We start from the raw sequence: 56,223 nt of genomic DNA on the forward strand, positions 1-56,223 counted from the left end.
CGACGGAGTCCGGCGCAGCGCCACGGGCGATCTTGACGAGCGGCTCCATGAGCGCGAGCCCCTCGAACGCGTCGCGGGCGTAGCGCACCTCGCCGTCGAACAGGCTCGCGAGGTCGTCCTCGACGTAGGCGCGGGTCAGCGCCGCGCCGCCGAGGATCACCGGCCACCTCTTGCCGAGGCCGCGGGCCGTGAGCTCCTCGAGGTTCTCCTTCATCACGACCGTCGACTTCACGAGCAGGCCCGACATGCCGATCACGTCGGCGTCGTGCTCCTCGGCGGCGGCGATGATGTCGGCGATCGGCTGCTTGATGCCGAGGTTGATCACGTCGTAGCCGTTATTGGTGAGGATGATGTCGACGAGGTTCTTGCCGATGTCGTGCACGTCGCCGCGGACCGTCGCCAGCACGATGCGGCCCTTGCCCGAGGCATCCGACTTCTCCATGTGGGGCTCCAGCAGCGCCACGGCGTTCTTCATGACCTCGGCCGACTGCAGCACGAACGGCAGCTGCATCTCGCCAGCGCCGAACCGCTCGCCCACGACCTTCATGCCCTCCAGCAGGTGGTCGTTGATGATCGCGAGCGGCGCCATCCCCTCGGCCCGCGCGAGGTCGAGGTCGGCCTCGAGCCCCTTGCCCTCGCCGTCGATGATGCGGCGCTGCAGACGCTCGCCCGTCGGAAGTGCGGCGAGCTCGGCGGCGCGCTGGTTGCGCAGCGCCGCGGTGTCGACGCCCGCGAACAGGTCGAGCATGCGCGCCAGCGGGTCGTAGGTGACGTTGCCGTCGGCGTCGTACTCGCGGCGGTCCCACACCAGGTCGAGCGCGACCTGGCGCTGCTCGTCCGAGATCGACGCGAGCGGCACGATCTTGGCGGCGTCGATGATGCCGCTCGTGAGCCCGGCCTGCACGGCCTCGTGCAGGAACGCCGAGTTCAGCACGCTGCGCGCGGCCGGGTTGAGGCCGAACGACACGTTCGAGACGCCGAGGGTCGTGTTGATGCCGGGGTACTTGGCCGAGATGCGGCGGATCGCCTCGATCGTCTCGATGGCGTCGCGGCGGGTCTCCTCCTGCCCGGTCGCGATCGGGAACGTGAGGCAGTCGACGATGATGTCGCTGACCCGCATGCCCCAGTCGCCGACGAGCTCGTCGACGAGTCGCGACGCGATGCGCTCCTTGTCGTCGGCGGTGCGCGCCTGCCCCTGCTCGTCGATCGTCAGTGCGATGACCGCGGTGCCGTGCTCCTTGACGAGGGGCATGATGCGTCCGAACCGGGATGCCGCACCGTCGCCGTCCTCGTAGTTCACGGAGTTGACGACGGGGCGACCGCCGATCAGCTCCAGGCCTGCCTGGATGACGCGCGGCTCGGTCGAGTCGACGACGAGCGGCAGCGTCGAGGCGCTCGCGAGGCGCGACACGACCTCGCGCATGTCGGCGGCGCCGTCGCGGCCGACGTAGTCGGTGCAGACGTCGAGCAGGTGCGCGCCCACGCGGATCTGGTCGCGGGCGATGTCGACGCAGTCGTCCCAGCGGCCCTCGAGCATCGCCTCGCGGAACGCCTTCGACCCGTTCGCGTTGGTGCGCTCGCCGATCGCGAGGTAGGACGCGTCCTGCTGGAACGACACGTGCTGGTACAGCGATGCCACGCCGGGGTCGAGCTCGGGGCGGCGCGCGTCGGTGCCCGCGAGCGGACGCAGGCGCTCGACGACGGCGGCGAGGTGCTCGGGCGTCGTGCCGCAGCATCCGCCGATCAGTCCGAGGCCGAACTCGCGCACGAACTGCTCGTGCGCGGTGGCGAGCTCCGCGGGCGTCAGCGGGTAGCTCGCGCCGTCGGCGCCCAGCACCGGGAGACCGGCGTTGGGCATGCACGCGATCGGCACCGTGGCGTGCTTCGACAGGTGCCGCAGGTGCTCGCTCATCTCGGTCGGGCCGGTGGCGCAGTTCAAGCCGATGGCGTCGACGCCGAGCGGCTCGATCGCGGTGAGGGCCGCGCCGATCTCGGAGCCCATGAGCATGGTGCCGGTCGTCTCGACCGTCACCTCGACGAAGATCGGAAGCCGGATGCCGCGGCTCACGATCGCCTGACGACAGCCGTTGATGGCGGCCTTGGTCTGCAGCAGGTCCTGGCTCGTCTCGACGAGGAACGCGTCGGCGCCGCCGTCGATCAGCCCCTCGGCCTGCAGCGCGAACGTCTGCTTCAGGTTGTCGTACGTGGTGTGGCCGAGACTCGGGAGCTTCGTGCCCGGTCCCATCGAGCCGAGCACCCAGCGCTCGCGGCCGTCGGCGGCCTCGGCCGCCTCGACCCGCTCGCGCGCGATCCGCGCACCCTTCTCGGCGAGTTCGGAGATGCGCTCGACGATGCCGTAGTCGTCGAGGTTCGACCAGTTCGCGCCGAACGTGTTCGTCTCGACGGCATCCACCCCCACCTCGAGGTACGCATCGTGGATCTCGCCGACGACATCCGGGCGCGACACGTTGAGGATCTCGTTGCAGCCCTCGAGCCCCTGGAAGTCGCCGTCGATCGACAGGTCATAGCGCTGCAGCATCGTGCCCATGGCGCCGTCGGCGATCACGACACGATGGCGCACAGCGTCGAGCAGACGCTCGGCGCGCGCAGGTCGCGGCACGCCGTCGATGTCGAGGGCGAAGCGGGGCGCGGCAGGAGCAAAGGTCACCCCGCGATTTTAGTCGCGCCGCCCTGCGGGTGGCCGGTTCGTGTCGAAGCCTCTGCCGCCGGCATCCCTCCGTAACGCGGTTTCTCGCCGAGCAACCATGACGTCGCCGGTGACGACGGGGTGTCTCGGCGAGAAACCGCGTTGTCGACTCAGGAGAGGAGGATGCCGGGCGTCCGGGCTTGCGGGAACGCGGGGCGTCGGGAACGCCGGGCTTGCGGGAACGCGGGCTTGCGGGAACGCCGGGCGTCGGGAACGCCGGGCGCCCGGGTCAGGCGTTCTTCGCGTCGCGCCAGCGCAGCCACGACTCGACGAGGTCGAAGTCGAAGTCGGGACCCTTGAAGCCGAAGGTGATGAGGCGCGCACCGGCGTCGTACAGCGCGTCGGCGTGCTCGACGCCGTGGCCGTACACCTCGTTCGAGATGACGAGGTTCGAGGTGTCGCGCTCCTCGCGCTCGGCCCAGCGCTCGATCACCTCGAGCTTGTGCGCGATCTCGTCGGGCCGCACGAAGCTGTGCCAGATGTCGGCGTGACGCGCGACCAGGCGCAGCGTCTTCTGCTCGCCCTTGCCGCCGATCATCACCGGGATCTTGCGGGTGGGCCGCGGGTTGAGCTTCGCCCAGCGGGCCTCGACGCGCTCCAGACCGGCGGCGAGGTCGTTCAGGCGCGAGCCCGGGGTGCCGAACTCGTACCCGTACTCCTCGTAGTCGCGCTCGAACCAGCCGGCGCCCGTCCCGAAGATGAAGCGGCCGGTGTCGCCGCCCTTGGCCGAGATGTGGTCGATCGTCCGCGCCATGTCGGCCTGCAGGTCGGCGTTGCGGTAGCTGTTGCAGTTGACCAGGGCGCCGAACTCGACGCGCTCGGTCTGCTCGGCCCAGGCGCCGAGCATGGTCCACGACTCGAAGTGCAGGCCGTCGGGGTCTCCCGACAGCGGGAAGAAGTGGTCCCAGTTGAAGAGGATGTCGACGCCGAGATCCTCGAGCCGGCGGACGGCGTCGCGGATCCCGTCGTACGGGGTGTGCTGGGGCTGGATCTGCACGCCGAAGCGCACGGGGGTGTCAAGGAGGGGCATGGGGAAAGACTAAGGCCGGCCCGGAGGGCGCTTCCCCGTTTTACGACACTGCCGGGGTGCGGATCCGATCGGGTGATCGGGTCCGCACCCGGCAGTGCTCCTCAGCTGATGGTGCGGGTCACGGCCGGCGCGCCCTCGCCGCCTTCAGTGCGGCATCCGTCGTGTCCCAGATCGCGACCGCGACGATCACGAAGCCGATGATCGTGGCGATGATGTTCTGCACAGTGGCCCCGTCGGCTCCCTCGATGATCGTCGGGAAGAAGTCGGGGTTGAGCAGCTGCCCCGTGCCGAGCAGCCACAGCGCCGGCACGGCGATGAGGAGGTTCAGGATGCCGTTCGCCACGGCCAGCGGCACGGTCCAGCGCCCGACGCCGTACACGGCGATCGCCAGCACCGCCTCCAGCGCCATGACGGCGAACAGCCCGGTGATCCACCACGGCCACAGGCCGTCGTCGAGGAACGACAGTCCGGGCTGTGTCGGGGCCAGGCCGATGAAGTGGTCCCACAGCACCACACCGGCCATGATCAGCAGGAAGGCGATCGAGGCGATCATGTCGCCGAGCCCGGCGCCGCGCTGCCGCGGTTCGGGGAGCCGGTCGGGCGTCCAGGGACCGGCATCCATCGTCTCGTGGCCTGTGCGCTCGAGGACGACGAACACGAGCGTCGTCCAGAACGCGACATGGAGGGCCGCGGTGAGCACGGCCACGACGGCCGAGCCGATCGTCTCACCCACCGTCGCGCCGCTGAGGACCTGCCCCAGCCCGACGCCGAACGCGGCGCAGGGCAGCACGATCCACAGCAGCAGCTTGAGCAGGCGCCACCAGTCGAGGTAGTAGCGCGGGCCGATCAGGTGAAGCTGGCGACCGGTGTACCCGGCGGCGAGCACGTCGGGGTCGCCGAGGTCGGTCAGCACGGCTCGCTCGGCGGACTCGGCGTCGGCGCCGTCGGCGATCCGCCCCTCGATCTGGTCGTCGATCGATCCGCGCAGCTCGGCGGCGAGGTCGGACCGCTGATCGTCCGGGACGGTCCGCATCGCGGCGTCGATGTAGCGGTCGGTGAGGCTTTCTGTGGTGTTCATGGCGTTCTCCGTGTGTCAGAGGTCGATGTCGAGGCCGTCGATCGCGGTGGCGATCGCGCGGAAGTCGTCGGTGAGTGCGCCGGCCAGCCGCCGGCCGGCATCGCTGGTGCGGTAGAACTTGCGGGGCCGCGCCTCGTCGGTGTTCCACTCGCTCGTGAGGTACCCCTGCTTCTCGAGCCGGCGCAGCAGCGGGTAGAGGGTGTTGGCATCGGTCGGGAACCCGTGGCCGCCGAGCTCTTCGAGCAGCCCGTACCCGTACCCCGGCGTCTCGAGCAGCCGCAGGCAGGCCAGCACGACGGTGCCGCGCCGCAGCTCTTGCAGGTGCGTGTCGAGGTTCTCGGTTTCGCTCATGTCTCACACTGTACTGTGCGTCACACACTATCGTCAAGTACACATTGTTCTGAAGCTCACTTGCGCTGTACGTACGCCGAAACGCGGGTTCCGCGTACAAACAGCGCAAGTGAACGGGGTGGGAGGCAGGATGGATGCGTGAGCACCGACGCACCGCTGCCCCCGCTCAGCGACATCCTCGACACCGCGCGCGTGGTCGCGCTGCCGCTCGCGACGCGGTTCCGCGGCATCGACGTGCGCGAGGCCCTGCTGTTCGAGGGACCCGAGGGCTGGTCCGAGTTCTCGCCCTTCGCCGAGTACGACGACGTCGAGTCGGCGACGTGGCTCGCCGCGGCGATCGAAGACGCGTGGATGCCGCGCCCCGCCGTCGTCCGTGACGCCGTCGGCGTCAACGCCACGGTGCCCGCCGTGGCGGCGGCCGCGGTGCCGGACGTGCTCGCGCGCTACGACGGATGCCGGACCGCCAAGGTCAAGGTCGCCGAGCCCGGTCAGCGGCCGGCCGACGACATCGCACGCGTGCGCGCCGTGCGCGAGAGCCTGGGGCCGGAGGGCCGTGTGCGCATCGACGCGAACGGCGGCTGGAACGTCGACGAGGCCGAGCGGGCACTGCACGCGCTGGCCGAGTTCGACCTCGAGTACGCCGAGCAGCCGTGCGCGGGCGTCGACGAGCTCGCGGAGCTGCGGCGCCGCGTGAAGTACATGGGCATCCCGATCGCGGCCGACGAGAGCGTGCGCAAGGCCGCCGACCCGCTCGCCGTGGCGCGCGCCGGCGCCGCGGATCTGCTCGTCGTCAAGGTGCAGCCCCTCGGCGGCGTGCGGCGCGCACTCGAGATCGTCGCCGAAGCAGGGCTCCCCGCCGTCGTGTCGAGCGCCCTCGACACGTCCGTCGGCCTGTCGATGGGCGTGGCGCTGGCAGCTGCGCTCCCCCGCCTCGACTACGACTGCGGGCTGGGCACGGCGTCGCTGTTCATCGCGGATGTCGCGGACCCGCCGCTCGCGCCGCGGGACGGGATGCTGCCGGTCGGGCGCGTGACGCCGTCACCCGCGCTGCTGGCCGATCACGCCGCGCCCGCCGGAAGGCGGCAGTGGTGGCTCGACCGCGTGACCCGCTGTCACGAGGTACTGGCCGCCGGACGCTGACTCAGACTGGGTCGACGAGAGCCGTCGCGAGCCGGGCGGTCCGCTCGTTGACGAGCGTGTGGGTCTCTTCGGGGCCGAGCCCGCTCATGACGGCGTAGGCGGCGGTGTCTTCCCAGGTCTGGATGATGAGGCCGGCGAACTCGGTGGCGGGCACCCTCAGCCGGAAGCCGTACGTCTGCGCGAGCTCTTCGATGAACGCTCCGACGCGCTCCACCAACCCGGACTGCCAGGCCACGAACGTCTGCGCCAGCCGTGGGTCGCGCATCGCACGCGTGCGGATCTCGCTCGTGAGCAGGATGCCCTGCTTCTTGTCGAACGCCGCGTCGAGCAGACGCCGGACCAGGTCGCCCGGCTCGAGCTCCTCGCCGCGGGCCTGCAGCGCCGCGACGCGCTCGGCGACCTCGTCGATCTTCTCGCCGGCGACGCGCTCGGTGAGCGCGAGCATCAGCTCGTCCTTCGTCTCGAAGTTCGAGTAGAACGCTCCGCGCGTGAATCCGGCGCGCTCGCAGATCTCCTCGACAGAGGCCGCGTCGACGCCGACCTCGGCGTAGACGAGGGCCGCGGCATCCAGCAGCTTCTGCCGTGTCGCCTCACGACGGGGGGACGTGACGGCACTGTCTGCCGTCTGGGTGTCGGTCATCGGTTCTCCTCTCCGCCAGTCTCACACGGACTACTCAGGTTCGGGCGGCGAACCCGCCTTACGATACACTCATGTATCCGATACAGCGCTGTATCGACGGTTCCCGTACCTCTCACCCTTGATCCCGGAGGAAGCGCTGTGTCGACTGTCCTGTATGCGCTCGGCCGCTGGTCGTACCGCCACCCGTGGCGCGTGCTCGTCGCCTGGCTGCTGCTGCTCGCCCTCGCCGGCGGCGGCGCCGCGCTGTTCATGAAGGGCACCGACAACTCGTTCTCGATCCCCGGCACCGAGGCCCAGGAGGGCATCGAGCTGCTGGACCGCAGCTTCCCCCAGGCCAGCGGCACGAGTGCGCAGATGGTCGTCGTCGTCGCCGACGGCGACAGCGTCACGGCCGACCCGTACAAGACCGACATCGGCGACGCCGTGTCGCAGTTCGAAGACATCGACGGCGTCATCGCCGTGACCGATCCGTACAACGAGATGGTCAGCGGCATGGTGGCCGACGACGAGTCGGCCGCGATCGTACGGCTGCAGTTCGACGGGCAGTCCACCGACGTCTCGGACGAGACCAAGTCGCAGCTGGAGGATGTCGCCGCCGACCTGCGGGACACGCTGCCCGCCGGATCGCAGGTCGCCATGGGCGGCGACCTCTTCTCGATGTCGGTGCCCGCACTCTCGCTCATCGAGGCCGTCGGCGTGCTCATCGCCCTGTTCGTGCTGATCGTCACGTTCCGCTCCTTCGCGGTGGCGTGGTTCCCGCTGGTGTCGGCGCTCATCGGCGTGGGCCTCGCGATCGCCCTCATCTACGTCTCGACCGCGTTCGCCTCGATCTCGTCGACCACGCCGATGCTCGCGATCATGCTGGGGCTCGCGGTCGGCATCGACTACGCCCTGTTCATCGTCGCCCGACATCAGGACCAGGTGCGTGCCGGCGAGGAGCCCGAGGAATCGGCAGCGCGCGCCACCGGCACCGCCGGATCCGCTGTCGTGTTCGCCGGTGTGACGGTGCTCATCGCCCTCATCGGCCTCGGCTTCGCAGGCATCCCCTTCCTCACCACGATGGGCATCGCCGCAGCCGTCGCCGTCGCGATCGCCGTGGTCGTCGCGATCACCCTCACCCCCGCGCTGCTCGGGTTCGCGAAGGAGCGCGTCGCCGGGTGGGGCCACGGCAGGAAGCGTCGGGGGATGCCGCTCCCCGGCCGTCGCACGGCCACCGCGGCCGCCGCGGCCGACGGCGCCCACGATGACGACGCGGCGCAGGACGCACCCCACGAGGCACTGCCGGCGCCGGTGGCGAAGAAGCCCAACCGCTGGGTCATGCTCGTGACGAAGCATCCCCTCATCACCACGATCGCTGTCGTCATCACGCTCGGCGTCGTGGCGATCCCGGCGGCGAGCCTGACGCTCGCACTGCCGAACGCCGGCCAGCAGCCCGCATCGAGCCAGGCCCGCCAGGCGTACGACCTGACCGCCGAGCACTTCGGCCCGGGCGCCAACGGCCCGCTCATCATGACCGGAACGATCGTCACCTCGACCGACCCGCTCGGCCTCATGGCCGACCTCAAGGCCGAGGTCGAGAAGGTGCCGGGCGTCAAGGAGGTCGCCCTGGCGACCCCGAACGAGACGGCCGACACCGGGCTCATCCAGATCGTTCCCGAGACCGCCCCCGACGACCCGGCGACCGCCGATCTCGTACGGGCGCTGCGCGACCTCGCCCCCGAGCTCAAAGACGAGTACGGCGTCGACCTGCTGGTCACCGGCTTCACCGCCGTCGGCATCGACATCTCGGACCTGCTGGGCGCCGCGCTGCTGCCCTTCGGCATCTTCGTGGTCGGCCTGTCGCTGATCCTCCTCATGATCGTGTTCCGCTCGATCTGGGTGCCCCTGACCGCCGCCCTCGGCTACCTGCTGTCGGTGCTCGCCGCGTTCGGCGTCGTCGCCGCGGTGTTCGAGTGGGGCTGGGGCGCCGACCTGCTGCACGTCGACAAGACGGGCCCGGTCATCAGCTTCATGCCGATCATCCTGATGGGCGTGCTCTTCGGGCTCGCGATGGACTACCAGGTGTTCCTGGTCAGCCGCATGCGCGAGGACTACGTGCACGCCCGCCGCGGCGCCGCGGGGCATGCCACCCGCAGCGCCCGCGACATCGCGATCGGCGCCGTCCGCTCGGGCTTCACGGCCTCGGCCCGCGTGGTCACCGCCGCCGCCGTCATCATGTTCGCGGTCTTCGCCGCGTTCGTGCCCGAGGGCGACTCCTCCATCAAGCCCATCGCCCTCGGCCTCGCGGCCGGCATCGCGATCGACGCCTTCCTCGTGCGCATGACGCTCGTGCCGGCCGTGATGGCCCTGCTCGGCGACAAGGCATGGTGGATGCCGCGATGGCTGGACCGCATCCTCCCCCACTTCGACATCGAGGGCGAGGCTGTCGAACGCGAACTGTCGCTCGCGGAGTGGCCTGAGCCGGACACGACCGCCGTGGTCGTCGGCGAGCAGGTCGGCGTGCAGGCCGACGGCGGACGCTCGCTCGGCGAGGTGGCGCTGTTCGACGGCGCGACCTTCCGGGTGGAGCCCGGCGGCACGCTGATCGCCACGGGCGACCCGCGCGCGACCCGGGCGTTCGCGCTCGTCACCGCCGGACGGCTGTCGCCCACCGACGGACGCCTGCGCGTCGCGGGGCACCTGCTGCCCGAGCGCGCGGCCTGGGTCCGCGCCCACGTCGGCCTCGCGCTGCTCGGCGACACCGACGACCGGGTCGACGGGCTGCGCCGCGCGCTGGCGGGGCGCGCCGAGCTGGTCGTGATCGACGGAGTCGACGCTCTCGACGCCGCCGAGCGCGACCAGGCCGCCGCGCTGCTGCGCGATGCGACCGCCGCCCTGGCGTCGCGCACCACCGCGGACCGGACGCCGGCCCTCACGCTGGTCCTGACCTCGCGCACCGACAGCGCCGCCCTGGCGCTGCTCGCCGACGCGCACCGCTCCGATCTGTCGACGCTGCCGCTGCAGGCCGGCGCCGCCCACACCCCCACCACCGCAGAGGTGAACGCATGACCCCGAACTGGATCACCACGGCCACCGAGCGCGCGCGCTCCCGGCGGCCCGTCACATGGTTGACGCTCGTCGGCGTGCTGCTGCTGCCGGTCGTCATCGGCGGCATCCTCGTCGCCGCGCTCTACAACCCGACCGAGCGGCTCGACAGCCTGACCGCCGCGGTCGTGAACGAGGACGAGCCCGTCACGATCGACGGTCAGATGGTGCCCCTCGGCCGCCAGCTCACCGCCGGCCTCGTCGAGGGCTCCGATGACGTCGACAGCAACCTCACGTGGACGATCTCGAACGAGGACGACGCCGCGGCGGGCCTGGCCGACGGCACGTATGCCGCCGTCATCACGATCCCCGAGAACTTCTCGGCCGCAGCGACCTCGACCCAGCCCGGCGAGACCCCCGAGAAGGCGACGATCACCGTCACGACCCCGCCAGACAGCCTCATCGTCGACGACGCCATCACCTCGCAGGTCGCCGCGGTGGCGGCATCCAGCATGGGGACGCAGCTCTCGCAGGTCTACCTCGAGAACGTCTTCCTCGGATTCACGACGCTGGGCGACCAGCTGGGCACCGCGGCCGACGGCGCGACGCAGCTCGCCGACGGCGCCACCCAGGCCGCCGACGGCGCCGCACAGCTCCCGGCCGGCATCACGCAGCTCGCCGACGGCAACGCGCAGCTCTCCAGCGGCGCGACCCAGCTCGCCGACGGCGCCGCGCAGCTCTCGGGCGGCGCCACGTCGCTGGCCGACGGCGCAGGCCAGGTCGCCGGCGGCGCGACCTCGCTCCAGTCCGGGCTGACGACCATCGCGGGCAAGACGCGCGATGCGGCCGACGGCGCGCAGCAGCTCGCAGACGGAGTGAACGCCGGCGCGACGCAGCTCGAGCAGAGCGGTCTCGTGCCCGACGAGCTGTCGGGCGCGGCCGGTGCGAGCGCCCAGGCGGCCGCAGGGGTCCTGGCGATCGCTCAGAACTGCGCCGCCAGCGGCGCGGCGCAGGCGTACTGCGACACGCTCCTGACAGCGGCGCAGGGTGTCGATGCCGCAGCCTCCGGCACCTCGGCCGGCCTCTCGCAGTTCGACACCGAGGCGACCGCCCAGTTCGTCGGGCAGTTCCGCGAGATCGGGACGAACGTGTCGACGCTCAGCGGCGGTCTCACCCAGCTCGCCGGCGGCATCGACCAGTCCGCCACAGGTGCGGGCCAGCTCGCGACCGGCGCCACGGGCATCCAGGACGGCGCGGGCCAGCTCGCGACCGGCGCGACGGGCATCCAGGACGGCGCGAACGGCCTCGCCAGCGGCGCCACCCAGCTCGCCGACGGCGCGACGCAGGCCGCGAGCGGCGCCACGACGCTCGCCGACGGCGTCGCGCAGCTGGCCGACGGCACTTCGACGCTCGCGACCGGACTGCACACCGCGGCAGACTCGCTGCCCTCGTACACGGATCAGCAGGCCACCGACCTCGCGACCGTGGTCGCCGACCCGGTCAGCGCCGACGGCGCCGACTCGTCGCTGTTCGGCGCGTCGTCGATCCCGCTCCTCGCGACGCTCGCCCTGTGGTTCGGCGGTCTCGGCACCTTCATCGCGCTGCAGGCCGTGTCGCGCCGCGCGCTGACCTCGCGCAAGTCCTCGGCCGTGCTCGCACTGCGCTCCTACGCACCGGCGGCAGGGATCGGCGCCCTGCAGGGCCTGCTCGTGGCCGGCGTCGTGCAGATCGCCGCGTCGTACTCGTGGAGCCAGTGGTGGGTGTTCGCCGGTGTGAGCGTCGTCGCAGGCATCGCGTTCGCCGCCGTCAACCAGGCCCTGGTCGCAGTGTTCGGCGGCGCCGGACGCTGGATCTCTGCCCTCGTGGGTGTGCTCGCCGTCGCGACCGGCATCGTCTCGACCGTGCCCGGCATGCTGTCGAGCATCGCCGCCCTCATGCCGACGTCGGCCGCCTACCAGGGCATGGTCGCGGCACTCACCTCGGCCGGTGGGCTCGGAGCCGCGTACGCGGGGCTGGTGATCTGGACGCTCGTCGCCCTCGTCGCCACGATGCTCGCGGTCGCCCGGCGTCGCACGACGTCGGCGCGGGCGCTGCTGAAGGCGGCACCGGTCACCGCCTGACCCGCTGCCTGACCCGCACGGACGATTCCCCGCCCCGGCCGCACCCCGCGACCGGGGCGGCGTCGTGTGCGGCATCCACTCCCCCCGCGCCGGCCTCAGCACCGGTTGCACCCGCGTGGCAGACAGGGCCAGGATCGAGGCGTGAGCTCACCCGAAGGAGCCGATCTGCCGCGCGCCGGCGCGAAACTGCCGCCGCGATGGTTCATCCGCACGGCGTGGGTGGTCCATCGCGGGCTGTACCGCGTCAGCGGCGGCCGGCTGGGGCTGCGGACCCCGACCCCCGCCGTGTGGGGGATGATGCGGCTGCACACTGTCGGGCGCCGATCGGGCAAGCCGCGCGTTGCGATCCTCGCCTATTTCGAGGACGGCGCGGACCTCGTCACGCTCGCGATGAACGGATGGGGTGATCCGCCGCCGGCATGGTGGCTCAACCTGCAGGCGGCGCCGACGGCCGAGGTCGACCTGCCGGACGGGCCGCGCGCCGTGGTCGCCCATGCGGCGACGGGGGCCGAGCGCGAGCGGCTGTGGGCCGTCTACCGCACGCTCAACGGCGGCGACGACCTCGACGTGCACGCGGCGCTGCGCAGCAGAGAGACCCCGGTCGTCGTGCTCTCGCCGGCGACTGCGGCCTCCGCCGTCTGAGCGGCGGCCGGCCGGGTCAGTTCAGGCCCGAGTAGGCGTGCAGGCCCTTGAAGAACATGTTCACGATGGTGAAGTTGAACAGCACCGCGGTGAAGCCGATGATCGACAGCCACGCCGACCGCGAGCCGCGCCAGCCGCGGGTCGCACGCGCGTGGATGTACCCGGCGTAGAGCACCCAGATCACGAAGGTCCAGACTTCCTTCGTGTCGAAGCCCCAGTAGCGGCCCCATGCATCGTTGGCCCAGATCGATCCCGCGATGAGCGTGAAGGTCCAGAAGATGAAGCCGATGATCGCGAACCGGTACGCGAGCGACTCCAGCGCGTCGGCGCTGGGCAGCGTCCGGAGGAATCCGGGGCCGGTCTTGACGGTGGTGGATGCCTCGCCCGACGCCGCGGTGGCGATCTTCCGCTCGCGTCGCGACTGCATGAGCTGCAGCACCGACAGTCCGAAGGCGAGCGCGAAGATGGCTGTCGACAGCGACGCGACGAACACGTGGATGACGAGCCACACGGACTTCAGCGGGTCGGCCAGGGGCACGATCTCGGTGTAGAACCAGATGGCCGTGCCACCCAGGAGCACCACCACGAGGCCCGTGATGAAGGTGCCGAGGAAGCGCAGGTCGTACCGGAAGAGCACGCCGAGGTACACGGCGACGATGAGCATCGTGCCGGTGAGGGCGAACTCGTACATGTTCGACCACGGCACCCGACCCGCCGCGATGCCGCGCGTGACGTCGCCGCCGACGTGGAACAGGAAGCCGAGCACCGTGAGCGCCGTGCCGATGCGCGCCCACACGAGACGCTCGCGGCGCCCGACGGGGGCGTTCAGCGCAGCTTCGGACGCGGCCTCCTGCGCGCGGAGCGCGGCGACCGATCCGGAGCCGGCCGAACCGGCAGCGACCGATCCGCCGCCGGCGGCGACGAGTTCACGCTCGCGCGCGCCGCGGGTGGCGGCATCCTTCGCAGCGGCGTCCTTCGCATCCGCGGCGACAGCTCCCCGCCGCGACAGGTCGATCGTGTACGCGATGAACGCGAGGGCATAGATCGCGATGGCCGTCCAGACCAGGAGCCGCGAGATCGAGTCGAGGTCGAAAGGCAGGGCGTCGGGCATGATCCTCAGTCTACGTCGGGGGTGGTTTCGGGAGAGGGGGCCCGGGGCACGTCGGGCAGCGAGGCGAGGTGCTTCACGGCGAACTGGTCGACGGCCGCCGCGAGCGTCGGGTCCTCGCCGCGGGCGAGTCCGGCGTACTCGAGGTGCACGGTGTGCCCCTGGACCACCGCCTTGACCCACATGCGCCGGCGGGGCACGAACAGGGCGGCCAGCAGCCCGGCCAGCGCCAGCACCGCGAACACCAGCACCCAGGTGGCAGCGGTGTCGCGGTGGATCGACAGCGACACGTAGCGCTTGACCGAGCCGTCATAGCCCTGTGCGCCCGCGGGCGCCTCGTTCTCGAACGTGACGGTGCCGCGCCCTCCCGGGAGGTCGGCGGTGTCGCCCGGCGCGAGCTCCAGCGACTTCACGTCGGTGCCGACGCCGGTGAGCTTGTCCATGTCGCTCGTGTCGAGCGTGTACACCGACTTCGGCACGCCGCCGTCGATGCCGAGGTCGCCGACGTACACGTCGAGCGTCACGACCGGGCTGATGAGCGCCGGGTAGGCCGACGTGTACGCCCCGCTGTCGAGCTTGACCTGCGTGGGGTAGAAGAAGCCCACGAGGCCGAGCTGGTCGCTCAGGCCGTCCGGCACCTTGATGACGCCGAGCGAGGTCATGTTGGTGTCCTGCGGCAGGAACGGCACGGCCTCCGAGAACACGACGTCGCCGTCGGCATTTCGGATCGTGAGCGTCGGGGCGTAGCCGTTGCCCATGAGGTAGACGCGGTCGCCCGCCATGTCGAGCGGGTGGTTGACCCGCACCTCGCCCTTCGCGGCGTCACCGCCCGCGTACTGCGTCGTGAGGTTCGCGACGAAGTCGCCGGCCATGCCGGACCCCTGCGAGCCGTTGGGCTGGTAGGTCACGTCGAACCGGTCGAGGGTGAGGGCGTACGGCGTCAGGGCGTCCTCGTCGACGAAGCGCCCCGGGTTGAACGACGTGTAGTCGAGCATCGTGTTGACCCACGTGCGGCCCTCGATGATGACGGTCTGGCCGGTGTAGGTGAAGCCGCCGCCGATCCCGACCGCGAGCAGCACCCCCACGAGTGCGGCGTGGAACACCAGGTTGCCGGTCTCGCGCAGGTAGCCGCGCTCCGCCGACACCGACAGCGCCCTTGCGGTGTCATACCGCTCGACTCGGTACCCCGACCTGCGCAGCTGCTGCTGCGCGGCGTCGACCGCGACCGCGGCGGCGGCTGCGGCATCCGCCTCGTCCGCGTACTCGAGGATCTCGGAGTGGTGGGCGTCCAGGCGCGACAGGCGCGCGGGCGTGCGTGGCGGCTTCGCGCGCATCGCCTTGAAGTGGTGCTTGGTGCGCGGGATCACGCAGCCCACGAGAGAGATGAACAGCAGGATGTAGATCGCCGAGAACCACGGCGACGTGTAGACGTCGAACAGGCTCAGCTTGTCGAGCACCGGCGCGAGGTCGGGGTTGTCGACGAAGTACTGCCGCACGCCGTTGGGGTCGGCGCTGCGCTGCGGCACGAGCGAGCCCGGAACCGCCGCGATCGCGAGCAGCAGCAGCAGCACGAGGGCGGTGCGCATCGAGGTGAGCTGACGCCACCCCCAGCGCAGCCAGCCGATGACGCCTAGCGACGGCTGGGTGATGTCGTCGGATGCCTCGGCCGCCGGATCGGCGCCGTCGGCGTGGTCGGCGGGCCGGAGCGGATCCACCGAGGTCTCGGAGTCAGAGCGGGGCCGGGACACCGGTGAACACCCCCTGGAGCTGAGCCATCACGGCGGTCCACACGCCGGTCACCATGAGAAGACCGAGCACGATGAGCAGACCGCCGCCGATGAGGTTGACGACGCGGATGTGGCGACGCACGAACGTGACCGAGCGCGTCGCCCAGCCGAATCCGAGCGTGATGAGAAGGAACGGGATGCCGAGCCCGAGCGAGTAGGCGACGCCGAGGAGGGCCGCACGGCCCACCGATCCGGAGTCGAACGACATCGTCAGGATCACGGCGAGCGTGGGGCCGATGCAGGGCGCCCAGCCGATCGCGAGCGCGATGCCGAGCAGCGGGGCGCCGATGAGTCCGAGGTTGCCGCGGACCTGCGGACGGGCGATGCGCTGCGCGAGGCCGAACCAGCCGATGAAGACGAGCCCCATCGCGATGATCAGCACGCCGAGGATCCGGGTGATGAGCTCGGCGTACTCGAGGAAGAAGCGCCCGACAGTGCCGCCGAGCATCGCCATGCTGACGAACACCACGGTGAACCCGGCGATGAACAGCAGCACGCCGAGCACGAGCCGGCCGCGTGCGGGGGCCTCGAGCCCGGTCGACGTTGTGACTGGTGCGGGCGTCTGGGTTCCGGCATCCACTCCCGCGGTCGCGGCGACCGGCGCCGGACGCGGTGCCACCGCCCCGCCGATGAACCCGAGGTAGCCGGGCACGAGGGGCAGCACGCAGGGCGAGAGGAACGAGATCGCGCCCGCGAGGATCGCGATCGGTACGGCGACGAGCAGCGAGCCGTCGGCGACGAGCTCGCCGAGGCTCACGACTCCTCCAGCGTCTCGCGCACGAGGGTCTCGAGGATCGACGCCTCTTCGATCTGCCCGATCAGGCGGGCGGCGACGCGGCCCTCCTTGTCGAGCACGAGCGTGACCGGGACCGCGTTGAGCGGGGTCGAGCCGGCGAAGGCGAGCTTGATCGAGCCGTCGACGGTCGCGAGCGCGCTCGGGTAGTCGATGCCGAACTTCGTCGCGAACGCCTGCGCCGCCTCGGCGCCGTCGTACAGGTTGACCCCGAGGAACTTCACGTCCTGACCGTCGAACGAGGCGGCGACCTTCGCGAGCTCGGGCGCCTCGACCCGGCACGGCGCACAGCTGGCGTACCAGAAGTTCACGACGGTGACATCGCCCGCGTAGTCGTCGCTCGAGGTCTTGTCGCCGGTGTCGAGCACGCCCTCGAACTCGACGGGCTCGGTGCGGTCGGCGGCCTTGATCTCGACGACCTCGAAGCCGTTCGCGGCCGAGACGAAGCCCTTGTTGTCGCCCTCGCGGTACTGCTCGGCCAGCGGGTCCGCGGTGCACGCCGCGAGTCCCGCGATCAGCCCCAGGCTGACAATGACGGTCGCCACGCCCCGTGCCCGTGCGAATCCCCGGCTCATACCGCCCCCACATCCACGGCACCGGCCGTCGTCGCCGGTTCGGCGTAGCCGACCTCGGTCCATCTCTTGTCCAGCAGTTCGAAGCTCGTGACGCTCGACAGCGCGCAGCGCCGCTTGCGCGGGTCGTGGCGAGGCGGCTCGCCCGCGACGGCGAGGTGCGTGACCCAGATCGGCAGCTGGTGCGACACGATCACGACGTCACCGGACGGAGCCGCGTTCCAGGCATCCTTCATCGCGTCGCGCATGCGCGCGATGACCTGGTCGTACGGCTCGCCCCAGCTGGGGACGCCGGGCGCCCGCAGGTGGCGCCAGTTGAGCGGGTTGGCGAGCGCCTTCTTCATGCGCTTGCCCTCGAACACGTTGGTGGGCTCGATCACGCGGTCGTCGATGACCGGGTCGAGACCGAAGAGCTCGGTGAACGGCTCCGCCGACTCGCGCGTGCGCTGCAGCGGCGAGCTGACGAGCACCGAGACCGGCCGTTCCAGCGACTTCACGTACTCGGCGGCCTGTCGGGCCATGCGCCGGCCGTCGGCACTCAGGCGATACCCCGGGAGTCGTCCGTAGAGCACGCGGGCGGGGTTGTGAACCTCCCCATGGCGCACGAGATGGAGGCGAGCGGCGGGCACCGCACCAGTCTACGTGGGCGTCTTCTGTGGGCCGGCTGAGCGTTCGCCCTGTGCCGGTGCGGCATCCCGGCGAAGCGGCCGCCGACCGGCCACGTAGACTTGTCGCTCGTGAGTGAACGCGTTCTCGTTGGACAGTTGAAGGGTCTCCCCGACGGCCCCGTCTCGGTGTCGGGCTGGGTGGAGACCGTCCGCGATCAGAAGAAGGTGCAGTTCGTCATCCTTCGTGACGAGACCGGGGCGGTGCAGCTGGTCAATCCCGCCACCCGCCCGGCCGAGGACGGGAGCGAGCAGGATGCCGCGGCCCTCGCCCTCACCGACCTCATCTCGAACCTCGCCACGGGCACCTTCCTGACGGTGCACGGCGAGCTCAAGCACGACGAGCGCGTCAAGCTCGGCGGCGTCGAGATCAAGATCGGCTCGCTCGACATCGCCGCCGCGGCACTGGCCGAGACGCCGATCGCGGCCGACTCAGGCCTCGACAAGCGCATGGACTGGCGCTTCCTCGACCTGCGTCAGCGTCGCAACAACCTCATCTTCCGCGTGCAGACCACGCTCGAGCACGCGTTCCGCTCGTACTGGATCGAGCGCGACTACATCGAGGTGCACTCGCCGAAGCTCATGGCATCGGCATCCGAGTCCAACGCCGAGCTGTTCTCGCTCGAGTACTTCGGCGACCAGACCGCGTACCTCGCGCAGTCGCCGCAGTTCTTCAAGCAGATGGCCCAGGTCGCCGGCTTCGGCAAGATCTTCGAGATCGCCCCCGCGTTCCGCGCCGACCCGTCCTTCACGTCGCGCCACGCGACCGAGTTCACGTCGGTGGACGCCGAGATCAGCTGGATCGACTCGCACGAGGATGTCGCCTCCATGCAGGAGGAGCTGCTGCAGGCGGGCTTCCAGGCGGTCAAGGACAAGCACGGCGCCGAGATCGAGGAGCTGTTCGGCCTCGAGGTGCAGGTGCCCAGCATCCCGTTCCCGCGCATCCCGCTCGCCGAGGCGCGCGAGATCGTCAAGAGCCGCGGTTACGAGATCCCCCGCACCGACGGCGACCTCGACCCCGAGGGCGAGCGCCAGATCTCGGCGTACGTCGAAGAGACGTACGGCCACCAGTTCGTGTTCATCACTGACTACCACCCCGAGATCCGCGCTTTCTACCACATGCGCGACGAAGAGACCGGGCTGACCAAGTCGTACGACCTGCTCTTCAAGGGCGTCGAGATCACGACGGGCGCGCAGCGCGAGCACCGCGTCGACGTGCTGATCGAGCAGGCGAAGGAGAAGGGCCTGGGGGCTGAGCACCTCGACTTCTACTTCGACTTCTTCCGCTACGGCGCCCCGCCGCACGGCGGGTTCGGCATGGGCCTCGCGCGCGTGCTGATGCTGCTGCTCGGCCAGGACTCGATCCGCGAGGTCACCTACCTCTTCCGCGGCCCGACGCGTCTCGCGCCGTAAGCACGATCGTCACGGAGCCCCGTGAGCGCACCCGCGCTCACGGGGCTCCGTGCGTGTGCATGCGCTCCCCCGACGCGCTGAAGATGCTGAGCACCTCGGCGGGGCCCTCGGCGGTCGCGCTGAGGCTGTGCGGCAGGCGCGTGTCGAACTCGGCGGCCTCACCGCGCTCGATGATGTGCTCGTGGTCGTCGAGCGCGAGGCGCAGCCGTCCGCTCAGCACATACAGCCACTCGTAGCCGTCGTGCACGCGGGGCTCAGGGGCCTGCGCCGCCGCCGGGAACGTCACCTTGTAGGTCTGCACCGGCGAGTGATCGAGCGTGAGCGGTGCGATCACCATGCCCTCGCGCCGCTGGACGGCACGGTGCACCCGGGGGTCGGCGGGCGCTTCGGGTAGCAGATCGTCGATGCGGATGCCGAGCTGCCGGGTGAGCGGCAGCAGGAGCTCGAGCGACGCCTGGCGCTTTCCGGCCTCCAGACGCGAGAGCGTGCTCGGCGACATGCCCGCGCGCGTCGCGAGATCGTCGAGCGTCCAGCCGCGGTCCTTGCGCGCAGCCCGCAGCCGCGGCCCGACCTGATCAAGTGCGTCCACTCCTCAATCTTGCCATTTCTGCAAAGCGGTTTGCCACTTTGTTGCACTCCAGCGACGCTGGAGTCATGGAGAACGATTGGGACGCCGTCATCATCGGCGGCGGTGCGGCAGGCCTGAGCGCCGCGCAGATGCTGGGGCGGTCGCTGCGGCGCACGCTGGTGATCGACGGCGGGATGCCGCGCAACAGGTTCGCGGCCCGCATGCACGGCGTGCTCGGCCAGGACGGGACGCCGCCGACCGACCTGCTCGCGACCGGACGCGCCGAAGCGCGTGCCTACGGCGTCGAGTTCGCGACCGGCACGGTGACGGACCTGGCCGACGCGGGCGACCGCCTGCGCGTGACCCGCGAGGACGGGTCGATCGACACCGCACGCGCCGTGGTCATCGCGACCGGCATCCGCGACGAACTGCCCGATGTGCCCGGACTGCAGGAGGAATGGGGCCGCACGGTGCTGCACTGCCCGTACTGCCACGGCTGGGAGATGGCCGGGCGCCGTCTCGGCGTGCTCGCGACTTCGACGGCGAGCCTGCATCAGGTCGAGCTGGTGCGTCAGCTCTCGGACGATGTCACCGTGTTCACGACGGGACGGTTCGACGACTCGGCGACCGGGCGACTGACCGCCCGCGGCATCCGGATCGTGACGGACCCGCTGCTCGGGGTGCACGCGCGCGACGGCGCCCTCGCGATCAGGACCGACAGCGGCGACGAGCACGTGGTGGACGCCCTGTTCACCGGCGGCGCTCCCGTGCTCGACGTGGACTTCGCCGCGGGCCTGAGACTCGCCCGCGGCGACGAGCCGGGCGCTCCCCTGATCGCCGACCAGCGCGGCGCCACCACCCACCCGCGGGTCTTCGCCGCCGGCAACGCCACCGCGCCGTTCGGCAACGTGCCGCTGTCGATGGGCTCGGGCTCGATGGCGGGCGCGGGGGTGAACGCGATGCTCGTGACGGAGGACTTCGACCGCGCCGTCGCGGACCGCACCGCTGTGCGCAACGCCGGGTGGGAGGAGCGCTACGCAGCCGAGGACCGCTTCTGGTCGGGCCGCGTCAACGCGACGACGGCCGCCGTGGTGGCCGGGCTCGAGCCCGGCCGCGCGCTCGACGTCGGCTCCGGCGAGGGCGGCGACGCCGTCTGGCTCGCGGAGCACGGCTGGCGCACGACGGGAGTGGACGTCTCGGCGACGGCGGTGCGGCGTGCCACGTCGCTGGCCGGGTCGCGCGGCGTCGCCGTCGACTTCCGGGTCGGCGACGGCGCCGCCTCGGTCCCGGGCGAGTTCGACCTCGTCCTGGCGTGCTTCCTGCACTCGTGGGAGCCGGACTTCCCCCGCATCCGCATGCTGCGCGACGCAGGCGAGCGCGTGGCCCCCGGCGGCCGGCTGCTGGTCGTGTCGCATGCCGCCCCACCGCCGTGGGCGCGCGAAGTGCCCGAGCACGCGCCGATCATGCGCACCCCGGACGAGGAGCTCGCGCTGCTCGACCTCGACGCCGCCCGATGGACGGTCGAGCTCGCCGAGGTCCGCCGTCGCGAGGCCACCGCGCCCGACGGGACGCCCGCACACCTCGACGACGGCGTGCTGCTGCTGCGCCGCATCGGCTGAGGCGGTCCGCTCCGACACGGCGGGCGGCCGCGGCGCGCCCCCGGTGCCACCCATAGGGTGGTTCGGTGATCACGATCGACGGACTGCAGAACTTCCGCGACACGGGCGGCACACCGCTCACGACGGGCGGGGTGACGCGCTCGGGCGTGCTGTACCGCTCCGAGGCGCTGAGCACGCTCACGGCGGCGGGCGTCGAGCAGCTCGCGGCGTCCGACATCGGTGTGATCGCCGACTTCCGCACCGACCTGGAGCGGGGCGCGGCGCCTGACGTGCTGCCCACGACGCGCGCGTTCCAGGTGGTTCCCCTGCCCCTCCTCGAAGGCGCGATGACCGGCTTCGCTCAGGCGGCGATGCAGGCGACAGACCCGGATGCCGCACAGCAGGCGATCGCGGTGGCCCTGGCGCAGCTGCCGAGTCTCGGCGACCTGTACGTGTCGATGCTGGAACACGGCGCAGTGTCCTTCGCCGAGGTGGCACGCCTGGTGGCGGCATCCACGGACGACTCCCCCACCGCGGTGCTCGTGCACTGCACAGCGGGCAAGGACCGCACCGGCGTCTCGGTCGCGCTGCTCCTGGACGCGGTCGGCGCCGAGCGGTCGGCCGTGGTCGCCGACTACGCCGCCTCGGCGGGGAATCTCGAAGGCCCGTGGGCCGATCGCATGCGGGGCATGATCACGGCGATGGGCCTCCCCCTCACGCCCGAGCTCGACGCGCTCGTGACCGCGACGCCCGCCGCCGCGATCGAGCAGGCGCTGGGGTGGGTCGACGCGCAGGGCGGCTCGGGCGACTACCTGCGCTCGGGCGGCCTCACCGAGGCCGAACTCGACGCGCTGCGGGCGCGGCTGACCGCCTGAGCCCGCTTCATCCCCCTCGCGCCGCCGCCCGACACCCGTTGCTCACGGGATGTTCACCCGGGGCCGGGCGACGCGTCACCGCGCGTCCGTAGCGTCCTCTCGTCCCCGTTCGCAGCTGCGTCCCGACACGCCTGCGCGCGGCAACCCGAGAGGAACGTCACATGTCCCACATCACTTCGCGCCGGCTGCTGCTCGGCGCCGCAGCGGCCGCTGTCGCCGCGCTCACCCTCGCCGGCTGCGCGAGCACGCCGGCCGCCGACACCGAGGGGTCGTCGTCCGTCGACGCCGCCACGGCGACGAGCCTGGCCGACTTCGGCTCGTTCGCGGACCTCGAGGCGGCCGCCAAGGCCGAGGGCCAGCTCAACGTCATCGCCCTCCCGCGAGACTGGGCGAACTATGGCGAGATCATCGACCTGTTCGCCGAGCGCTACCCCGAGATCACGATCAACGAGCAGTCGCCCGACGTCTCCAGCGCCGAAGAGATCCAGGCCGCCGAGACGAACGCGGGCCTGGACACCGCGCCCGACGTGTTCGACCTCGGCCTCACCGTCGCGCTGCAGAACACCGACGCCTTCGCCCCGTACCAGGTCGAGAACTGGGACGACATCGCCGACGCGCTCAAGGAGCCGACCGGCCTGTTCGTCGGCGACTACGGCGGGTACATGTCGGTCGGCTACGACTCGGCGCGCTTCGAGGCGCCCAAGGCCCTCGACGACCTGCTCGGCGAGGAGTACAAGGGCGCGGTCGCCATCAACGGCGACCCGACGCAGGCCGGCGCCGCGTTCGCCGCGGTCGGCCTCGCGACGGTCCAGTCCGACGGCACGCTCGACGACTACCAGCCCGGCATCGACTTCTTCTCGAAGCTGAACGACGCCGGCAACATGCTGAAGCTCGACGTCACGAGCGCCACGGTCGCCAGCGGCGAGACCCCCGTCGTCTTCGACTGGGACTACCTGAACGCCGCGCACACCGCTGACCTCCCGACATGGAAGACGGTGGTCTTCCCCGGCGTCGGCTACGCCGGCTACTACAACCAGGCCATCAACAAGGACGCCCCGCACCCCGCGGCGGCGCGCCTGTGGCAGGAGTTCCTGTACAGCGACGACGTGCAGAACCTGTGGCTCAAGGGGGGCGCGCGCCCGGTCCGCATGGAGGCGATGATCGCCGCCGGCACGATCGACCAGAAGCTCGCCGACGCGCTGCCGACCGCGCCCGACGACACCGTCGTCCCCACGGAGGAGCAGTCGACGAACGCCGGCACGCTCCTCGGCGAAGAGTGGGCCGCAGCGGTCCAGTGACGACAGTCCACACCCTCGCCGATCCCGACCGGGACCGCGCGGCAGTCCTCGCCGTGCCGGAGCCGACAGCTCCGGCACGGCGGGGCGGGGCCGCGCCCGACTGGTCGTGGGTCGGCCTCACGCCGTTCGCCATCTACGTCCTGCTGTTCCTCGCCCTGCCCACCGTCATCGCGGTCGCATCGGGACTGTTCGACGGCGACGGCGCCTTCACGTTCGACAACCTCGCCGCGCTCGGCGACCCTGTGGTCCTCGCCACATTCTGGAACTCCACGTGGGTGTCGATCCTCACCGCCGTGATCGGCTCGATCGTCGGTGCCCTCGTCTGCTACGCGATGCTGGGCCTGCCCGAGACGGGGATCGTCAGGACGACGGTGGATGCGGCATCCGGCGTCCTCGCCCAGTTCGGCGGCGTCATGCTCGCGTTCACGATGATCGCGGCCATCGGCACGCAGGGCGTCGTCACGCGATTCCTCCGCGACGTGCTCGGGATCGACATCTTCGCGGGCGGCGCCTGGATCTACGCGCTGCCCGGGCTCATCCCCGCCTACCTCGTCTTCCAGGTGCCTCTCATGATCATCACCTTCATGCCGGCCCTGGCGGCGCTGCGGCCGCAGTGGGCCGAGGCGCACCTGACCCTGGGCGGCACGCCCGCGAACTTCTGGCGCTTCGTCGGATTCCCGGTGCTCGCCCCGTCATTCCTCGCGAGCCTGCTGCTGCTGTTCGCCAACGCGTTCTCGTCTTACGCGACGGCGGCCGCGCTGGCCAGCCAGGGCTCGCAGATCGTGCCGCTCCAGATCCGCACCGCGCTGACGAGCGAGACGCTGCTGGGCCGCGAGAACCTCGCCGGCGCGCTGGCGCTCGGGATGATCGTGGTGGTCGCCGTCGTGATGTGGGTCTACTCGCTCATCCAGCGCCGCGCGGCGAGGTGGCAGGCATGAACCGGCTCGCCCCCTCGCCCGTCGTCCGGTGGATCATCGGGATCGTCGTCGGCCTGGTCTTCGTCATCCCGTTCCTCGCCACGTTCGTCTTCACGCTGTCGTCGCCGGACGGTTCGTACTCGCCGAATCGCTGGCTCGCGCTGTTCGACCCGGCCAACGCAGCCCGCTACCGCCCCATCTGGACGGGACTGGCGAACTCGCTCATCCTCGCGGGCGTGACCGTGCTCATCGTGCTGTTCCTCTTCACTCCGACGATGGTGCTCGTGGCGCTGCGGTTCCCGAAGCTGCGGCGCGGCTTCGAGTTCCTCGCGCTGCTGCCGATCACGATCCCCGCGATCGTGCTCGTCGTCGGGCTCGCGCCGATCTACCTCCAGATCGGGCGCACGCTCGGCACCGGCGCGTGGACGCTCGCGTTCGCCTACGGCATCCTCGTGCTGCCGTTCACCTACCGCTCGATCCAGGCGTCGATCGACGCCATCGACGTCAAGACGCTGTCCGAGGCCGCCCGCACGCTCGGCGCGGGCTGGGGCACCGTGCTCGTGCGCGTCATCGCCCCGAACCTGCGGCAGGGGCTGCTGGCGGCATCCCTCATCTCGGTCGCCGTCGTGCTCGGCGAGTTCACGATCGCGTCGCTGCTGAACCGGCAGGTGCTGCAGACCGGACTCGTCGTGATCAACCGGCAGGACGCCTACGCCGCAGCGATCTTCACCCTGCTGGCGCTGGCATTCGCGTTCGTGCTCCTGCTCATCATCGGCCGCGCCGGACGCGCCGGCTCGGGAAGGACCCCCTCATGACCACTGCCGACACCCCGCCGCGGACGCTCCCGGCGACCTCCGACAACCTGCTGCTCGCCGATGCCGGCGAGGGCACGCGCGTCGAGTTCCGCGGCGTCGTGAAGGAGTACGGCGCCACCCGCGTGCTGCACGGCGTCGACCTCGACATCGCACCGGGCGAGTTCGTGTCGCTCCTCGGCCCGTCGGGCTGCGGCAAGACGACGGCGCTGCGCGTGCTCGCGGGCCTGGAGAAGGCCACCGCGGGCGAGGTGCGCCTCGGCGGCGCGGACGTGTCGGGCGTACCGACGAACAAGCGCGACATCGGCATGGTGTTCCAGTCCTACTCGCTTTTCCCGCACCTGCGGGTGGCCGACAACACGGCGTTCGGGCTGCGTCGGCGCGGGGTCGCGAAGCGGGATGCCGCCACCCGCGCCGCCGACGCGCTCGAGCTCGTCGGGCTCGGGCATCTCGCCGACCGCTTCCCGCACCAGCTGTCGGGCGGCCAGCAGCAGCGTGTCGCCCTCGCCCGCGCGCTCGTCACCGAACCGCGGGTGCTGCTGCTGGACGAGCCGCTGTCGGCCCTGGACGCCAAGGTGCGCGTGCAGCTGCGCGACGAGATCCGCCGCATCCAGCTGCGCCTGGGCATCACGACGGTGTTCGTGACGCACGACCAGGAGGAGGCGCTCGCGGTGTCCGACCGCATCGCGGTCATGAACGCGGGGCGCATCGAGCAGATCGGCACGCCCGAAGAGCTCTACCTGCATCCCGCGACGCCCGGCGTCGCCGCCTTCATCGGCGTCTCGAGCATCGTGGCGGGCGTCGTGGCCGGCGACACCGTCGACGTGTGGGGCGTCGCGCTGCCTCTGGAGGCGCCCGCCGAGGCGGGTGCGGTGGACGTGTTCCTGCGTCCCGAGAACGTGCGCCTGGTGGATGCCGGCGAGCCCGGCGTCGACGCGGTCGTGCAGGAGAGCACCTTCCTCGGCAGCTATCGCCGCACCCTCGTGCGCACCGCAGACGGGGCGCTCATCCGCGTGCAGCACGGGGCGACCGAGCGTATCGAGTACGACGAGCGCGTGAGGATCGCCCTGTCGGAGGCACCCGTGACGGTGCGTCCCCGCGCGGCCGGCTGACGCCGCCGACGGCTCTTCCGCTGTACGTCCGGCGCCGATAGCGTGAACCCGGCGCGAGGCGCCGGGTGCGCGGCATCCGCCCGCATCAGCTTCTCTCGAGGGGGTTCCGATGGCAGGCAAGTTCGAGCTGTGGGTCGACAAGGGCGGCGACTGGCGCTTCAACCTGAAGGCGTCCAACGGTCAGGTGATCGCGAGCAGCCAGGGATACGCCTCGAAGGCGAGCGCTCTGAACGGCATCGAGTCGATCAAGACGAACGCGCCCGGCGCGGAGGTCATCGAGATCGAGAAGTGACTCGTCAGCGCGCGGCGTGCAGCGCCGCACGCAGGCGGTCGGGCGACACGCGCCAGTGCCCGTGCAGCTCGCCGTCGATGAGCACGACCGGGATCTTCTCCCACCACGTGGCGTAGAGCGCGGGGTCGTCCGCGATCGACAGCTCCTCGACCTCCACCGCATCCTCGGGGAGGTCGGCGACGACGGTCTCGACGACCTCGCGCGCCACGTCGCACAGGTGGCAGTCGGGCTTGCCGATGAGCGTCAGCGTGGTCATGCCGTGCCCGGCGTCCGCGCTCAGGCCTCGACCGGGAAGCCGGCCGCGATCCACTCGTTCGTGCCGCCGTCGACGTTGGTCACGTCGTAGCCGCGGGCCTCGAGGGCCTCGACGACGCGGCCGGAGCGTCCGCCGACCGCGCAGATGACGTCGAACGCGCCGTCGGGAAGCTCTTCGAGGCGGCCGCCGATGACCGACATCGGGATGTTGACCGCGCCGGGAACGTGGCCGGCAGCGAACTCGTCGATCTCGCGCACATCGATGAGCGGGGTCTCGACGCGGTCGCGCAGCTGCTGGACGGTGATGGACTTCATGACGGCCTTTCGGGTCCTGCGGGGAGATACACGAAGCGCCCGTCCGGAGACAGGCGCTAGGTGCGGATGCCGCTTACTTCTTGTTGCGGCGCTGGTGGCGAGTCTTGCGAAGCAGCTTGCGGTGCTTCTTCTTCGCCATGCGCTTGCGGCGCTTCTTGATGACAGAACCCACGGAAAACCTCACTATGTCGGGGTCTGGGCGCGGCGTGTGCGGCGCCCGGGAACGGGCAGATACGGAAAATGCCTCGGAACAGTCTAGCCGACGTCGGCGATGGGCCGTTGCAGGGCCTCGGTGACCGCCGATTCCGGGACCCGATAGCTGCGCCCGAAGCGCACCGCGGGCAGTTCGCCCGAGTGCACGAGCCGGTAGACCGTCATCTTCGACACGCGCATCAGCTCGGCCACTTCGGCGACCGTGAGGAAGCGCACGTCCGGCAGTTCAGCCATGTCATTCACCTTCCCCAGAATCGTGGCAGACAGTCGAAGCCCTGATCGGGCTTTGGATCACTCTAGAGCTCCAGCGGGACGCGTGTAAACCCGTGTGACTCATGGTGTTGCTGGTGAGTGGGCGTCAGCCGGCGGGGTTCTGCTTGGCGCGACGGTCGCGCGCCGCGCGCGCCTCCTGGCGCTCGGCCTTGCGCGCGGCCCGCAGCACCTTCTCGGCCTCGCGCACGGACTTGCGGGCCTCGCGATAGCGCTTGTCGTCGGCGATGTCGGCATCGTCGGGCAGCTGCCAGGGGATGCCGGCGTCATGGCGCCCCTCGGCGGCCGCCGCGATGTAGTCCCCGATGCCGTCGAGGCCGCGCGCGAGCGCGAAGGCGAACGGGTCGGCCTCATCGAGGAACGCGCCCGCCTCGATCGCGGCGCGCAGGTGCGGGTAGGCGTCGCCGGTGATGAGGCTGCGGAACATCGCGTCCTCGGTGCGCGTGATGGCCGGCCCGTCGAGGCCGCGCTCCCGCTCCAGCCGCGCGTACCCGGCGAGGATGCTGCCCGCCCAGCGCGCCGCGCCGCTCACGAACAGCATCACGGCGAGGCGCTCCTCGTGCGTCAGGTGCGTCTCGGCGAGCGCGCCGAGCCCGGCATCCATCCACGCCGCCAGGTTGGGGGTGACCGGTACGCCTGAGATCGGGATGTCGAGCACCCACGGGTGGGCCAGGTGATTGAACAGCTGCTCGCGGTACAGGGCCTCGAGCTGCTCGCGCCAGCCGCCCGCTTCGCCGACCGCGGCGGACGGGGTGCCGGTCGCCTCCTCCTGCATGAGGAGGATCAGGTCCTCCTTGGCATTGACGTAGCGGTACAGCGACATCGGCGTGAAGCCCAGACGCGCGGCGACCGCGGCCATCGAGACGGCGCCCAGCCCCTCGGCATCGGCGATCTCGACGGCGGCCTCGACGATGCGCTCGACACTCATCTCGCGCTTGGGGCCGCGCTGCGGATTTGCGGCGACACCCCAGGCGAGGGCGATTCCGCGCGGGAGCTCGGGCTCGAGGTCTTCGGTCATGCCGTCATCCTAAGACTGTTTATTCCATAAACAGTGTGTTACCGTCATAAACAGTTGCGATCGTAAACAGTTTCACCGATACACGGAAGGATGCCGCGCATGATCCCCACACCTACTCCGCGCGTGGGCCCAGCACCAGCCATCGACGTCCGCGGGCTCGGCAAGAGCTTCGGACCCGCCGCCGTCCTCGACGGGCTCGACCTCGCCGTGCACCGCGGCGAGATCTTCGCCCTCCTCGGCGCGAACGGCGCCGGAAAGACCACGACCATCTCGATCCTGACGACGCTGCTGCACCCCGACCGCGGAACCGCCGCCGTCGCCGGGTTCGACGTCGCCGCGCAGCCCGATGCGGTGCGCCAGCGCATCGCCCTGACGGGCCAGTCCACCGCCGTCGACGACACGCTGACCGGGCTGGAGAACCTCGTGATGCTCAGCCGCCTGTCGGGCCTGCCGCCGCGGAGCGCGCGGTCACGCGCGACCGAGCTGCTCGACCGCTTCGCGCTGACGGATGCCGCCACCCGGCGCGTCGGCACCTACTCGGGCGGCATGCGCCGCCGCCTCGATCTGGCGCTCAGCTTCGTCGTGGTGCCCGAGGTGCTGTTCCTCGACGAGCCGACCACGGGGGTGGACCCGCGCAGCCGCCGCGACCTGTGGGACGTCATCCGCTCGCTGTCGGACGCCGGGACCACGGTCTTCCTCACGACGCAGTACCTCGAAGAGGCCGACCAGCTCGCCGACCGCGTCGCGGTGCTCGACGGCGGGCGGATCGTCGCGACCGGCACCCCCGCCGAGCTGAAGGCGCTCGTCGGCACCGACACCGTCGTGCTGACCGGCCCGGACGGGGCCGTGCTGCGCGAGATCCCCACCGACGGCTCGGTGGCAGGGCTCCGCGCCGCCATCGCGGAGCTGGGCCTGGACGAGGCGTCCGGGGCCGAGGTGACCCTGCGCCGCCCCACGCTGGACGACGTCTTCCTGTCGCTCACCGCGGTGCCGGGTGCGGCATCCGCTTCCGCCCTCGACACCGCCAAGGAGTTCGCATGATCCCCGTCGCCGCGCCCGCCACCACGGCCCTCGTCCCCCGGCCGCGCCTGCGCGGCGTCACCGCCGAAGCGGTGTTCGTGCGGCGCAGCATGATCCAGTCGCTGCGCGACGGCGAATCGCTCAGCATGTCGATCCTGCTGCCGGTGATGCTGATGCTGCTGTTCACCTTCGTGTTCGGCGGGGCTCTGGACCCTGCCGGCTCGTACGTCGACTACGTCGTGCCGGGCATCATCCTGCTGTGCGCCGGCTTCGGCGCCGCGACCACCGCGACGTATGTCGCCCGCGACATGTCGAGCGGCATCATCGACCGGTTCCGCACCATGCCGCTGCGCGCCGGCGCCGTGCTCACCGGCCACGCGATCTCGAGCCTCGCGCGCAACCTCGTCGCGACGGCGATCGTGATCGGCGTCGCGCTCCTGGTCGGGTTCCGCCCGAGCGCGGGCGTCGCCGCATGGGTAGGCGCGGCCGCCCTGATCGCGCTGTACATCCTCACGATCACCTACCTGTTCGCCGCGATCGGCCTCGCCGCCGGCAGCCCTGAGGCGGCGTCGGGCTACGGATTCATCCTGCTGTTCCTGCCCTACCTGTCGAGCGCATTCGTCCCCGTCGACACGATGCCGACGTGGCTGCAGTGGTTCGCCGACAACCAGCCGATCACGCCGATCATCGAGACGATCCGCGGACTCCTGATGGGCACCGAGCTCGGCGCCGAACCGCTGTGGGCGGTCGGCTGGTGCGCGCTGATCCTCGCCGGCTCGGCGGTGTGGGGCGCGTGGCTGTTCCGCCGCAAGAGCGGGCGCCGCTGACCTCGCGCCGCCGAACGCAGACGATGACGGGATGCCTCGGACCGAGGCATCCCGTCATCGTCTCGGGTCAGCGACCCGGAAGCCTCTTGAGCGCCGTCTCGAGCGCATGCTTGGCGGATGCCGCGGCACGGCCGACGACCTCGGCGGCGTGCGCGGCGGAGTCGGTGAGCGTGCCGGCGGGGAGGTCGGCGATGCCGGCGCCGTCGTCGTCGAGGAACGGCACGAGCCAGTCGTCGACCTCGTCCAGGGGCGCCGCCGACAGGCTGTAGTAGCGGTGCTGGCCCTCTTCGCGGACCGACACGAGGTGCGCGTCACGCAGCACCTTCAGGTGCTTCGACACCGTCGGCTGGCTGGCGCCGAGCTCGGTCACGATGTGGGACACACTGGTGCCGCGTTCTCCGGCGGATGAGCGATCGAGCAGCAGTCGCAGGATGTCGCGACGCGTTCCGTCCGCGATCACGTCGAAGATGTCCGCCATAGGCTCAGAGTAGTCGGGACCCCTGCCGAGTACCATGAGCACGACCGCTCGGCGCCCGATCACCGGCGCCCGGGACACGTGCGCCGATTCGCTCAGGAAGGACCCCGTATGACGGATGGCAGGCGCGCCGCTCCTGTCGCCGGCAGGAGGCCCGTCACCGCGATGGGTCGGGTGCGAGCCGTCGGCCACGGGTTCATGGAGTTCTTCCGCGATCTGACGCAGCGCTCCCCCGCACGCTTCGCGATCATCATCTTCCTGTCGTTGATCCTCGTGTTCACTGTGCTCTTCTCGCTGCCGATCGCCGCGGCCGACGGCAAGGTCACCCCGTTCGCGGACGCGTTCTTCACCGCGGTGTCGACCATCTGCGTCACGGGCCTGGCGACCGTTGACATGGCGACCCACTGGTCGGGGTTCGGTCACGTCCTGGTCTTCGTCGGGGTGCAGATCGGTGCGCTCGGCGTGCTGACCCTCGCGTCGATCCTGGGCCTGGTGATCTCGCGCCGGCTGGGCCTGCGCGCCAAGCTCATCGCCGCCAGCGACACCAACCCGCTGCGCACCCACGGCGGCCCGGTCAACGAGAGCCAGACCGTGCAGCTCGGCCAGATCGGCAGCCTGCTGGCGACCGTTGCGCTGTCGACCCTCGTGATCGAGGCGGTCATCGCGATCCTGCTGTACCCGGGCCTGCTCGTGGCCGGCGTGCCGTGGAACGTCGCCCTGTGGGAGGCGCCGTTCTACGCCGCGATGTCGTTCACGAACACCGGCTTCACGCCCAATCCGCAAGGCCTGGCGCCGTTCCGCCACGACTACTTCTTCCTCACGGTGCTGATGGCCGGCGTCTTCATGGGCTCGATCGGCTTCCCCGTGATCTACACGCTGCGCCGCCAGCTCTGGCACGTCCGGCGCTGGTCGCTGCACGCGAAGCTCACCATCATCACGACGGTGACGCTGTTCTTCCTCGGCGGCGTCGTCTTCCTCGTGCTCGAGTACGACAACCTGCTGACCCTCGGCACGAAGGACGCCTGGGACACCACGTTCCAGGCGTTCTTCCTGTCGGCGATGACGAGATCCGGCGGCTTCGCGGTGCTCGACATCGGAGAGCTGAACCAGTCCAGCCTGCTCGTCGCGTGCATGCTGATGTTCGTCGGCGGCGGCTCGGCCTCGACGGCCGGCGGCATCAAGGTGACGACACTCGCGGTCATCGCCCTCGCGGTGATCTCCGAGGCCAAGGGCCGCGCGTCGAACCAGGTCTTCGGCCGCCGCATCCCGAGCGACGTGCTGAGGGTGGCGCTCTCGGTGGTGGCGTGGGGGTCGACCATCGTCGCTCTCTCGACGATCACCATCACCCAGATCACGAAGGCCGACCTCGGCGACGTGCTGTTCGACGTCATCTCGGGCTTCGCCACGGTGGGGCTGTCGACCGGCCTCACCGAGACCCTGCCCGATCCCGCGGTCTACGTCCTCGCCATCACGATCGTCATGGGTCGCGTTGGTACAGTGACTCTCGCCGCGGCCGTGGCTGCGTCCAACCGTTCGCAGCTCTACTCGCTGCCCGTCGAAAGGCCGATCGTTGGTTGAGCGGATGAGGGGCGATGCGCCCGTCCTGGTCATCGGACTGGGCCGTTTCGGCGCCGCGTGCGCCGGTGAGCTCGATCGCCTCGATCGCGAGGTGCTCGCGATCGACGAGAACCTCGACCTGGTGCAGAAGTGGTCCGAGCGGGTCACCCACACCGTGCAGGCCGACGCGAAGAACATCGACGCGCTCAAGCAGATCGGCGCGCAGGACTTCCAGGTGGCCGTCGTCGCGGTCGGCTCGTCGATCGAGGCATCCGTCCTCATCACGGCGAACCTCGTCGACCTCAAGGTTCCGCAGATCTGGGCGAAGGCGGTGTCGCAGTCGCACGGCAAGATCCTCGCCCGCGTCGGCGCGAACCACGTCATCTACCCCGAGCGCGAGGCCGGCGAGCGCGTCGCGCACCTGGTCAGCGGACGCATGCTCGACTTCATCCGGTTCGACGACGACTTCGCCCTCGCCAAGCTCTACCCGCCGAAGTTCATCCGCGGCAAGGGCCTGAACGAGTCCGGCGTGCGCACCAAGTACAACGTGACTGTCGTCGGCGTGAAGAGCCCCGGCAAGCCGTTCCGCTACGCCGAGGCCAACACCGTCGTCACGAACCACGACCTCATCATCGTGTCGGGCACGAACTCCGACATCGAGCGGTTCGCGTCGCTCGAGCGCTGACCCCCGCGGATGTCGGCGCCCCGGCGCAGACTGCCGTCATGAGCGAACGAGAAGAGACGCTGTCGGTCGCGCGCGCCTGGCTCGACGGCTACCTGCGGGCGTGGGAATCCAACGCGCCCGACAACATCCGCGCGATCTTCGCCCCCGACGCGGTGTACCGGTTCGAGCCGTGGACGCCGCCGCTGCAAGGACACGAGGCGATCGTCGCGGCCTGGACGGACCGCCGCGACGAGCCGGGGAGCTTCCGTTTCGAGGGCGGCGTGACAGCCGTCGACGGCCGGCGCGCGATCGTCGAAGGCGTCACGCGCTACGTCGCCGGCACGACCTACAGCAACCTGTGGGTGGTCGATCTCGCCCCCGACGGTCGCGCCGACGCGTTCACCGAGTGGTGGATGGATCAGGCGAGCAAGAGCTGACCCTCACGCGCCGGCGGCGAGCTCCTTCGCGCGGGCGAGGGCCGCGTCGGTCGCGCGCACGAACACGTCGTCGAGGCCGGCGTCCTGCAGCACGGCGACGGCACGCTCGGTCGTGCCCTTGGGGCTCGTCACCTGCCGGCGCAGTTCGGCGGGATCGTGATCGGATGCCTCCAGCAGAGCCGCTGCGCCGACGAAGGTCTGCTCGGCCATGAGCCGGGCCTCGGCCTCGGCGAACCCCTTGCCGACGGCCGCCTTGGTGAACTCCTCGACGACGAGGAAGAAGTAGGCCGGCCCCGAGCCCGAGATCGTCGACAGCGCGTCGATCTGCGTCTCCGGAACCTCGATCACGGTGCCGACGGTCTCGAACAGGCGCCGGACTGTCGCCACCGCGGCAGCATCGGCGTGCGTCCCTGCGGCAAGGCCCGTCACGCCGCGCCCGACGAGGGCCGGCGTGTTCGGCATCGAGCGCAGCACGACGACCTCGTCACCGAGGATCTGCTCGAACGTCGCCACGGTGACGCCGGCGGCGAGGCTCACGACGAGCGTCCCCGGTCGCAGCACCGGGGCGATCTCGCGCAGCAGATCGGGGACCATGGCCGGCTTCACTCCCACGAGCACGACGCCGGCGCCGGCCGCGGCATCCGTGTTGCCCGATGGCTGCGTTTCGAGGGCGACGCTCGTCACATCGGCCAGACCGGCGAGCTCGCCGGCACTCGCGAGCGACCGGTTGGTGGCGGTGACTCCCCCGGTGGCCAGGCCCGAGCGCGACAGGCCGCGGGCGATCGCGCCGCCCATGGAGCCGGCCCCGAGGATCGCGATGGGCGGGAGGGCGGGAGCGTTGTCAGGCATGCCGCAATCCTACGAGCGGGGCGTGACGGCATCCATTCGATCACTCTTGACTTATATAAGTCTAAGCGCAATCATGGGAGCCATGCACGCGCTCGACATCCTCGGCGACCCGGTGCGCCGGCGCATCCTCGAACTCCTGGCGGAGGGCGAGCTCAGCGCCGGCGAGATCGGCGACGAGGTGCAGCGCGAGTTCGGCATCTCGCAGCCTGCCGTGTCGCAGCACCTGCGCGTGCTGCGAGAGTCGGGCTTCACCACGGTGCGCCCCGAGGGCACGCGCCGCCTGTACGCGATCGCCCCCGACCCGCTCGCCGACGCGGCCGCGTGGTTCGATCCGTTCCGGCGGTTCTGGCAGCCCCACCTCGACGCGCTGGCCACGGAACTGGCGCGAGGCCGCCGCGAGCGCCGGCTGGCCGCGGAGCGCGATGCCGAGACAGACGAGACCGATGAGACCCATGAGACCGACCGACCGGGAACGACCGAACCACAGGAGGACTGACATGGTCGACGTACAGGGCCAGCTCGACGCGGTGTCGCGCGAGATCGCCGACGAAGACATCGACGGGTACGCGTCGCGCGTGCAGACGCTCGCGCAGACCTACCCCTCACCCATCGACGACGTGTGGGATGCCGTCACGACGGCCGCGCGGATCGTCCGGTGGTTCCAGCCGATCTCTGGTGATCTGCGGGTCGGCGGCCGGTATCAGATCGAGAACAACGCGGGCGGTGAGATCCAGGAGTGCGTGCCGCCCGCCGGCGGCATCGCGCACTACAGGGCCACCTGGGAGTACGGCGGCGGAGTGACCTGGCTCACCGTGCGCCTGACGGCCGAGGGCGAGGACGCGACGCGCGTCGAGCTGGAGCACGTGGCCCGCACCGACGATGTGCCGCCGGGGTTCTGGGAGACCTACGGCCCCGGCGCCACCGGCGTCGGCTGGGACGGCGGGATGCTCGGTCTCGCGCTGCACCTGACCGGCGCCACCGGCCCCTCGCCCGAAGAGGCCGAGGCGTGGGCCTTCACCTCCGAGGGCCGTGCGTTCTACCGCGGCGCGGCCGACGCATGGGGCGCCGCCCAGCAGGCCTCCGGCGCCGACGCCGCGACCGCCGCAGCGGCCGCCGACAACACCTTCGCGTTCTACACGGGGCAGGCGCCGGCGGGCGCATGATCGGAGGATGGCGCACCGCACGCGGTGCGCCATCCTCTCCCCGCCGTCCCTGACCGCGTCAACCTGAAAGGCGATTCACAAAGGGCACGACCCGGTCTATTCTCGGAAGGGCAGGGGCGCAGGGGCCCCGGCAGGACGTGGGAGAACCCGATATGACCCTCTTCGACGGCATCACCGCGCGCACCGTGGAGACGCCCCGCCTGACCGTCAACGTGCTGGAGCGAGCGGGCGACGACCCCGCGACGCCGGCCGAGCGGACCGTGGTCCTCATCCACGGCAACGTCTCGTCCGCGCTGTTCTGGCAGGAGACGATGCAGGACCTCCCCTCCGACCTCCGCGTGATCGCGATCGACCTGCGCGGCTTCGGCGACACTGAGAACGCCCCCGTCGACGCCACCCGTGGCGTGCGGGACTTCAGCGACGACGTGCGGGCCACGCTCGAGGCCCTCGGCATCGACACCGCGCACCTTGTCGGCTGGTCCATGGGCGGCGGGGTCGTGATGCAGTACGCGCTCGACCACCCCGCACTGAGCCTCACGCTGCAGGCACCGGTCTCTCCGTACGGATTCGGGGGCACGCGCCGCGACGGTTCGCGGCTCACCGACGACGACGCGGGCTGCGGCGGCGGCGGCGCCAACCCCGACTTCGTGCAGCGGCTCAACGACCGCGACGCGACCGATGAGGCGCCGACCTCGCCGCGCAGCGTGTTCCGCTCGGGCTACGTGGCGTCCGGCTACACGAGCGACAACGAGGATGTGTGGGTCGAGTCGATGCTCACCACCTCGACCGCGACCGGCAACTACCCCGGCGACGCCGTCACGAGTGAGAGCTGGCCGGGCTTCGGCGCCGGCGACCTGGGAGTGCTCAACACGATGACACCCGGTCACTTCGACGTGTCGGGCATCGTCGGCCTGGATCCCAAGCCCCCGATCCTGTGGATCCACGGCACCGCCGACGCGATCGTCTCGGACATGTCGTTCTTCGATCTCAACAACCTCGGCAAGCTGGGCGTGATCCCCGGCTGGCCGGGCGACGACGTCGCGCCCGCCCAGGAGATGGTGTCGCAGACGCGCGACGTGCTGGGCCGCTACGCCGACGCGGGCGGCGTCGTCACCGAGGTGAACCTCGAAGGCGTCGGGCACTCGCCGCACCTCGAGCGCCCCGCCGAGTTCCGCCACGCGCTGCTCGAGGCGATCGGCTACGTCGGCCGTCCGCACGACCCGGCGCCGCCGACCGAGGCGATCATCCTGCGCTCGTCGGACTGACCGGCCGCGAGGCCGTGCCGACGACGCCGACACGCGTACGGGCCGGGGTCGCCGCATCCGTAGACTCATCGGCATGAGTGCTTCCGGCGGCGGCAAGGCGATCCTCGCGGCGTTCCTGGCGAACATGGGCATCGCCCTTGCGAAGTTCATCGCGTGGTTCCTCTCGGGATCGGCGTCGATGCTCGCCGAGGCGATCCACTCGGTCGCCGACTCGTGCAACCAGCTGCTGCTGATGCTGGGCGGACGCCGCGCGAAGAAGGCCGCCGACCGCGAGCACCCGTTCGGGTACGGCCGCGAGCGCTACGTGTACGCCTTCGTGGTGTCGATCATCCTGTTCTCGGTCGGCGGCCTGTTCGCGATCTACGAGGGCGTCGAGAAGATCACGCACCCGCACGCGCTGGACGAGAAGTGGTGGTGGCTCCCCATCGTGGTGCTGCTCGTCTCGATCGTGCTCGAGTCGTACTCGCTGCGCACCGCCGTCAAGGAGAGCAACCACGTGCGCGCGAAGGGCCAGTCGTGGGTGGCGTTCGTCCGCCGTGCCAAGGCTCCCGAGCTGCCCGTGGTGCTGCTCGAAGACGTCGGCGCGCTCACCGGTCTGTGCTTCGCGCTGCTCGGCGTGGGCCTGACCGTCATCACCGGCAACTCGGTGTTCGACGCGCTCGGCACGCTCATGATCGGCACGCTGCTGATCGTCATCGCGATCATCCTCGGCATCGAGACGAAGAGCCTGCTCGTCGGCGAGGGAGCGACGGATGCGGACCACGAGCGGATCGTGGACGCCATCGAGGCCGGCCCCGAGGTCGAGAAGCTCATCCACATCAAGACGCTCTACCTCGGCCCCGACGAACTGCTCGTCGCCGCCAAGCTGGGCTTCGCGTCCGATGCGCCGCTCGCGCACGTCGCCGCCGACATCGACCGCGTCGAGGCGCGCGTGCGCGACGCCGTGCCCGCCGCCCGCGTGATCTACTTCGAGCCCGACATCTACCGCCCGGGCGACGACCCAGCGCCCCCGACGTCGGAGTTCGTCATCAAATCCACCGACTGAGGCTTCGACGAGCTCACGCTCCGACAACGCCCCGACCGACGAACTCAGGGATCGACATGGAGTACTGCGTCTTCACCGAGCCGCAGCAGGGCGCGAGCTACGACGATCAGCTCGCCTTCGCGCAGACTGCCGAGCGCTACGGCTTCGACGGCTTCTTCCGCTCGGACCACTACCTGCACATGGGCGACGGACCGGGGCTGCCCGGCCCGACCGATGCGTGGACGACCCTGGCCGGCCTCGCGCGCGAGACCTCCAGCATCCGCCTGGGCACGCTGGTGTCGTCGGTCACGTACCGGGTGCCGGGCCTGCTCGCCATCCAGGTCGCACAGGTCGATGCGATGTCCGGCGGCCGCGCCGAGCTCGGGCTCGGCACCGGCTGGTTCGAGCGCGAGCACCACGCCTACGGCATCCCGTTCCCGGCCAAGCGGTTCGACCTGCTCGAAGAGCAGCTGCAGATCGTGAACGGCCTGTGGTCGACGCCCGTCGGCCGGACCTACAGCTTCGCCGGCGCCCACTACGACCTCACCGACGCGCCCGCGCTGCCCAAACCCGTCCAGGACCGCGTGCCCGTCATCGTCGGCGGCGGCGGCCCGAAGCGCACGCCCGACCTCGCGGCGCGGTTCGCGACGGAGTTCAACATCGGCTTCCAGCCCGAACGGGTGATCGCCGAGAAGTTCGCCGGTGTCCGTGCCGCGTGCGAGCGCGTGGGCCGCGACCCCGAGACGCTGAAGCTCTCGGTCGCCCTGCCGACGCTGGCCGGGGCATCCGCGTCCGAACTCGACCGGCGTGCCGCGAACATCGGCCGCACCGTCGACGAGCTGCGCGGCGACGTCAACATCGTCGGCGGCCGCGACGAGATCGTCGCCAAGGTCGAGCGCCTTGCCGCGCTCGGCGCACAGCGGGTCTACCTCCAGCTGATGGACCTGCAGGACCCTTCGCACGTCGAGTACCTCGGCGCCGAGGTGCTCCCGCACCTCCCCCGCTGATCCGCCCACGAACCCCGTTCGTTCGAACGACGGGGCTGCGGCGCGAGCGGGCCTCAGACCGGCAGGCGGTACGACGGCAGGCCGCGGCGGCGGATCAGCCACTCGGCGAACACCAGATTGGGCAGCCAGCAGAGGAAGGGCACCGCGGCGTAGGCGTTCGCGAAGGCCGTGTCGAGCTCCCACGGCCGCCCCAGCACCAGCGGGGCGAGCAGCAGCAGCGGAAGCCAGATGCGCAGCATCACGGCGGCGTAGGTGAGCGCGTAGTTGCGGATCATCCACGCCTGGTGGCTCGGCACGTCGCCGTGCCGGATCGCGCGGTAGGCGCGCCACGCCGTGAGGAACCACAGCACCGCGAGCGCCCCGAAGCCGAAGAAGCCGACGTAGCCCGCGCGGCTCCACGGCGCGATGACCAGACCGGCGATCGCGCCGATCGCGACCGCGACGAGGTACACGCGGCCGGTCCAGCGGTGCACGCGCGGCGCACGGGAGCGCAGGCCGCGCCAGAACTGCAGCGGCCCGGCCACGAGGGCGACAGCTCCCCCGACGATGTGCGTGTAGAACGCGAACTGCACGAATGGCGGGGCGGCCGCATACGTCGAGGCGAGGCCGACCTCCTGACCGGCGAGGTCGGCGAGCGAGGCGGTGAAGTACGGGACGGCCGAGTAGGCGACGATCGCGACGGCGGTGAGCAGCACGAGGGTCCAGCCGATGCGCGAGCGGATGCCGCCCGCGCGTGCGACGGCGGGCGCCGTGCGGACGGGTTCGATGAGGCGGGTCATGGCCGTCACGCTAGGCCCGGCGCGCGGGCGCACAGCAGGGGGCTGACCCCCGGAACCGCGGCGGCAGACCCCCGAGTCCCCGTTCATCGGTCACACCTGCACACGACACGCCGCTCGCGGCGTGCATCGGTGAAGGATGAGCGAGAGCGTGCGTCAGCGTCGTGTGTCGAAGAAGGCGCGGAGAAGAGTGGATGCCTCCTCCGCCCGCACTCCGGCCACCACCTCGGCGCGATAGGGCAGACGCCGGTCGCGCACCACGTCGTACATCGAGCCGGCGGCGCCGGCCTTCTCGTCCCACGCGCCGAAGACCAGCCGCGAGATGCGGGACTGCAGCACGGCGCCCGCGCACATGACGCACGGCTCCAGGGTGACCACGAGGGTGCAGCCTTCGAGGTTCCAGTCGCCGCGTGCGGCGGCCGCCGCACGCAGGGCCACGACCTCGGCGTGCGCGGTGGGGTCGTGGTCGCGCTCGCGCAGGTTGAGGCCCTCGCCGATCACTGTGCCGGCGGCATCCCTCACCACCGCCCCGACCGGCACGTCGCCGGACGCGCCCGCGCGCGCGGCGAGCTGCAGCGCGCGGTCCATGGCGGCGAGATCGGCGGGGTCGACGTTCACGGGACCACCGTATCCGGCGAGCCGTGTCTCACGGGCGGCTGATCAGCAGATCCGGCGCGCACCGGACGACGGCGCCGGGAGCATCCTGCCGGCGCGAGCTCTCCTGATCTGGGAGACGGACCGCCCGCCCAGTAATCTGTGCGTATGCGCCTGCACGTCGCCGACCATCCCCTCATCACCCACAAGCTCACGGTGCTGCGCGACCAGCGCACCCCGTCGCCGGTGTTCCGCCAGCTCACCGAGGAGCTCGTGACACTGCTCGCGTACGAGGCGACCCGCAACGTGCGCGTCGCACCGATCGAGATCCAGACGCCGGTCACGACCACGATGGGCGTCCGAATCGACGAACCGCGCCCGCTCGTCGTGCCGATCCTGCGCGCCGGCCTCGGCATGCTCGAAGGCATGGTCAAGCTCATCCCGACCGCTGAGGTCGGGTTCCTGGGCATGGTCCGCGACCACGAGACGCTCGAGCCGTCGACCTATGCCGAGCGCCTGCCCGACGATCTCAGCGACCGTCAGTGCTTCGTGCTGGACCCCATGCTCGCGACCGGCGGCTCGCTCGGCGCGGCGATCGAGTTCCTGTTCCAGCGCGGCGCGCAGGACGTGACGGCCATCTGCATCCTCGGCGCCCCCGAGGGCGTCGCGGCCATCGAGAAGCAGGTCGCGGGCCGCGACGTCACCCTTGTGCTCGGCGCGATGGACGAGCGGCTCAACGAGAAGGGCTACATCGTGCCCGGCCTCGGCGACGCCGGCGACCGCCTCTACGGCACGGTCTGATCCGCTGAGGTCTCGGGGCCTGCGGCCCCGGGGCCGGCGGTTCAGGCGGATGGGCGGGCGCGGCGGGAGCCGTCACGCAGGCCGGTCCTGGCAGTGAGGGTGAATGCGCCGGCGGCCATGGCGTAGAAGACGATGTCGGCGGCGATCTTGCCCGCGAGCATGCCCCACAGCGGATCGGGGATCAGCCAGACGCCCACCAGCAGCGCGGCGGGGCGGATCAGCAGCGTGTCGAGGAGCTCGGCGGCGCCGAACTCGGCCACCAGCAGCAACGCCGTCCGGCCGGCGGCCTGTCGCCAGGTCGAGGTGACCTGCACCTGCTCGAGGTAGACGGTCACGGCGAGTAGGGCATAGAACCCGATGATCTCGCCGATGAGTGCGGCCAGGGCGATCAGGGCGGGGACATCAGTCCACATCGTGGCGAGCAGGCCGGCGATCACCATCGCGGCGGTGCCGGCGAGTTCAGCCGGCACGTAGCGCACGACCCAGAACGCCAGGCCGCGCGTCGGGCGCGCCGTGTCCGTCTGGTCCGCGCTCGCAGTCGCCGCGAACGGCTGCTCGATCGTCGTCATGTCGTTCCCCCTCCCTGCGAGAGAGGCGGAACGACCGAGGCTGATACGCCGGGAGGACGCTCAGTCGCCCAGCTGCGGCTCCTGCGGGTTGCGCCGACCGGTCTCGCGCTCCCAGAACTCCAGCTGCTGCGTCAGCGCCTTGGCGAGCTCGAACACCTGCTCGGGAGGGATGCGGATGCGGCTCACGACCCGCGCCGGCACCACCGTGTGGCGCTGTCCGGTCTCGGCGTCGGCCTCTTCGCGAGGCGGCTGCGCGAGCGTCAGGAAGTCCATCACGAACACCGTGGGCGTGTGCCACACGTTGGCGAAATCGGCGTACGCACCCCCGATGAGCTCGGGCGGCAGGTCGATCTCGAACTGGCGGGGTGCGTCCTCGGCCATGCGGGCTCCTTCTGCGGGTTTGCGCGAGTCTAGCGGGTGCCCGGTCGCCTCAGCCGCGTCCGACGAGACGTGCGAAGCCGCTGAGGCGCGCGACCCCTTCCGGCGTGTACGGGAGGTCGTCGAGCAGGCCCGGCGAGTACACGACGTACGCCGTGTGCATGGCGCGCGAGATGGCCACGTTGAGGCGGTTGCGCAGCAGCAGGAACTCCAGGCCGCGCGGCGCGTCGCGCCCGCTGGACGCCGCGAGTGACACGATCGCCACCGCGGCCTCCTTGCCCTGGAACTTGTCGACGGTGCCGACCGGCACGTCAGAGAACCCGGCTGCGGCGAGCGCTTCTTCGACCGCGACCTGCTGGGCGTTGTACGGCGTCACGACGATGAGGTCGCCCTGCTCCAGCGGCCGTGGCGGCTTCGGGACAGACACCCCGTCGGCGTCGTCTGTGACCACGTCGGTCCACTCCCGGCCGACCAGCTCGCCGACCAGGCGCGCGACCTCGGCCGCCTCTTCGAGCGATTGCGTGGCGTTCCCGTGGTGGCGCATCGGGAGGGGGACGAGGCCGGGCTGGACGCCCTCGAGGCGGCGCAGGGCCGTCGACGGATGCGCCTCGAGCTCGCCGCGATACGACAGCGTCGAGACCGTCGCAGCGACCTCCGGCCGCATGCGGCGCGTCTGCGCGAGGAAGTAGCCGTACTGGTGGGGGATGACATCGGCGCCGTCCATCACCCAGCCCAGCGCAGAGGTGTCGACCGGCGCCGGGTGCGTGCCCTGGCTGACCTGCGGCAGCTGCTGGGGATCGCCGAGCAGCAGCAGCCGGGGCGCGGCGAGCGACACCGCGATCGTCGAGGCGAGCGAGAACTGCCCGGCCTCGTCGACGACGAGCAGGTCGAGGCTGCCGCGCGGCACCCGGCCCTCGTGGCTGAAGTCCCACGCGGTGCCGCCGATCACGTAGCCGTCGGTGTCGTGCTCGGCGGTGAACGCCGCAACGCCGTTCTTGGGCAGCACGGTGAAGGAGCGCTCCGCCGTCGCGTCCTTCGGCGCCTTGCCGACCTGCGATGCCGGGACCCCTGCCGCGATGACACGCTCCAGCAGCTGCTCGATCGTCGCGTGCCCCTGCGCGACCACGCCGACCTTGTACCCGTGCTCGCGTACGAGACGGGCGATCACGTGCGAGCCGACGTACGTCTTGCCGGTTCCGGGCGGCCCCTGCACGGCGAGATAGCTGCGGTCGAGATCGCGCACGGCACGGGTGATCGCGTCGACGACATCGTCGCCCGCCGGTGGCAGCGCGCCCGTCAGCGTCCGCGGTGCGCGACGGCACAGGATGTCGGTGGCGGGGTCGGCCGGAAGCTCGGGCGCGGCGTCGATGACCGCATCCGCCCAGGCGTCGATCGCGGACTGCTGGTTGCCGGCGCTCGGCGGCGCCTGCGGGGTGAGCGCCAGCGGCAGTTCGCTCCACGTGATGCCGTCGACCGCGGTCTCTTCGATCACGGCGCCGTCGTCGAGCACCTCCACCACCGTCACCGAGCGGTAGGAGTGCATCCACCGCGCGCGGGCCTCGAACGGGTACGGCGCGGGCAGCTCGTACAGGGCGAACGGATTGGCGCCCTCGCTCAGCCGCGTCCCGGGTGCCAGGTCGCCGTGGATCTCGATGAGCCGCCGCTCACCGCCCCGCCCGCTCTCCGCGAAGTGCCAGTCCTCGCGGACGGTGCTGCGGGCGTGGTCGACGACCACGACGTCACGGTTCTCGTCCCAGAGCGAGACGGGTTCGCGCAGCCGCAGGAAGTGCGTGGCCCAGAACGACTTCGCCTCGCGCGGGTAATAGTCGATGGCCGCCGCACCGAGCCGGAGCGACCGCGCGGTCGAGGAGTCCTCGGGATGCTGCCCGGCGAGCCTGTCGAGCATCGTCGCCCGCGGAGAGGGCTCGTACGCGCGCTCGTCGGGCTCGGGGTCCGTCGACGGCCGCAGGTCGGCCTCGCGCGCGCGGTCGACCAGCCAATCGCGCAGCCGCCGCGTCGAGACGCAGTCGTACCGGTTGTAGTCGGCGAGGTCGTCGAGCACCAGCCCCGCGGCCGCCTCGTCGCCGTCGGCCTGCAGCGCACGGGCCTCGACGTAGCGGACGATCGAGTCGTCGCCCTTCTGCACGTCGCTCGTCCGCACTTCGTCGCCCATGTACAGCGGCTCGAGCTTCTTGATCGAATACGACCGCGACCCCACGCGCAGCGCGCGCCGGACGATCGGGTACAGGTCGACGAACACGCCGTCGCGCAGCAGCCGGTCGACGTCCGCCTCGCGCACGCCGTGGCGCGCGGCCATCGCGAGCAGGTGCGTCGGCTCGTACGGCGCGTAATGGTAGATGTGCATGCCGGGGAACTGCTGCCGGCGCAGGTTGACGAGGTCGAGGAAGACCTCGAGCGCCCGCTTCTCGTCGGCGAAGCTGTGCGCCCACAGCGGCGTGTACTGCTCGCGGGTGTCGACCCAGCCGAACAGGTAGTCGATGCCCCACTGCGTCGGCTCGCCGGGGACCGGCGGCTCGGTGTAGAGCGGGTCGCCCTCGAAGTCGAAGAACAGGTCGCCGTGGTCGGGCCGCGGCAGTGCGCCCAGCGCCTTCGGCGCCACCACCTCGTACACCGGAAGCGGAGGAGCTGCGGGCGCCGCTTCTGCCACGGCGACCACGACGCCGCCCTCGCCGCCGAGCAGGGCGGCCTCGGTGACCGGTTTCGGCGCCACGAGCGGAGGCGTGCCGGCGGGGCTGAGCAGCTGCAGCCGCGCCTGCGTGCGCAGCGAGGCGAAAACGTCGGGGTTCATGCCCGCCGGCGCGGCGGGCGCCGCGGCCAGCTGCTCGATCGTCTCGACGCCGCCCTCGCGCAGGCGCTCGCGCTGCACGGGACGCATGCCCGCCACGAGCAGAAGATCACGGGATGCCACGACCTCGGCGTCGCACGTGGCGCACCGGCCGCACGCCATCACGCCGAGCTCGCCCCGCGGATCCCCCCAGGCGATCGGGTCCCCTGCCGCGCCGAGGTCGAGGCGGCGGTCGGCGACGAGAGCGCCCAGGCGCTCGCGGCGCAGCTCGAACACCGGGAGCAGGTCGTCGACCTCGTGCTCGCTGACGCTGCCGTCGCCCAGCAGCAGCTGCACGCGATCGGAGCGCGGAACGCCCAGGCGGTCGAGCTGGTGGACGTACGCGGCGAGCTGCATGAGCGCCGTCACGCGTGCGTGACGGGCGAGCTTGGTGTCCTGCACCAGCCAGCGGCGCTCGTCGTCGCGCACCAGGAAGTCGGCGAACCCGACGAAGGACTCGGTCGCGAACGCGGCCTGGTAGACCACCTCGGCGTCCGAGGCCAGGGCGGCGTTCGTCCGGGCCACCGCATCGGCGAGGGCGGCGGCATCCGTCGAGCGCGTCTCGGGGATCTCGACCACGCCATCGCCGAAGCGCGCCACGTAGTCGTCGAGCACGCGACGCTCGTGCACCGTGCCGAGCCGGCCGGCCCGTTCCAGGGTCAGGTCCTCGGGCTCTTCGACGGCCATCACGCGGCCGAGCCGCGCATCGATCGCCCGCAGCCACGCGAACTCGCACTCGGCGGCCGCCTTGAGGTCGCTCGCACTCCAGACGATCCGGCCTTCGCCCTCGATGTATCGCATGCCCTCCCCTTCTCACCTTCGACAGTAGCCGCGCCCGCCGACACCGCCCTCCCCACCCGTTCGTTCGTCGTACCTGCACGCGTGCGCCGCGATCCGGCGTGCATATCCGACGAACGAACCAGGTGGGCGGGACTGCCGAGCGCGGCGAGGCGAGGGATGCCGGCGGCCTGGCGCACTGCCAGACTGGAGCCCATGAGCCTGCCCTTCGAGAGCGCGTATCGGCACGGGTTCGCCCGCGTGGCCGCGTGCACGATCCCGGTCGCGATCGCCGACCCGGCGACCAACGCGGAGGCCGTCCTCGACAGCGCGCGCGTGTGCGACGCGGACGCCGTCGCCGTCGCCGTCTTCCCCGAGCTGTGCCTCACCGGCTATGCGATCGACGACCTCGTGATGCAGGACCCCGTGCTCGATGCCGTCGAACGTGCGATCGAGGGCCTGGTGGCGGCATCCATCGATCTTCTTCCGGTGCTCGTCGTCGGCGCGCCGCTGCGCCACCGCAACCGCCTCTACAACTGCGCGGTCGTGATCCACCGCGGCGAGCTGCTCGGCGTCGCCCCGAAGTCGTACCTGCCGACCTACCGCGAGTTCTACGAGCGCCGCTGGTACGCTCCCGGCGACGATCAGTCCGGGCAGGACATCCGGGTCGGCGAGCTCGAGGCGCCGTTCGGGCCCGACCTGCTGTTCGCATCGCTCGACGTGCCCGGGCTCGTGCTGCACGCCGAGGTGTGCGAGGACGTCTGGGTGCCGATCCCGCCGTCGTCGCGCGCGGCCCTGGCCGGTGCGACGGTGCTGCTCAACCTGAGCGGCAGCCCCATCACGATCGCCCGCGCCGAGGACCGCAAGGACCTGGTCCAGTCCCAGTCGCTGCGCTGCCTCGCCGCCTACGCGTACGCCGCCGCAGGAGCCGGCGAGTCCACGAACGACCTCTCGTGGGACGGCCAGACCATGCTCTACGAGGGCGGCGCGCTGCTGGCCGAGACCGAGCGCTTCCCCGACGGGCCGCGCCGCTCGATCGCCGACGTCGACCTCGACCGCCTGCGTCAGGACCGGCTGCGCCAAGGCACCTTCGACGACAACCGCCGGACGACGGGCGTCGACGCGGACTTCCGCACCGTGCACTTCCGGCTCGACCCGCCGCGCGGCGACGTGGGCCTGCGCCGCACACTCGACCGGTTCCCGTTCGTGCCCGACGACCCCGCGCGCCTGGCGCAGGACTGCTACGAGGCGTTCAACATCCAGGTGTCGGGGCTCGTGCAGCGGCTGCGCGCGATCGGCGGGCCCAAGCCCGTGATCGGCGTGAGCGGCGGCCTCGACTCCACCCACGCACTGCTGGTCGTCGCCCGCGCGATGGATCGCATGGGCCGCCCCCGCAGCGACATCCTGGCGTACACGATGCCCGGCTTCGCAACGAGCGAGCACACCAAATCGAACGCGATCGCGCTGGCCGAGTCGGTGGGCGCGTCGATCGAGACGATCGACATCCGTCCCGCCGCGACCGAGATGCTGCAGCGCCTGGGGCATCCGTTCGCCGACGGCGAGCCGGTGCACGACATCACGTTCGAGAACGTGCAAGCGGGCCTGCGCACCGACTACCTCTTCCGGCTCGCGAACCACCACGGCGGCCTCGTCATCGGCACCTCCGACCTCTCGGAGCTCGCCCTGGGCTGGGCGACATACGGGGTCGGCGACCAGATGAGCCACTACGCCGTCAACACCGGCGTGCCGAAGACCCTCATCCAGCACCTGATCCGCTGGGTGATCGCGCACGGCGAGGGCGTCGACGACGCCGAGGCGGCGGTGCTGCAGTCGGTGCTCGACACCGAGATCTCGCCCGAGCTCGTGCCCGCCGGGCAGGACGGCAGGATGCAGTCCACCGAGGACCGCATCGGCCCGTACGCTCTGCACGACTTCGCGCTGTTCCACATCCTGCGCTACGGGTTCCGGCCCTCGAAGATCGCATTCCTGGCGGAGCATGCCTGGCGCGACGCCGACGCCGGCGCGTGGCCTCCCGGGTTCCCCGACGAGGACCGCTACGCGTACGATCTGCCGACCGTGGCCAAGTGGCTGCAGGTGTTCCTCAGGCGCTACTTCGCGTTCGCGCAGTTCAAGCGCTCGGCGATCCCCAACGGCCCGAAGGTCTCACCGGCCGGTTCGCTGTCGCCGCGCGGCGACTGGCGCGCTCCCTCCGACGGCAACGCCCGCGTGTGGCTGGCCGAGCTCGCCGAGGCGCTTCCCGAGCTCGTCACGGACTGATCGGCGGATGCCGGGCGCCCGGGCCGGGCGTCGGTCAGGGCTCCGGATGAGCCCCGGATCAGGCCTCGGCGGGCGCGTAGGCCAGCGTGATGATCCAGCTGTCGCGCGACGCGTCGGCGAGCCGGTACTGCACCTTGCGGTCGGGCAGCCAGCCCTTCGTGAGCGAGCTGTCCAGGCGCACATGATCCGCGGCGACGCGGGCGCCACGGCCGTCCGCGTCGCGCACCGCCTCGACCCGCGTCCAGTGGGCGAGCAGCTTCGGCAGGTCGTGCTCGTCGAACAGGTGCGAGTGCCGCTGCATGACGTGCAGGTCGCTCTCGTCGGGGTGGGCGTCCCGCAGGTCGATGCCGAGCGGCAGCGCCGGGTCGGCGACCGCGACGACGGTGGCGGCGCGGAAGTTCGCGTTGCGGATCTTCAGCGGCACCTCTTGGCCGCCGACCTCGGCGATCAGCTGGGTGTGGAACCCGAACGTGCGGGGCGCCTCGCGCTCGACGCGCACGTCCTTCGGGTCGATGCCGAGCCGCGTCGCCACGAGCTCCTTCGCGAGCTGACGCTTGCGGTCGTGCTCGGGCATCTTGGGGTCCCAGCCGAGTCGCGCCGTGATCCCCGTCGGAGTGTCGAGAAGCACCGATTGCATGATCCACCTCATCCCCTGCGGACCCTCCGCCCCTCCATCCTGTCGCGGTCCTGCGCGGCGGGGAAGATCGCCACGCGGGGGCCGTCGCGGCGGTGGGAGGATGGGAGCATGGCCAGGCGCGCGACGGTGGTCGGGAGCGGACCCAACGGGCTCGCGGCCGCGGTGTCGCTCGCCCGAGCGGGCTACGAGGTGCGCGTGCTCGAGGCCTCGTCGACGGTCGGGGGCGGCGTCCGCACGGCATCGCTGACGCTTCCTGGATTCCACCATGACGTGTGCTCGGCGGTGCACCCCGCGGCGCTGTCGTCGCCGTTCTTCCGCGCGTTCGGGATCGGGGAGCGCATCGAGTGGGTGCACCCGCGCGCGTCGTACGCGCAGCCGCTCGACGGCGGCCGGGCGGCGATAGCGTGGCGCGACCTCGAGCGCACCGCCGATGCGCTGGGTCGCGACGCCCACGCCTGGCGCGGCGTCGTGCGCCCGCTCACGCGTCATCTCGGCGACGTGGTGGACTTCACCGGGTCTCAGCTGCTGCGGTGGCCGCGGCATCCCCTCACCACCGTCCGGTTCGGGCTGCGGGCGCTGCAGCTGGGCTCGACGCTCGGCCGCGGCACGTTCGCGACCGAAGAGGCCAACGCGCTCATCGCCGGTGTCCTCGCCCATGCGAACACCCGGCTGCCCTCGATCGGCGCCGCAGCATCGGGGCTGTTCCTCGCGGCGCACGCGCACTCCGCCGACGGCTGGGCCTGTCCCCGCGGCGGTGCGCAGTCCATCGCCGACGCGCTCGTGGCCGACCTCTCCGCGCACGGCGGGACTGTCGAGACGCGCCGGCACGTGACCGAGCTCGGCGGGCTCGACTGGGGCGACCCCGACGCCGGGGACCTGCTGCTGCTCGACACCACGCCGCGCCTGCTGCTGACGCATCCCGCGCTGCCGCCGTCGTACGCGGCGGCGATCCGCCGCTACCGCTACGGCGCCGCCGCGGCGAAGGTCGACTTCGCCCTCGACGCACCGGTGCCGTGGGCGCATCCGGACGTCGCGCTCGCCCCCACGGTGCACCTGGGCGGCACACGGGCCGAGATCGAGGCGAGCGAGAACGCGGTCGCCCGCGGCGGCATGACCGAGCGTCCCTACGTGCTCGCCGTCCAGCCGACGGTGATGGATGCCTCACGCGCGCCCGCGGGAAAGCACACGCTGTGGGCGTACATCCACGTGCCTGCCGGTTCCACGCTGGACCCGACCGAGCTCGTGGTGCGCCAGGTGGAGCGGTTCGCACCCGGCTTCCGCCACCACATCCTGGCCAGCCACGCGATGACCGCGGCGCAGCGCTCGGCCTTCAACCCGGCCGACATCGGCGGCGACATCCTGGGCGGCGCGTTCACTTTCGCGCAGGCGTTCCGCCGGCCGATCGTGTCGACGACGCCGTGGCGGACGCCGCTGCGGGGCGTCTACCTCGCGTCCGCGTCGACGCCGCCCGGCCCCGGGGTGACCGGCATGCCGGGCTGGTTCGCGGCGCGTCAGGCGATGCGCGACGCCGCCCGCGACGGGCGCGGCGAGCGCCACGAGCTCGAGGACCTGTTCCGGACGTGAGCCCATGGACGGGTGGGCGGCGGTCGACTTCGAGTTCGCGCGGCAGGTGCTGCAGCGGGGCATCGCGGCGCTGTACGTCGTGGCCTTCGTCTCGACGCTGAATCAGTTCCGCCCACTGCTCGGCGAGCACGGGCTGCTGCCCGCTCCCGAACTGCTCGCCTGGGCGCATGCGCCGGGACGACGCAAGCCGGTCCTGCACCCCACCGTCTTCCGGTATCTCCGCTACACAGACCGGCGCCTGGTCGCGCTGTGCGTGGGCGGTGTCGCGGTCGCGGGGGCGCTGGCCGCCGGCATCCCGCAACTGGGTCCGCCGTGGGTGCCGATGATCTGCTTCCTCGCTCTGTGGCTGGGATACATGTCGATCACCTCGATCGGGCAGACGTTCTACGGCTTCGGGTGGGAGATGCTGCTGCTCGAGGCGGGGTTCCTCGCGGCGTTCCTCGGCTCCGATGCGCAGCCGCCGTCGACGGTGGTGATCGTGCTGTTCTGGTGGCTGGTGTTCCGGCTCGAGTTCGGCGCCGGGATGATCAAGATCCGCGGTGGCCGCGAGTGGCGCGACCTCACCGCGCTCACCTACCACCACGAGACCCAGCCGATGCCGGGGCCGCTCAGTCGCCAGGCGCACCTGCTCCCCCGCTGGTTCCACAAGGGAGAGGTGCTGGGCAACCACTTCGCGCAGCTGGCGGTGCCGTGGTTCCTGTTCGCGCCGCTGCTCGGGCTGTGGGTCCCCGGTCCCGTCCCCGCGATCGTCGGCGCCGTCGCCGCCGCGATCGTGATCGCCACCCAGGTGTGGCTCGTCGTGACAGGCAACTTCGCATGGCTGAACTGGATGACGATCGTGCTCGCGTTCTCGGCCATCGGGATACCGGGCCCCGGTCCGGCGGAGGGTGCGGCATCCCCGCTCCCGGTGCACTGGATCGTGGTGACGTGCGCGGTCGGCCTGCTGTACGCGTGGCTCAGCTGGTGGCCGTTGCGCAACCTGTTCGCGCGCCGCCAGTTGATGAACGCGAGCTTCCACCGCTGGCAGCTGGCGAACGCCTACGGCGCGTTCGGCACGGTCACCACGGAGCGCATCGAGATCGTCATCGAGGGCACGACGGACGCGGACCCGCACACCGCGGCGTGGCGCGAGTACGCGTTCAAGGGCAAGCCCGGCGACGTGAGCCGGGTTCCGCGGCAGTTCGCGCCGTACCACCTGCGCCTGGACTGGCTGATGTGGTTCCTGCCGCTCGGCCGCTCGCTCGACGACTGGTTCACGGCCCTGCTCGTCAAGCTCCTCGAAGGGGATGCCGCCACCCTGCGCCTGCTCGCCGGCGATCCGTTCCCGGGCGAGCGGCCCCGCTATGTGCGCGCGGTGTCGTACCGGTACCGGTTCACCACGCGGGCCGAGTTCCGCGAGAGCGGGGCGCGCTGGGTGCGCGACCGGCGTCGGCCCGTGATGGGGCCGGTGTCTCTGCGCGCGTGAGGGCCCAGGTCGTCAGGGCATCGGACCGCCGGTGTCGGCGGCCGAGCGGCGCACGCGGCGGCGGGCGGTGAGATCCACGACGGCGACGAGGAACGCCAGTGCCAGGAACACCCCGACCGACAGCATCCCGAACGCATACGCGTCGTGGAACACGACCAGATCGTCGTGCGAGCCCGACTCGCGGTAGATCGCCGCGTAGAACATCGACAGGGCGACCGCCGTGCCGACCGCGGCGCCGATGCGCTGGCCGAGCTGGCCGACCGAGCCGGCGAGACCGCCCTGCTTCACCGGGATGTCGGCGAGGGTGAGCGTCTGGTTCGGGGCGATGACCAGTCCGCCGCCGGCGCCGCCGATCGTCATGACCACTGCCGCGAAGTACGGCACCCATGCCGGATCGCTGTACAGCGCCGTGAGCACGAGCCCTGCCACGCACACCATCATGCCGACCAGGCCCCACACCACCACGACGCGGCCGTGGGTGTTGACCAGGTTGCCGCCGACCCACGATGTCACCGCGCTCGCGAGGGCGAAGCCGATCGAGACCATGCCGGCGTACACCGGTGCCAGTCCGAGCCCGAGCTGCAGGAACAGCGTCGTCACCAGGAACATCGCGGGCGTCGCCGTGAAGTACGCCGTCTGCAGCAGGGTGCCGTTGCGGAACGACTCCACGCCGAACAGGCTGAGCGGCAGCAGCGGGCTGCGACCGCGGGCGGCGTAGCGGCGCTCCCACGCGATGAACGCCGACACGAACAGCGCGAAGGCCGCCAGCATCCACCACCGCGCCGGGTTGTCGGTCGGCGCACCGGTCGTGAACAGGAACGGCCACATCAGCGACACGACGCTGAGACCGAAAAGCAGCACGCCCACCGGGTCGAGCTGCACCGGGCGCTGCGACCGCGTCCGGGTATCGGGCAGCAGCCACAGGGCGAACGCGATCGCGAGGAGGCACAGCGGCACGTTCATCCAGAAGATGAGCCGCCAGCCGTCGGTCGGTCCGCCGAGCGCGATCAGCAGGCCGCCGAGCGTCGGGCCGAAGGCGGTGGCGACGCCGATCGTCGCGCCGAACAGGCCGAAGGCGCGCCCGCGCTCCTTGCCCTGGAACAGCTCCTGTGTCATGCCGATGACCTGCGGCATCTGCACGCCGGCGGCCGCGCCCTGCAGCAGCCGCGCGACCAGCAGGAACCCCGCGGTCGGCGCGAGCGCGCACGCGATGCTCGTCAGCGTGTACAGCGACAGGCCGACGACGAACAGCGTGCGCCGGGAGCGCTGATCGCCCAGGCGGCCCATCGGCACCAGCGTCAGGCCGAACGTCAGCACGAACCCCGACACGATGAGCTGCAGCTCGGTGGACCCCGCGCCGAGCACCTCGCCGATCGACGGCAGCGCGACATTGACCTTGGTCATGTCGAGGATCGTGATCGCCGCGACCGAGGCGCAGACCCAGAACGCCCGCCATCGCGCGCCGGAGGTGAGCGGGATGACGGCGGTCGTCGGGGACACCGACGCCGCCTTTCCGGTGCGGGGCTTATCTGAGGTCGACATCCTCTTCAGGCTATCCCCGCGGTCACGCCGGGCGCCGGTGTGGAGCTCGCCGATGCGCAGAGGCGTCGAGGCGGCGAGAATGGACGGATGAGACTGCTCGTCGCCGCCCTCGAATCAGAGCTCGTCGCCTTCGAGGCCGAGCTGCCCGGCTTCACGAGGCTCGTGACCGGTCCGGGCAAGCTGCAGGCCACCTACGCCCTCACCCGGGCGCTGGATGCCGCACCGTACGACGAGATCGTGGTGGTCGGCACCGCCGGGGCGATCGATGCCCGGCTGGAGGCATCCGTGTACGAGATCTCGGCAGCGATCCAGCACGACGTGACCGACATCGACGGCATCGTGGGGCAGCACGTGTCGCTGCCCAGCCGCATCGAGCTCGGCCGGGACGGCGTCACGATCGCCACCGGCGACCACTTCGTCGACGATGCCGAGGCCGTCGCCGTCATCCGGCCGCTCGGCGCGGGGCTCGTCGACATGGAGACGTACGCGTACATCTGGGTCGCGGAGCGCTTCGGCGTCCCGATCCGCGTGCTCAAGGCCGTGTCGGACCGCGCCCAGGACGGCGCGATCACCGACTGGCACGCCGCCGTCGCCGCCTGCAGCCGGCAGCTGCGCGATCGCGTCCGCGACGACTACGGCGTCTGACCCCGCCCTGCACTGCGGGATCAGACGCCGGCGAGTGGATGCCGCCCCTCAGGGCGTCATGACACCCACTGCGTCTTCGGCCAGGTGAGGGCGGCGAGCGTCGCCTGTCCTGACAGCGAAGGGTGGAAATAGTCGCGCGTCGAGATGTCGGACTTCGTGAAGGCGTAGTTCGCGACCGCTCCGCCGTCGTACCGGCACTTGGCCGTCGCCGCGCACGCCTCCGACAGCGCCTGGTTGAACTCGTTCACGCGCTGCTGCACTGCCGCACGGCGCTGCACATCGGCCGTCGCGGTGCTCGTCGGATTCGCGAGCATCGACTTGCAGGTGCCGAGGATCGCCCACACGAACCGAGCGGTGCTGCTGCCCTTGTTGAGGTCGTACATCCGCTGCAGGTTCGGGATGCTGGCGATGAAGATCTCGGGCGCGGACGCACTCGCGGCCAGCACGGTGAGCGCGGCCTGCACGTTGGCCTTGAACGTCGCCGTCGCGGTCATGCCCGCGACGGTGGTGGTGCAGGCGTCGATGGCGCCGATCTCGATCGTGACGTACTGCGCGCCCTGCGTGACGGCCTTCTGAGCCTGGCCGGCGAGCGCGGCCGATGCGGCGCCCGACACGGCGTCGTTGTACGCGACCAGCCCGGTGGCGCCGGCCGCCCGCAGCCGCAGGTAGTGCGAGTTGACCGAGGATGTCGAGCCGGTGGACCAGCTGTTGGCCGGACACGATGTCAGGCTCGAACAGGTCATCGCCGCCTGCGTGATCGAGTCGCCGAGCGCGGCCATGCGGACCACCTGCGCGGGCGGCGGAGCGGCGTTCGCCGCCGAGGCCGAGGCGAGCGTCCCCGCCAGCAGAAGAGCGGATGCCGCGATCGCGGCGAGGGCGCGGCGCGCCCGGGTGGAAGTGTGCACGGTCGGCTCCGTTCGTCGTCGAGACGGATATGGGCGCGGCGCGCAGCCGCGGCCGGAATGACCGGCGGTTCGGGCGGGATCGCGGATCCCCCAGGATGCGATCTGCCGCGAACGATACACCCGCGTATCAGGATTGCGACAGTGGGAGTTCTCCCGGTGGCGGCACGGGCAGCAGTGTGCTGAGTGCGGTGCGGGCCCGGCCGTCAGACGGATCAGCGCGGGAGGAGCGCACCCTGGCTGATGACGCTGGGACCCTGCGGCGTGGCCTCGACAGCGAGCTGCGCCGGCAGCTGCTCCTTCATGGCCGCGACGTGGCTGATCACCCCGACCGTGCGTCCGCCCTGCCGCAGCTCGTCGAGGGTGCGCATCGCCAGATCGAGCGTGTCGTCGTCCAGCGAGCCGAAGCCCTCGTCGACGAACAGGGTGTCCAGGCGCACACCGCCGGCGCGCGCCGTCACCACCTCGGCGAGTCCCAGAGCCAGCGCGAGCGAGGCGAGGAACGTCTCGCCGCCCGACAGCGACTGCGCCGGGCGGGACTGCCCGGTGAAGGCGTCCAGGATCTCGAGCCCGAGTCCCGAGGCCGCGCCTCGCGCCGCACGGGCGTCGGTGTGCTGAAGCCGGTACCGCCCCGACGACATGTCGGCCAGCCGGGTGTTGGCCGCGGCGACGATCTGCTCCAGCTCGGCCGCCAGCACGAAGGTCTCGAGGTCCATCTTCATCGTGTTGGGTGCGCGTCCCGCCAGGGTGTCGGCCAGACGCGTGATGGCGGCCGCGTCGTCGGCGCGTGCGCCGATCCCGGCGTACGCGTCGTCGATCTGCAGCTCGAGGTCGCGCAGTCCCGACACCAGCGTCTGCGCGCGGTGCTCGGCCTCGAGCGCGGCCGTGCGTGCCTGGTCGGCGGCAGCGAGGGCGGCCTGCGACCCGGCCGTGTCGACGGGTTCGTCGGGCGCGCCGGCGAGTTCGAGCTCGAGTTCGAGCATGCGGGCACGCGTCGCGATGAGCCGGGCGTCGTGCGCGGCCACGCGCTCGGCGACCTCGGCCATGACCTCCGGACGGCGCAGTGCCGCGGTGACGGCGGCGACGTCGGCGAACGGTGAGACTTCTACCCGCTCTTCGATGTCGGTGCGGGCGGCGGAATGCGCCCCGGCCGCGCGACCGGCGTCGTCGCGCGCCCGGACGGCGGTGCGTGCGGCATCCCGTACCGCGGTGCCGTTCGCGACGCGTTCCGACACCGTCTCGAACGGTCCGCGGGCCTCGTCGACCGCGCGGCGCGCGGCCTCGATCGTCACCGCCAGCGCGGCGACCCGCGTGCGTGCGGCTGCGAGCGCCTCGGCGAGCAGCGCGCGCGAGGCCTCGGCCTCGGCGTCGAGCTCCGCCAGCTGCGCCCGCTGCATCGCGACGGCATCGCGACGGAGGACCGCCTGCTCGGCGGCGGCCACGTCGCCGGCGGCATCGACGAGATGCGTGCGCAGCGTGTCGACGGTCTCGCCCCCGGCGCGCGCGGCAGCTGCGGCGTGGCTCTCGCGT

54 protein-coding genes (2 of these 54 cut by a window edge) are annotated in these 56,223 nt (G+C 71.4%); 27 read left to right on the forward strand and 27 right to left on the reverse strand.

Features of this window, described 5'->3' with window-relative positions:
• The 4 genes from metH to ABEA46_RS13645 form a co-directional block, all read right to left on the reverse strand.
• Positions 1-2,668, reverse strand: partial view of a methionine synthase gene (gene metH / locus ABEA46_RS13630; RefSeq protein WP_345545095.1) — the 5' portion only. 965 nt of this gene lie to the left of the window's left edge; the window shows 2,668 of its 3,633 coding nt (coding positions 1-2,668); it begins with the start codon at positions 2,666-2,668; the stop codon falls past the left edge of the window.
• A gap of 268 nt (positions 2,669-2,936) precedes the next feature.
• The gene (locus ABEA46_RS13635) at positions 2,937-3,737 is read right to left on the reverse strand and encodes an LLM class F420-dependent oxidoreductase (RefSeq protein ID WP_345545096.1); all 801 of its coding nucleotides are present in this window, start codon (positions 3,735-3,737) and stop codon (positions 2,937-2,939) included.
• 118 nt (positions 3,738-3,855) lie between these two features.
• Entirely contained in the window at positions 3,856-4,815 is a 960-nt protein-coding gene (locus tag ABEA46_RS13640) for a permease prefix domain 1-containing protein (protein WP_345545097.1), read from the reverse strand.
• Between the two features lie 15 nt (positions 4,816-4,830).
• The gene (locus ABEA46_RS13645; protein ID WP_345545098.1) at positions 4,831-5,166 is read right to left on the reverse strand and encodes a PadR family transcriptional regulator; all 336 of its coding nucleotides are present in this window, start codon (positions 5,164-5,166) and stop codon (positions 4,831-4,833) included.
• A gap of 138 nt (positions 5,167-5,304) precedes the next feature.
• Here ABEA46_RS13645 and ABEA46_RS13650 point away from each other — a divergent pair, with 138 nt between their 5' ends.
• Positions 5,305-6,306, forward strand: a complete 1,002-nt coding sequence (locus ABEA46_RS13650; RefSeq protein WP_345545099.1) for an o-succinylbenzoate synthase — start codon at positions 5,305-5,307, stop codon at positions 6,304-6,306.
• Position 6,307: 1 nt separating this feature from the next.
• Here the strand turns inward: ABEA46_RS13650 and ABEA46_RS13655 are convergent, their stop codons facing one another.
• Entirely contained in the window at positions 6,308-6,946 is a 639-nt protein-coding gene (locus tag ABEA46_RS13655) for a TetR/AcrR family transcriptional regulator (RefSeq protein ID WP_345545100.1), read from the reverse strand.
• A 138-nt stretch (positions 6,947-7,084) separates the two neighbouring features.
• Here ABEA46_RS13655 and ABEA46_RS13660 point away from each other — a divergent pair, with 138 nt between their 5' ends.
• From ABEA46_RS13660 to ABEA46_RS13670, 3 genes are all read left to right on the forward strand, one after another.
• Positions 7,085-9,994, forward strand: a complete 2,910-nt coding sequence (locus ABEA46_RS13660) for an MMPL family transporter (RefSeq protein ID WP_345545101.1) — start codon at positions 7,085-7,087, stop codon at positions 9,992-9,994.
• Positions 9,991-12,090: a YhgE/Pip family protein gene (locus tag ABEA46_RS13665; RefSeq protein ID WP_345545102.1), complete on the forward strand. Its 2,100-nt coding sequence runs from the start codon at positions 9,991-9,993 to the stop codon at positions 12,088-12,090. The genes ABEA46_RS13660 and ABEA46_RS13665 overlap by 4 nt, the downstream gene beginning before the upstream one ends.
• Positions 12,091-12,231: 141 nt before the next feature.
• The gene (locus ABEA46_RS13670) at positions 12,232-12,732 is read left to right on the forward strand and encodes a nitroreductase/quinone reductase family protein (RefSeq protein ID WP_345545103.1); all 501 of its coding nucleotides are present in this window, start codon (positions 12,232-12,234) and stop codon (positions 12,730-12,732) included.
• 16 nt (positions 12,733-12,748) lie between these two features.
• Here ABEA46_RS13670 and ccsB read toward each other — a convergent pair whose 3' ends face one another.
• Genes ccsB through ABEA46_RS13695 form a run of 5 tightly spaced genes read right to left on the reverse strand, consistent with a single transcriptional unit; the run spans position 12,749 to position 17,621 of the window.
• Positions 12,749-13,843, reverse strand: coding sequence for a c-type cytochrome biogenesis protein CcsB (gene ccsB / locus ABEA46_RS13675; protein WP_345545104.1), 1,095 nt, complete (start codon positions 13,841-13,843; stop codon positions 12,749-12,751).
• 5 nt (positions 13,844-13,848) lie between these two features.
• Positions 13,849-15,555, reverse strand: a complete 1,707-nt coding sequence (gene resB / locus ABEA46_RS13680) for a cytochrome c biogenesis protein ResB (RefSeq protein WP_345545105.1) — start codon at positions 15,553-15,555, stop codon at positions 13,849-13,851.
• A gap of 13 nt (positions 15,556-15,568) precedes the next feature.
• Positions 15,569-16,384, reverse strand: coding sequence for a cytochrome c biogenesis CcdA family protein (locus ABEA46_RS13685; RefSeq protein ID WP_345545106.1), 816 nt, complete (start codon positions 16,382-16,384; stop codon positions 15,569-15,571).
• Complete coding sequence (locus tag ABEA46_RS13690; protein WP_345545107.1) at positions 16,381-16,965, reverse strand: TlpA family protein disulfide reductase; 585 nt, start codon at positions 16,963-16,965, stop codon at positions 16,381-16,383. The genes ABEA46_RS13685 and ABEA46_RS13690 overlap by 4 nt, the downstream gene beginning before the upstream one ends.
• 26 nt (positions 16,966-16,991) lie before the next feature.
• A complete protein-coding gene (locus ABEA46_RS13695; RefSeq protein WP_345545108.1) occupies positions 16,992-17,621 on the reverse strand; it encodes a histidine phosphatase family protein in 630 nt (209 codons plus the stop codon).
• A 108-nt stretch (positions 17,622-17,729) separates the two neighbouring features.
• Between ABEA46_RS13695 and aspS the strand changes: the two genes are divergently transcribed.
• The gene (aspS, locus tag ABEA46_RS13700; protein WP_345545109.1) at positions 17,730-19,070 is read left to right on the forward strand and encodes an aspartate--tRNA(Asn) ligase; all 1,341 of its coding nucleotides are present in this window, start codon (positions 17,730-17,732) and stop codon (positions 19,068-19,070) included.
• A gap of 37 nt (positions 19,071-19,107) precedes the next feature.
• On the opposite strand, the gene ABEA46_RS13705 is transcribed toward aspS, so the two are convergent.
• Positions 19,108-19,659, reverse strand: coding sequence for a helix-turn-helix domain-containing protein (locus tag ABEA46_RS13705; RefSeq protein WP_345545110.1), 552 nt, complete (start codon positions 19,657-19,659; stop codon positions 19,108-19,110).
• A gap of 65 nt (positions 19,660-19,724) precedes the next feature.
• Here ABEA46_RS13705 and ABEA46_RS13710 point away from each other — a divergent pair, with 65 nt between their 5' ends.
• From ABEA46_RS13710 to ABEA46_RS13740, 7 genes are all read left to right on the forward strand, one after another.
• Positions 19,725-21,257 carry an FAD-dependent oxidoreductase gene (locus ABEA46_RS13710; RefSeq protein WP_345545111.1) on the forward strand — a complete coding sequence of 511 codons (1,533 nt, stop codon included), beginning with the start codon at positions 19,725-19,727 and terminating at the stop codon, positions 21,255-21,257.
• 65 nt (positions 21,258-21,322) lie between these two features.
• A complete protein-coding gene (locus tag ABEA46_RS13715; RefSeq protein ID WP_345545112.1) occupies positions 21,323-22,111 on the forward strand; it encodes a tyrosine-protein phosphatase in 789 nt (262 codons plus the stop codon).
• Positions 22,112-22,272: 161 nt separating this feature from the next.
• On the forward strand, positions 22,273-23,409 hold the full coding sequence (locus tag ABEA46_RS13720; protein WP_345545113.1) for an ABC transporter substrate-binding protein: 1,137 nt from the start codon (positions 22,273-22,275) through the stop codon (positions 23,407-23,409).
• A gap of 53 nt (positions 23,410-23,462) precedes the next feature.
• Complete coding sequence (locus tag ABEA46_RS13725) at positions 23,463-24,347, forward strand: ABC transporter permease (RefSeq protein ID WP_345545741.1); 885 nt, start codon at positions 23,463-23,465, stop codon at positions 24,345-24,347.
• A complete protein-coding gene (locus tag ABEA46_RS13730) occupies positions 24,344-25,141 on the forward strand; it encodes an ABC transporter permease (RefSeq protein WP_345545114.1) in 798 nt (265 codons plus the stop codon). The genes ABEA46_RS13725 and ABEA46_RS13730 overlap by 4 nt, the downstream gene beginning before the upstream one ends.
• A complete protein-coding gene (locus tag ABEA46_RS13735; RefSeq protein ID WP_345545115.1) occupies positions 25,138-26,250 on the forward strand; it encodes an ABC transporter ATP-binding protein in 1,113 nt (370 codons plus the stop codon). Before ABEA46_RS13730 ends, ABEA46_RS13735 begins: the two co-directional genes overlap by 4 nt.
• A 109-nt stretch (positions 26,251-26,359) precedes the next feature.
• Entirely contained in the window at positions 26,360-26,542 is a 183-nt protein-coding gene (locus tag ABEA46_RS13740) for a YegP family protein (protein ID WP_345545116.1), read from the forward strand.
• Between the two features lie 4 nt (positions 26,543-26,546).
• On the opposite strand, the gene ABEA46_RS13745 is transcribed toward ABEA46_RS13740, so the two are convergent.
• The 5 genes from ABEA46_RS13745 to ABEA46_RS13765 form a co-directional block, all read right to left on the reverse strand.
• Positions 26,547-26,798, reverse strand: coding sequence for a glutaredoxin family protein (locus ABEA46_RS13745; protein ID WP_345545117.1), 252 nt, complete (start codon positions 26,796-26,798; stop codon positions 26,547-26,549).
• A 20-nt stretch (positions 26,799-26,818) separates the two neighbouring features.
• The gene (locus ABEA46_RS13750; RefSeq protein ID WP_345545118.1) at positions 26,819-27,112 is read right to left on the reverse strand and encodes a rhodanese-like domain-containing protein; all 294 of its coding nucleotides are present in this window, start codon (positions 27,110-27,112) and stop codon (positions 26,819-26,821) included.
• A gap of 73 nt (positions 27,113-27,185) precedes the next feature.
• Positions 27,186-27,284 carry a 30S ribosomal protein bS22 gene (locus tag ABEA46_RS13755; protein ID WP_003792170.1) on the reverse strand — a complete coding sequence of 33 codons (99 nt, stop codon included), beginning with the start codon at positions 27,282-27,284 and terminating at the stop codon, positions 27,186-27,188.
• Positions 27,285-27,367: 83 nt separating this feature from the next.
• Entirely contained in the window at positions 27,368-27,559 is a 192-nt protein-coding gene (locus ABEA46_RS13760) for a helix-turn-helix domain-containing protein (protein ID WP_019182077.1), read from the reverse strand.
• A gap of 124 nt (positions 27,560-27,683) precedes the next feature.
• The gene (locus tag ABEA46_RS13765) at positions 27,684-28,613 is read right to left on the reverse strand and encodes a TetR/AcrR family transcriptional regulator (protein ID WP_345545119.1); all 930 of its coding nucleotides are present in this window, start codon (positions 28,611-28,613) and stop codon (positions 27,684-27,686) included.
• A 99-nt stretch (positions 28,614-28,712) separates the two neighbouring features.
• Here ABEA46_RS13765 and ABEA46_RS13770 point away from each other — a divergent pair, with 99 nt between their 5' ends.
• On the forward strand, positions 28,713-29,654 hold the full coding sequence (locus ABEA46_RS13770) for an ATP-binding cassette domain-containing protein (RefSeq protein WP_345545120.1): 942 nt from the start codon (positions 28,713-28,715) through the stop codon (positions 29,652-29,654).
• The gene (locus tag ABEA46_RS13775; RefSeq protein WP_345545121.1) at positions 29,651-30,460 is read left to right on the forward strand and encodes an ABC transporter permease; all 810 of its coding nucleotides are present in this window, start codon (positions 29,651-29,653) and stop codon (positions 30,458-30,460) included. The genes ABEA46_RS13770 and ABEA46_RS13775 overlap by 4 nt, the downstream gene beginning before the upstream one ends.
• A 67-nt stretch (positions 30,461-30,527) precedes the next feature.
• Here the strand turns inward: ABEA46_RS13775 and ABEA46_RS13780 are convergent, their stop codons facing one another.
• A complete protein-coding gene (locus tag ABEA46_RS13780) occupies positions 30,528-30,938 on the reverse strand; it encodes an ArsR/SmtB family transcription factor (RefSeq protein WP_345545122.1) in 411 nt (136 codons plus the stop codon).
• Positions 30,939-31,100: 162 nt separating this feature from the next.
• Here ABEA46_RS13780 and ABEA46_RS13785 point away from each other — a divergent pair, with 162 nt between their 5' ends.
• From ABEA46_RS13785 to ABEA46_RS13795, 3 genes are read left to right on the forward strand one after another with little or no spacing between them, the layout of a single operon-like run.
• Positions 31,101-32,513, forward strand: coding sequence for a TrkH family potassium uptake protein (locus tag ABEA46_RS13785; RefSeq protein WP_425563199.1), 1,413 nt, complete (start codon positions 31,101-31,103; stop codon positions 32,511-32,513).
• Between the two features lie 4 nt (positions 32,514-32,517).
• The gene (locus ABEA46_RS13790) at positions 32,518-33,177 is read left to right on the forward strand and encodes a potassium channel family protein (RefSeq protein ID WP_378814990.1); all 660 of its coding nucleotides are present in this window, start codon (positions 32,518-32,520) and stop codon (positions 33,175-33,177) included.
• Positions 33,178-33,215: 38 nt separating this feature from the next.
• Positions 33,216-33,593 carry a nuclear transport factor 2 family protein gene (locus tag ABEA46_RS13795; protein ID WP_345545123.1) on the forward strand — a complete coding sequence of 126 codons (378 nt, stop codon included), beginning with the start codon at positions 33,216-33,218 and terminating at the stop codon, positions 33,591-33,593.
• A gap of 3 nt (positions 33,594-33,596) precedes the next feature.
• Here the strand turns inward: ABEA46_RS13795 and proC are convergent, their stop codons facing one another.
• Entirely contained in the window at positions 33,597-34,442 is an 846-nt protein-coding gene (gene proC, locus ABEA46_RS13800) for a pyrroline-5-carboxylate reductase (protein ID WP_345545124.1), read from the reverse strand.
• Positions 34,443-34,524: 82 nt separating this feature from the next.
• Between proC and ABEA46_RS13805 the strand changes: the two genes are divergently transcribed.
• The 5 genes from ABEA46_RS13805 to ABEA46_RS13825 all read left to right on the forward strand — a co-directional run bounded on the left by ABEA46_RS13805 (position 34,525) and on the right by ABEA46_RS13825 (position 38,901).
• Positions 34,525-34,938 carry an ArsR/SmtB family transcription factor gene (locus tag ABEA46_RS13805; RefSeq protein WP_345545125.1) on the forward strand — a complete coding sequence of 138 codons (414 nt, stop codon included), beginning with the start codon at positions 34,525-34,527 and terminating at the stop codon, positions 34,936-34,938.
• Between the two features lies 1 nt (position 34,939).
• Positions 34,940-35,605 (forward strand): SRPBCC domain-containing protein, encoded by a 666-nt coding sequence (locus ABEA46_RS13810; RefSeq protein WP_345545126.1) that lies wholly within the window; start codon positions 34,940-34,942, stop codon positions 35,603-35,605.
• Positions 35,606-35,757: 152 nt separating this feature from the next.
• Positions 35,758-36,870 carry an alpha/beta fold hydrolase gene (locus ABEA46_RS13815; protein ID WP_345545127.1) on the forward strand — a complete coding sequence of 371 codons (1,113 nt, stop codon included), beginning with the start codon at positions 35,758-35,760 and terminating at the stop codon, positions 36,868-36,870.
• 73 nt (positions 36,871-36,943) lie between these two features.
• Entirely contained in the window at positions 36,944-37,915 is a 972-nt protein-coding gene (locus ABEA46_RS13820; protein WP_345545128.1) for a cation diffusion facilitator family transporter, read from the forward strand.
• 56 nt (positions 37,916-37,971) lie between these two features.
• A complete protein-coding gene (locus ABEA46_RS13825; protein ID WP_345545129.1) occupies positions 37,972-38,901 on the forward strand; it encodes an LLM class F420-dependent oxidoreductase in 930 nt (309 codons plus the stop codon).
• Between the two features lie 53 nt (positions 38,902-38,954).
• On the opposite strand, the gene ABEA46_RS13830 is transcribed toward ABEA46_RS13825, so the two are convergent.
• The gene (locus ABEA46_RS13830) at positions 38,955-39,680 is read right to left on the reverse strand and encodes a DUF2306 domain-containing protein (RefSeq protein ID WP_345545130.1); all 726 of its coding nucleotides are present in this window, start codon (positions 39,678-39,680) and stop codon (positions 38,955-38,957) included.
• A gap of 153 nt (positions 39,681-39,833) precedes the next feature.
• Positions 39,834-40,265, reverse strand: a complete 432-nt coding sequence (gene tadA, locus ABEA46_RS13835) for a tRNA adenosine(34) deaminase TadA (protein ID WP_345545744.1) — start codon at positions 40,263-40,265, stop codon at positions 39,834-39,836.
• A 174-nt stretch (positions 40,266-40,439) separates the two neighbouring features.
• Here tadA and upp point away from each other — a divergent pair, with 174 nt between their 5' ends.
• Positions 40,440-41,072, forward strand: a complete 633-nt coding sequence (upp, locus tag ABEA46_RS13840) for a uracil phosphoribosyltransferase (RefSeq protein WP_345545131.1) — start codon at positions 40,440-40,442, stop codon at positions 41,070-41,072.
• Positions 41,073-41,113: 41 nt separating this feature from the next.
• On the opposite strand, the gene ABEA46_RS13845 is transcribed toward upp, so the two are convergent.
• Genes ABEA46_RS13845 through ABEA46_RS13855 form a run of 3 tightly spaced genes read right to left on the reverse strand, consistent with a single transcriptional unit; the run spans position 41,114 to position 45,665 of the window.
• Positions 41,114-41,641 (reverse strand): hypothetical protein, encoded by a 528-nt coding sequence (locus ABEA46_RS13845; protein WP_345545132.1) that lies wholly within the window; start codon positions 41,639-41,641, stop codon positions 41,114-41,116.
• Between the two features lie 60 nt (positions 41,642-41,701).
• Positions 41,702-42,022 carry a DUF3467 domain-containing protein gene (locus ABEA46_RS13850; RefSeq protein WP_345545133.1) on the reverse strand — a complete coding sequence of 107 codons (321 nt, stop codon included), beginning with the start codon at positions 42,020-42,022 and terminating at the stop codon, positions 41,702-41,704.
• A 49-nt stretch (positions 42,023-42,071) separates the two neighbouring features.
• Positions 42,072-45,665, reverse strand: a complete 3,594-nt coding sequence (locus ABEA46_RS13855; protein ID WP_345545134.1) for a TM0106 family RecB-like putative nuclease — start codon at positions 45,663-45,665, stop codon at positions 42,072-42,074.
• Positions 45,666-45,857: 192 nt separating this feature from the next.
• On the opposite strand from ABEA46_RS13855, the gene ABEA46_RS13860 reads away from it, so the two are divergent.
• Positions 45,858-47,918, forward strand: a complete 2,061-nt coding sequence (locus ABEA46_RS13860) for an NAD(+) synthase (RefSeq protein WP_345545135.1) — start codon at positions 45,858-45,860, stop codon at positions 47,916-47,918.
• A gap of 58 nt (positions 47,919-47,976) precedes the next feature.
• On the opposite strand, the gene ABEA46_RS13865 is transcribed toward ABEA46_RS13860, so the two are convergent.
• A complete protein-coding gene (locus ABEA46_RS13865) occupies positions 47,977-48,555 on the reverse strand; it encodes a hypothetical protein (protein ID WP_345545136.1) in 579 nt (192 codons plus the stop codon).
• Between the two features lie 108 nt (positions 48,556-48,663).
• Between ABEA46_RS13865 and ABEA46_RS13870 the strand changes: the two genes are divergently transcribed.
• Complete coding sequence (locus ABEA46_RS13870; protein ID WP_345545137.1) at positions 48,664-50,139, forward strand: phytoene desaturase family protein; 1,476 nt, start codon at positions 48,664-48,666, stop codon at positions 50,137-50,139.
• A 4-nt stretch (positions 50,140-50,143) separates the two neighbouring features.
• Positions 50,144-51,604 (forward strand): lipase maturation factor family protein, encoded by a 1,461-nt coding sequence (locus tag ABEA46_RS13875; RefSeq protein ID WP_345545138.1) that lies wholly within the window; start codon positions 50,144-50,146, stop codon positions 51,602-51,604.
• Between the two features lie 12 nt (positions 51,605-51,616).
• Here the strand turns inward: ABEA46_RS13875 and ABEA46_RS13880 are convergent, their stop codons facing one another.
• Positions 51,617-53,146 carry an MFS transporter gene (locus tag ABEA46_RS13880; RefSeq protein ID WP_345545139.1) on the reverse strand — a complete coding sequence of 510 codons (1,530 nt, stop codon included), beginning with the start codon at positions 53,144-53,146 and terminating at the stop codon, positions 51,617-51,619.
• A gap of 87 nt (positions 53,147-53,233) precedes the next feature.
• Between ABEA46_RS13880 and ABEA46_RS13885 the strand changes: the two genes are divergently transcribed.
• Positions 53,234-53,791, forward strand: a complete 558-nt coding sequence (locus ABEA46_RS13885; protein WP_345545140.1) for a phosphorylase family protein — start codon at positions 53,234-53,236, stop codon at positions 53,789-53,791.
• 56 nt (positions 53,792-53,847) lie between these two features.
• Here ABEA46_RS13885 and ABEA46_RS13890 read toward each other — a convergent pair whose 3' ends face one another.
• Both ABEA46_RS13890 and ABEA46_RS13895 read right to left on the reverse strand, forming a co-directional pair.
• Positions 53,848-54,696, reverse strand: a complete 849-nt coding sequence (locus ABEA46_RS13890; RefSeq protein WP_345545141.1) for a GDSL-type esterase/lipase family protein — start codon at positions 54,694-54,696, stop codon at positions 53,848-53,850.
• Positions 54,697-54,908: 212 nt separating this feature from the next.
• A protein-coding gene (locus ABEA46_RS13895) for an AAA family ATPase (protein WP_345545142.1) crosses the window boundary here: on the reverse strand, positions 54,909-56,223 show its 3' end. It continues 1,805 nt past the right edge of the window; only the last 1,315 of its 3,120 coding nucleotides appear in the window; its start codon lies off the right edge, out of view; the stop codon is at positions 54,909-54,911.

Origin of the sequence: Microbacterium jejuense, assembly GCF_039544225.1 — a bacterium.
Classification (GTDB): Bacteria; Actinomycetota; Actinomycetes; order Actinomycetales; family Microbacteriaceae; genus Microbacterium; species Microbacterium jejuense.

Bases quoted from the DNA above. Each gene is read 5' to 3' on its own strand.
- ABEA46_RS13885 (WP_345545140.1), top strand. From the start codon at position 53,234: ATGAGACTGCTCGTCGCCGCCCTCGAATCAGAGCTCGTCGCCTTCGAG.
- ABEA46_RS13805 (WP_345545125.1), top strand. From the start codon at position 34,525: ATGCACGCGCTCGACATCCTCGGCGACCCGGTGCGCCGGCGCATCCTC.
- ABEA46_RS13825 (WP_345545129.1), top strand. From the start codon at position 37,972: ATGGAGTACTGCGTCTTCACCGAGCCGCAGCAGGGCGCGAGCTACGAC.
- ABEA46_RS13875 (WP_345545138.1), top strand. From the start codon at position 50,144: ATGGACGGGTGGGCGGCGGTCGACTTCGAGTTCGCGCGGCAGGTGCTG.
- tadA (WP_345545744.1), bottom strand. From the start codon at position 40,265: ATGGACCGCGCGCTGCAGCTCGCCGCGCGCGCGGGCGCGTCCGGCGAC.
- ABEA46_RS13880 (WP_345545139.1), bottom strand. From the start codon at position 53,146: ATGTCGACCTCAGATAAGCCCCGCACCGGAAAGGCGGCGTCGGTGTCC.
- ABEA46_RS13780 (WP_345545122.1), bottom strand. From the start codon at position 30,938: ATGGCGGACATCTTCGACGTGATCGCGGACGGAACGCGTCGCGACATC.
- ABEA46_RS13710 (WP_345545111.1), top strand. From the start codon at position 19,725: ATGGAGAACGATTGGGACGCCGTCATCATCGGCGGCGGTGCGGCAGGC.
- ABEA46_RS13850 (WP_345545133.1), bottom strand. From the start codon at position 42,022: ATGGCCGAGGACGCACCCCGCCAGTTCGAGATCGACCTGCCGCCCGAG.
- ABEA46_RS13745 (WP_345545117.1), bottom strand. From the start codon at position 26,798: ATGACCACGCTGACGCTCATCGGCAAGCCCGACTGCCACCTGTGCGAC.
- ABEA46_RS13655 (WP_345545100.1), bottom strand. From the start codon at position 6,946: ATGACCGACACCCAGACGGCAGACAGTGCCGTCACGTCCCCCCGTCGT.
- ABEA46_RS13765 (WP_345545119.1), bottom strand. From the start codon at position 28,613: ATGACCGAAGACCTCGAGCCCGAGCTCCCGCGCGGAATCGCCCTCGCC.
- ABEA46_RS13645 (WP_345545098.1), bottom strand. From the start codon at position 5,166: ATGAGCGAAACCGAGAACCTCGACACGCACCTGCAAGAGCTGCGGCGC.
- ABEA46_RS13750 (WP_345545118.1), bottom strand. From the start codon at position 27,112: ATGAAGTCCATCACCGTCCAGCAGCTGCGCGACCGCGTCGAGACCCCG.
- ABEA46_RS13735 (WP_345545115.1), top strand. From the start codon at position 25,138: ATGACCACTGCCGACACCCCGCCGCGGACGCTCCCGGCGACCTCCGAC.
- ABEA46_RS13870 (WP_345545137.1), top strand. From the start codon at position 48,664: ATGGCCAGGCGCGCGACGGTGGTCGGGAGCGGACCCAACGGGCTCGCG.
- ABEA46_RS13815 (WP_345545127.1), top strand. From the start codon at position 35,758: ATGACCCTCTTCGACGGCATCACCGCGCGCACCGTGGAGACGCCCCGC.
- ABEA46_RS13845 (WP_345545132.1), bottom strand. From the start codon at position 41,641: ATGACGACGATCGAGCAGCCGTTCGCGGCGACTGCGAGCGCGGACCAG.
- ABEA46_RS13640 (WP_345545097.1), bottom strand. From the start codon at position 4,815: ATGAACACCACAGAAAGCCTCACCGACCGCTACATCGACGCCGCGATG.
- ABEA46_RS13860 (WP_345545135.1), top strand. From the start codon at position 45,858: ATGAGCCTGCCCTTCGAGAGCGCGTATCGGCACGGGTTCGCCCGCGTG.
- ABEA46_RS13720 (WP_345545113.1), top strand. From the start codon at position 22,273: ATGTCCCACATCACTTCGCGCCGGCTGCTGCTCGGCGCCGCAGCGGCC.
- ABEA46_RS13810 (WP_345545126.1), top strand. From the start codon at position 34,940: ATGGTCGACGTACAGGGCCAGCTCGACGCGGTGTCGCGCGAGATCGCC.
- ABEA46_RS13830 (WP_345545130.1), bottom strand. From the start codon at position 39,680: ATGACCCGCCTCATCGAACCCGTCCGCACGGCGCCCGCCGTCGCACGC.
- ABEA46_RS13760 (WP_019182077.1), bottom strand. From the start codon at position 27,559: ATGGCTGAACTGCCGGACGTGCGCTTCCTCACGGTCGCCGAAGTGGCC.
- ABEA46_RS13770 (WP_345545120.1), top strand. From the start codon at position 28,713: ATGATCCCCACACCTACTCCGCGCGTGGGCCCAGCACCAGCCATCGAC.
- ABEA46_RS13775 (WP_345545121.1), top strand. From the start codon at position 29,651: ATGATCCCCGTCGCCGCGCCCGCCACCACGGCCCTCGTCCCCCGGCCG.
- ABEA46_RS13820 (WP_345545128.1), top strand. From the start codon at position 36,944: ATGAGTGCTTCCGGCGGCGGCAAGGCGATCCTCGCGGCGTTCCTGGCG.
- ABEA46_RS13790 (WP_378814990.1), top strand. From the start codon at position 32,518: ATGAGGGGCGATGCGCCCGTCCTGGTCATCGGACTGGGCCGTTTCGGC.
- ABEA46_RS13665 (WP_345545102.1), top strand. From the start codon at position 9,991: ATGACCCCGAACTGGATCACCACGGCCACCGAGCGCGCGCGCTCCCGG.
- ABEA46_RS13730 (WP_345545114.1), top strand. From the start codon at position 24,344: ATGAACCGGCTCGCCCCCTCGCCCGTCGTCCGGTGGATCATCGGGATC.
- ABEA46_RS13740 (WP_345545116.1), top strand. From the start codon at position 26,360: ATGGCAGGCAAGTTCGAGCTGTGGGTCGACAAGGGCGGCGACTGGCGC.
- ccsB (WP_345545104.1), bottom strand. From the start codon at position 13,843: ATGCCCGACGCCCTGCCTTTCGACCTCGACTCGATCTCGCGGCTCCTG.
- ABEA46_RS13865 (WP_345545136.1), bottom strand. From the start codon at position 48,555: ATGCAATCGGTGCTTCTCGACACTCCGACGGGGATCACGGCGCGACTC.
- ABEA46_RS13785 (WP_425563199.1), top strand. From the start codon at position 31,101: ATGGGTCGGGTGCGAGCCGTCGGCCACGGGTTCATGGAGTTCTTCCGC.
- upp (WP_345545131.1), top strand. From the start codon at position 40,440: ATGCGCCTGCACGTCGCCGACCATCCCCTCATCACCCACAAGCTCACG.
- ABEA46_RS13855 (WP_345545134.1), bottom strand. From the start codon at position 45,665: ATGCGATACATCGAGGGCGAAGGCCGGATCGTCTGGAGTGCGAGCGAC.
- proC (WP_345545124.1), bottom strand. From the start codon at position 34,442: ATGCCTGACAACGCTCCCGCCCTCCCGCCCATCGCGATCCTCGGGGCC.
- ABEA46_RS13635 (WP_345545096.1), bottom strand. From the start codon at position 3,737: ATGCCCCTCCTTGACACCCCCGTGCGCTTCGGCGTGCAGATCCAGCCC.
- ABEA46_RS13795 (WP_345545123.1), top strand. From the start codon at position 33,216: ATGAGCGAACGAGAAGAGACGCTGTCGGTCGCGCGCGCCTGGCTCGAC.